Source organism: Kitasatospora sp. P5_F3 (genome assembly GCF_054049135.1).
On the sequence record NZ_JBFUMY010000007.1, the window covers coordinates 222,517 to 278,761 of the forward strand.

Annotated in this window: 51 protein-coding genes and 4 tRNA genes (2 of these 55 running past the window's edge); 19 read left to right on the plus strand and 36 right to left on the minus strand. The window is 70.7% G+C overall.

Features of this window, described 5'->3' with window-relative positions:
• From tuf to ACXJMZ_RS06025, 5 genes are all read right to left on the minus strand, one after another.
• Positions 1-66, minus strand: partial view of an elongation factor Tu gene (tuf, locus tag ACXJMZ_RS06005; protein ID WP_457028905.1) — the start only. It extends 1,155 nt beyond the left edge of the window; 66 of the gene's 1,221 nt are visible here — the first part of the coding sequence; it begins with the start codon at positions 64-66; its stop codon lies off the left edge, out of view.
• 179 nt (positions 67-245) lie between these two features.
• Complete coding sequence (gene fusA / locus ACXJMZ_RS06010; RefSeq protein WP_457028906.1) at positions 246-2,351, minus strand: elongation factor G; 2,106 nt, start codon at positions 2,349-2,351, stop codon at positions 246-248.
• A 39-nt stretch (positions 2,352-2,390) separates the two neighbouring features.
• Positions 2,391-2,861 (minus strand): 30S ribosomal protein S7, encoded by a 471-nt coding sequence (rpsG, locus tag ACXJMZ_RS06015; RefSeq protein ID WP_030457432.1) that lies wholly within the window; start codon positions 2,859-2,861, stop codon positions 2,391-2,393.
• A gap of 2 nt (positions 2,862-2,863) precedes the next feature.
• Positions 2,864-3,235, minus strand: a complete 372-nt coding sequence (rpsL, locus tag ACXJMZ_RS06020; RefSeq protein WP_014144289.1) for a 30S ribosomal protein S12 — start codon at positions 3,233-3,235, stop codon at positions 2,864-2,866.
• Between the two features lie 299 nt (positions 3,236-3,534).
• Positions 3,535-4,065 carry a DUF1707 and DUF4190 domain-containing protein gene (locus ACXJMZ_RS06025; protein WP_457028907.1) on the minus strand — a complete coding sequence of 177 codons (531 nt, stop codon included), beginning with the start codon at positions 4,063-4,065 and terminating at the stop codon, positions 3,535-3,537.
• Positions 4,066-4,230: 165 nt separating this feature from the next.
• On the opposite strand from ACXJMZ_RS06025, the gene ACXJMZ_RS06030 reads away from it, so the two are divergent.
• The 5 genes from ACXJMZ_RS06030 to ACXJMZ_RS06050 all read left to right on the plus strand — a co-directional run bounded on the left by ACXJMZ_RS06030 (position 4,231) and on the right by ACXJMZ_RS06050 (position 9,312).
• Complete coding sequence (locus ACXJMZ_RS06030) at positions 4,231-4,992, plus strand: ABC transporter ATP-binding protein (protein ID WP_057231379.1); 762 nt, start codon at positions 4,231-4,233, stop codon at positions 4,990-4,992.
• Positions 4,989-6,575, plus strand: coding sequence for a transporter (locus ACXJMZ_RS06035; protein ID WP_457028908.1), 1,587 nt, complete (start codon positions 4,989-4,991; stop codon positions 6,573-6,575). The genes ACXJMZ_RS06030 and ACXJMZ_RS06035 overlap by 4 nt, the downstream gene beginning before the upstream one ends.
• A 79-nt stretch (positions 6,576-6,654) precedes the next feature.
• The gene (locus ACXJMZ_RS06040) at positions 6,655-7,920 is read left to right on the plus strand and encodes a DUF2786 domain-containing protein (RefSeq protein WP_457028909.1); all 1,266 of its coding nucleotides are present in this window, start codon (positions 6,655-6,657) and stop codon (positions 7,918-7,920) included.
• A 172-nt stretch (positions 7,921-8,092) separates the two neighbouring features.
• A complete protein-coding gene (locus ACXJMZ_RS06045) occupies positions 8,093-8,884 on the plus strand; it encodes an ADP-ribosylglycohydrolase family protein (RefSeq protein WP_457028910.1) in 792 nt (263 codons plus the stop codon).
• A gap of 5 nt (positions 8,885-8,889) precedes the next feature.
• Positions 8,890-9,312, plus strand: a complete 423-nt coding sequence (locus tag ACXJMZ_RS06050; RefSeq protein ID WP_457028911.1) for a DUF1801 domain-containing protein — start codon at positions 8,890-8,892, stop codon at positions 9,310-9,312.
• Here ACXJMZ_RS06050 and ACXJMZ_RS06055 read toward each other — a convergent pair.
• On the minus strand, positions 9,309-10,154 hold the full coding sequence (locus tag ACXJMZ_RS06055) for a GntR family transcriptional regulator (protein ID WP_457028912.1): 846 nt from the start codon (positions 10,152-10,154) through the stop codon (positions 9,309-9,311). The genes ACXJMZ_RS06050 and ACXJMZ_RS06055 overlap by 4 nt on opposite strands.
• A gap of 193 nt (positions 10,155-10,347) precedes the next feature.
• Between ACXJMZ_RS06055 and ACXJMZ_RS06060 the strand changes: the two genes are divergently transcribed.
• The 5 genes from ACXJMZ_RS06060 (at position 10,348) to ACXJMZ_RS06080 (ending at position 16,364) form a co-directional block, all read left to right on the plus strand.
• Positions 10,348-11,604, plus strand: coding sequence for an extracellular solute-binding protein (locus ACXJMZ_RS06060; protein WP_457028913.1), 1,257 nt, complete (start codon positions 10,348-10,350; stop codon positions 11,602-11,604).
• The gene (locus ACXJMZ_RS06065; protein ID WP_457028914.1) at positions 11,601-12,512 is read left to right on the plus strand and encodes a carbohydrate ABC transporter permease; all 912 of its coding nucleotides are present in this window, start codon (positions 11,601-11,603) and stop codon (positions 12,510-12,512) included. The genes ACXJMZ_RS06060 and ACXJMZ_RS06065 overlap by 4 nt, the downstream gene beginning before the upstream one ends.
• Positions 12,509-13,336, plus strand: coding sequence for a carbohydrate ABC transporter permease (locus ACXJMZ_RS06070; protein WP_457028915.1), 828 nt, complete (start codon positions 12,509-12,511; stop codon positions 13,334-13,336). The genes ACXJMZ_RS06065 and ACXJMZ_RS06070 overlap by 4 nt, the downstream gene beginning before the upstream one ends.
• 25 nt (positions 13,337-13,361) lie before the next feature.
• A complete protein-coding gene (locus ACXJMZ_RS06075; protein WP_457028916.1) occupies positions 13,362-14,867 on the plus strand; it encodes a beta-N-acetylhexosaminidase in 1,506 nt (501 codons plus the stop codon).
• A gap of 66 nt (positions 14,868-14,933) precedes the next feature.
• Positions 14,934-16,364 (plus strand): cellulose binding domain-containing protein, encoded by a 1,431-nt coding sequence (locus ACXJMZ_RS06080; protein WP_457028917.1) that lies wholly within the window; start codon positions 14,934-14,936, stop codon positions 16,362-16,364.
• A 43-nt stretch (positions 16,365-16,407) separates the two neighbouring features.
• On the opposite strand, the gene ACXJMZ_RS06085 is transcribed toward ACXJMZ_RS06080, so the two are convergent.
• Genes ACXJMZ_RS06085 through ACXJMZ_RS06095 form a run of 3 tightly spaced genes read right to left on the minus strand, consistent with a single transcriptional unit; the run spans position 16,408 to position 19,403 of the window.
• Positions 16,408-17,409: an ADP-ribosylglycohydrolase family protein gene (locus ACXJMZ_RS06085; RefSeq protein WP_457028918.1), complete on the minus strand. Its 1,002-nt coding sequence runs from the start codon at positions 17,407-17,409 to the stop codon at positions 16,408-16,410.
• Between the two features lie 10 nt (positions 17,410-17,419).
• Entirely contained in the window at positions 17,420-18,625 is a 1,206-nt protein-coding gene (locus ACXJMZ_RS06090) for a cytochrome P450 (protein ID WP_457028919.1), read from the minus strand.
• Positions 18,626-18,668: 43 nt separating this feature from the next.
• Entirely contained in the window at positions 18,669-19,403 is a 735-nt protein-coding gene (locus ACXJMZ_RS06095; RefSeq protein WP_457028920.1) for an SIR2 family NAD-dependent protein deacylase, read from the minus strand.
• Between the two features lie 61 nt (positions 19,404-19,464).
• Between ACXJMZ_RS06095 and ACXJMZ_RS06100 the strand changes: the two genes are divergently transcribed.
• Complete coding sequence (locus tag ACXJMZ_RS06100; RefSeq protein WP_457028921.1) at positions 19,465-21,234, plus strand: helicase-associated domain-containing protein; 1,770 nt, start codon at positions 19,465-19,467, stop codon at positions 21,232-21,234.
• Here ACXJMZ_RS06100 and ACXJMZ_RS06105 read toward each other — a convergent pair.
• From ACXJMZ_RS06105 to ACXJMZ_RS06175, 15 genes are all read right to left on the minus strand, one after another.
• The gene (locus ACXJMZ_RS06105; protein ID WP_457028922.1) at positions 21,221-21,805 is read right to left on the minus strand and encodes a hypothetical protein; all 585 of its coding nucleotides are present in this window, start codon (positions 21,803-21,805) and stop codon (positions 21,221-21,223) included. The genes ACXJMZ_RS06100 and ACXJMZ_RS06105 overlap by 14 nt on opposite strands.
• Positions 21,806-21,945: 140 nt before the next feature.
• A complete protein-coding gene (locus ACXJMZ_RS06110) occupies positions 21,946-22,620 on the minus strand; it encodes a response regulator (RefSeq protein ID WP_457028923.1) in 675 nt (224 codons plus the stop codon).
• Between the two features lie 10 nt (positions 22,621-22,630).
• Entirely contained in the window at positions 22,631-23,797 is a 1,167-nt protein-coding gene (locus ACXJMZ_RS06115; protein WP_457028924.1) for a sensor histidine kinase, read from the minus strand.
• A gap of 55 nt (positions 23,798-23,852) precedes the next feature.
• On the minus strand, positions 23,853-24,521 hold the full coding sequence (locus tag ACXJMZ_RS06120) for a DUF4097 family beta strand repeat-containing protein (protein ID WP_457028925.1): 669 nt from the start codon (positions 24,519-24,521) through the stop codon (positions 23,853-23,855).
• 174 nt (positions 24,522-24,695) lie between these two features.
• Positions 24,696-28,586 (minus strand): DNA-directed RNA polymerase subunit beta', encoded by a 3,891-nt coding sequence (locus tag ACXJMZ_RS06125; RefSeq protein ID WP_457028926.1) that lies wholly within the window; start codon positions 28,584-28,586, stop codon positions 24,696-24,698.
• Positions 28,587-28,684: 98 nt separating this feature from the next.
• Positions 28,685-32,158, minus strand: a complete 3,474-nt coding sequence (rpoB, locus tag ACXJMZ_RS06130) for a DNA-directed RNA polymerase subunit beta (RefSeq protein WP_057231416.1) — start codon at positions 32,156-32,158, stop codon at positions 28,685-28,687.
• A gap of 720 nt (positions 32,159-32,878) precedes the next feature.
• On the minus strand, positions 32,879-33,262 hold the full coding sequence (gene rplL, locus ACXJMZ_RS06135) for a 50S ribosomal protein L7/L12 (RefSeq protein ID WP_457028927.1): 384 nt from the start codon (positions 33,260-33,262) through the stop codon (positions 32,879-32,881).
• 90 nt (positions 33,263-33,352) lie between these two features.
• Positions 33,353-33,916 carry a 50S ribosomal protein L10 gene (rplJ, locus tag ACXJMZ_RS06140; protein WP_403036545.1) on the minus strand — a complete coding sequence of 188 codons (564 nt, stop codon included), beginning with the start codon at positions 33,914-33,916 and terminating at the stop codon, positions 33,353-33,355.
• Between the two features lie 321 nt (positions 33,917-34,237).
• Positions 34,238-35,065, minus strand: coding sequence for a hypothetical protein (locus tag ACXJMZ_RS06145; protein ID WP_457028928.1), 828 nt, complete (start codon positions 35,063-35,065; stop codon positions 34,238-34,240).
• A 49-nt stretch (positions 35,066-35,114) separates the two neighbouring features.
• On the minus strand, positions 35,115-36,050 hold the full coding sequence (locus ACXJMZ_RS06150) for a hypothetical protein (RefSeq protein ID WP_457028929.1): 936 nt from the start codon (positions 36,048-36,050) through the stop codon (positions 35,115-35,117).
• Positions 36,051-36,178: 128 nt separating this feature from the next.
• Positions 36,179-36,901 carry a 50S ribosomal protein L1 gene (rplA, locus tag ACXJMZ_RS06155; protein WP_057231424.1) on the minus strand — a complete coding sequence of 241 codons (723 nt, stop codon included), beginning with the start codon at positions 36,899-36,901 and terminating at the stop codon, positions 36,179-36,181.
• A 73-nt stretch (positions 36,902-36,974) separates the two neighbouring features.
• Positions 36,975-37,409, minus strand: a complete 435-nt coding sequence (gene rplK, locus ACXJMZ_RS06160) for a 50S ribosomal protein L11 (protein WP_403036533.1) — start codon at positions 37,407-37,409, stop codon at positions 36,975-36,977.
• A 164-nt stretch (positions 37,410-37,573) separates the two neighbouring features.
• Positions 37,574-38,479: a transcription termination/antitermination protein NusG gene (gene nusG, locus ACXJMZ_RS06165; RefSeq protein ID WP_457028930.1), complete on the minus strand. Its 906-nt coding sequence runs from the start codon at positions 38,477-38,479 to the stop codon at positions 37,574-37,576.
• A 199-nt stretch (positions 38,480-38,678) separates the two neighbouring features.
• On the minus strand, positions 38,679-39,038 hold the full coding sequence (gene secE, locus ACXJMZ_RS06170; RefSeq protein WP_457028931.1) for a preprotein translocase subunit SecE: 360 nt from the start codon (positions 39,036-39,038) through the stop codon (positions 38,679-38,681).
• 142 nt (positions 39,039-39,180) lie between these two features.
• A tRNA-Trp gene (locus tag ACXJMZ_RS06175) sits at positions 39,181-39,253 on the minus strand.
• A 237-nt stretch (positions 39,254-39,490) separates the two neighbouring features.
• Between ACXJMZ_RS06175 and ACXJMZ_RS06180 the strand changes: the two genes are divergently transcribed.
• Together ACXJMZ_RS06180 and ACXJMZ_RS06185 are read left to right on the plus strand one after the other, a co-directional pair.
• Positions 39,491-40,720 (plus strand): pyridoxal phosphate-dependent aminotransferase, encoded by a 1,230-nt coding sequence (locus tag ACXJMZ_RS06180; protein WP_457028932.1) that lies wholly within the window; start codon positions 39,491-39,493, stop codon positions 40,718-40,720.
• 97 nt (positions 40,721-40,817) lie between these two features.
• Positions 40,818-41,837, plus strand: a complete 1,020-nt coding sequence (locus ACXJMZ_RS06185; protein ID WP_457028933.1) for an adenosine deaminase — start codon at positions 40,818-40,820, stop codon at positions 41,835-41,837.
• Positions 41,838-41,988: 151 nt separating this feature from the next.
• Here ACXJMZ_RS06185 and ACXJMZ_RS06190 read toward each other — a convergent pair whose 3' ends face one another.
• From ACXJMZ_RS06190 to ACXJMZ_RS06215, 6 genes are all read right to left on the minus strand, one after another.
• Positions 41,989-43,029 carry a UDP-N-acetylmuramate dehydrogenase gene (locus tag ACXJMZ_RS06190; protein WP_457028934.1) on the minus strand — a complete coding sequence of 347 codons (1,041 nt, stop codon included), beginning with the start codon at positions 43,027-43,029 and terminating at the stop codon, positions 41,989-41,991.
• A 59-nt stretch (positions 43,030-43,088) separates the two neighbouring features.
• Positions 43,089-43,511, minus strand: coding sequence for a MaoC family dehydratase (locus tag ACXJMZ_RS06195; RefSeq protein ID WP_457028935.1), 423 nt, complete (start codon positions 43,509-43,511; stop codon positions 43,089-43,091).
• A gap of 5 nt (positions 43,512-43,516) precedes the next feature.
• Complete coding sequence (locus tag ACXJMZ_RS06200) at positions 43,517-43,975, minus strand: FAS1-like dehydratase domain-containing protein (protein WP_457028936.1); 459 nt, start codon at positions 43,973-43,975, stop codon at positions 43,517-43,519.
• A gap of 142 nt (positions 43,976-44,117) precedes the next feature.
• Positions 44,118-44,282, minus strand: a complete 165-nt coding sequence (gene rpmG / locus ACXJMZ_RS06205; RefSeq protein WP_006604855.1) for a 50S ribosomal protein L33 — start codon at positions 44,280-44,282, stop codon at positions 44,118-44,120.
• An 82-nt stretch (positions 44,283-44,364) separates the two neighbouring features.
• Positions 44,365-44,437, minus strand: a tRNA-Met gene (locus ACXJMZ_RS06210).
• Between the two features lie 44 nt (positions 44,438-44,481).
• Positions 44,482-44,554 (minus strand) — tRNA-Thr (locus tag ACXJMZ_RS06215).
• Between the two features lie 265 nt (positions 44,555-44,819).
• Here ACXJMZ_RS06215 and ACXJMZ_RS06220 point away from each other — a divergent pair.
• On the plus strand, positions 44,820-46,094 hold the full coding sequence (locus tag ACXJMZ_RS06220; protein ID WP_457028937.1) for a hydrolase: 1,275 nt from the start codon (positions 44,820-44,822) through the stop codon (positions 46,092-46,094).
• Between the two features lie 46 nt (positions 46,095-46,140).
• On the opposite strand, the gene ACXJMZ_RS06225 is transcribed toward ACXJMZ_RS06220, so the two are convergent.
• Positions 46,141-48,105 (minus strand): APC family permease, encoded by a 1,965-nt coding sequence (locus ACXJMZ_RS06225; protein WP_457028979.1) that lies wholly within the window; start codon positions 48,103-48,105, stop codon positions 46,141-46,143.
• Positions 48,106-48,495: 390 nt separating this feature from the next.
• On the opposite strand from ACXJMZ_RS06225, the gene ACXJMZ_RS06230 reads away from it, so the two are divergent.
• Complete coding sequence (locus ACXJMZ_RS06230) at positions 48,496-49,098, plus strand: superoxide dismutase (RefSeq protein ID WP_057231445.1); 603 nt, start codon at positions 48,496-48,498, stop codon at positions 49,096-49,098.
• 226 nt (positions 49,099-49,324) lie between these two features.
• Here ACXJMZ_RS06230 and ACXJMZ_RS06235 read toward each other — a convergent pair.
• Positions 49,325-49,405, minus strand: a tRNA-Tyr gene (locus ACXJMZ_RS06235).
• 217 nt (positions 49,406-49,622) lie between these two features.
• Here ACXJMZ_RS06235 and ACXJMZ_RS06240 point away from each other — a divergent pair.
• Positions 49,623-50,111 carry a YajQ family cyclic di-GMP-binding protein gene (locus ACXJMZ_RS06240; RefSeq protein WP_457028938.1) on the plus strand — a complete coding sequence of 163 codons (489 nt, stop codon included), beginning with the start codon at positions 49,623-49,625 and terminating at the stop codon, positions 50,109-50,111.
• 767 nt (positions 50,112-50,878) lie between these two features.
• On the opposite strand, the gene ACXJMZ_RS06245 is transcribed toward ACXJMZ_RS06240, so the two are convergent.
• Entirely contained in the window at positions 50,879-51,352 is a 474-nt protein-coding gene (locus ACXJMZ_RS06245; RefSeq protein WP_057231455.1) for a hypothetical protein, read from the minus strand.
• Positions 51,353-51,464: 112 nt separating this feature from the next.
• On the opposite strand from ACXJMZ_RS06245, the gene mug reads away from it, so the two are divergent.
• Positions 51,465-52,043: a G/U mismatch-specific DNA glycosylase gene (gene mug / locus ACXJMZ_RS06250; RefSeq protein ID WP_457028939.1), complete on the plus strand. Its 579-nt coding sequence runs from the start codon at positions 51,465-51,467 to the stop codon at positions 52,041-52,043.
• Here the strand turns inward: mug and ACXJMZ_RS06255 are convergent.
• The gene (locus ACXJMZ_RS06255) at positions 52,040-52,951 is read right to left on the minus strand and encodes a LysR family transcriptional regulator (RefSeq protein ID WP_457028940.1); all 912 of its coding nucleotides are present in this window, start codon (positions 52,949-52,951) and stop codon (positions 52,040-52,042) included. The two genes, mug and ACXJMZ_RS06255, sit on opposite strands and share 4 nt — an antisense overlap.
• Before the next feature lie 136 nt (positions 52,952-53,087).
• On the opposite strand from ACXJMZ_RS06255, the gene ACXJMZ_RS06260 reads away from it, so the two are divergent.
• The gene (locus ACXJMZ_RS06260) at positions 53,088-54,122 is read left to right on the plus strand and encodes an NADP-dependent oxidoreductase (protein ID WP_457028941.1); all 1,035 of its coding nucleotides are present in this window, start codon (positions 53,088-53,090) and stop codon (positions 54,120-54,122) included.
• Positions 54,123-54,127: 5 nt separating this feature from the next.
• Here ACXJMZ_RS06260 and ACXJMZ_RS06265 read toward each other — a convergent pair whose 3' ends face one another.
• Both ACXJMZ_RS06265 and ACXJMZ_RS06270 read right to left on the minus strand, forming a co-directional pair.
• Complete coding sequence (locus ACXJMZ_RS06265; RefSeq protein ID WP_457028942.1) at positions 54,128-54,799, minus strand: response regulator; 672 nt, start codon at positions 54,797-54,799, stop codon at positions 54,128-54,130.
• A complete protein-coding gene (locus tag ACXJMZ_RS06270) occupies positions 54,760-56,058 on the minus strand; it encodes a sensor domain-containing protein (RefSeq protein ID WP_457028943.1) in 1,299 nt (432 codons plus the stop codon). Before ACXJMZ_RS06270 ends, ACXJMZ_RS06265 begins: the two co-directional genes overlap by 40 nt.
• Before the next feature lie 124 nt (positions 56,059-56,182).
• On the opposite strand from ACXJMZ_RS06270, the gene ACXJMZ_RS06275 reads away from it, so the two are divergent.
• Positions 56,183-56,245 carry the 5' portion of an FtsX-like permease family protein gene (locus tag ACXJMZ_RS06275; protein ID WP_457028944.1) on the plus strand. It continues 1,827 nt past the right edge of the window, so only the first 63 of its 1,890 coding nucleotides appear in the window; it begins with the start codon at positions 56,183-56,185; the stop codon falls past the right edge of the window.

The window sequence follows — 56,245 nt, forward strand, 5'->3', positions numbered from 1 at the left end:
GTCAATGTGACCAATGGTGCCGATGTTGACGTGGGGCTTCGTCCGCTCGAACTTCGCCTTCGCCACTGCAGTCCTCCTGAGGACAGTTCTGTACGCCGTGCTGACGTCAGTTGGTCTTTGATCGGGTTTGGCACGGAGCGTGCCGTCCCGCGGGTGGGGGCGGAGGAGCCTGGGGGATCCGGGAGGATCCCCCAGGTTCGCCTCCTAATAGCCTAAGGGTTTACGAACATCCCGATTGCGGGACGTCACTCACCCTTGGCCTTGGCGATGATGTCGTCCGCCACGTTCCGCGGAACCTCGGCGTACGAGTCGAACTGCATCGAGTAGCTCGCGCGACCAGAGGTCTTGCTGCGCAGGTCACCGACGTAGCCGAACATCTCGGAGAGCGGCACCAGCGCCGAAACGACGCGAGCACCGTGACGCTCGTCCATGGACCGGATCTGGCCACGGCGAGAGTTGATGTCACCGATCACGTCGCCCATGTAGTCCTCGGGCGTGGTGACCTCGACGGCCATCATCGGCTCGAGCAGGGCCGGACCGGCCTTGCGAGCACCCTCCTTGAACGCCATCGAACCGGCGATCTTGAAGGCGAGCTCGGACGAGTCGACGTCGTGCGAGGCACCGTCGAGCAGGGTGACGCGGACGCCCTGGAGCGGGTATCCGGCGAGGACACCGAACTCCATGGCCTCCTGGCAGCCGGCGTCGACCGACGGGATGTACTCGCGCGGAACGCGGCCACCAGTGACCTTGTTCACGAACTCGTAGCCCTCGCCGGACTCGATCGGCTCGATCGCGATCTGGATCTTCGCGAACTGACCGGAGCCACCGGTCTGCTTCTTGTGCGTGTAGTCGATGCGCTCGACGGCCTTGCGGATCGTCTCGCGGTACGCGACCTGCGGCTTGCCGACGTTGGCCTCGACCTTGAACTCACGCTTCATACGGTCGACCAGCACCTCGAGGTGCAGCTCGCCCATACCCGCGATGATGGTCTGGCCGGTCTCTTCGTCGGTGTTGACCTGGAAGGACGGGTCCTCCTCGGCCAGCCGCTGGATCGCGGTGCCCAGACGCTCCTGGTCACCCTTCGACTTCGGCTCGATCGCGACGCGAATGACCGGGGCCGGGAAGTCCATGGACTCCAGGATGACCGGGTGCTTCTCGTCGGACAGGGTCTCGCCGGTGGTGGTCTGCTTGAGACCCATGACGGCGACGATGTCGCCGGCGCCCACCGAGTCGATCTCCTCACGCTTGTTCGCGTGCATCCGGTAGATCTTGCCGATCCGCTCCTTGCGACCCTTCACCGCGTTGAGGACGGCGGTGCCGGCCTCAAGGCGCCCGGAGTAGACCCGGACGAAGGTGAGCTTGCCGAGGTGCGGGTCGGACATGATCTTGAACGCCAGCGCGGCCAGCGGCTCGTCGTCCGAAGGCTTGCGGGTGATCTTCACCGAGTCGTCGCCGGGCTTGGTGCCCTCGATGCCCTCGATGTCGAGCGGCGACGGCAGGTACTTGACGACCGCGTCGAGCAGGGGCTGAACGCCCTTGTTCTTGAACGCGGAGCCGCAGAAGATCGGCGTGAAGTCCGAGTTCAGCGTGCCCTTGCGGATCGCGGCGACCAGCAGGTCCTCGGGGATGTCCTCGCCCTCGAGGGCGAGCTCCATCACCTCGTCGCTGACGTTGGACACGGTGTCGAGCAGCGCCTCGCGGTACTCGGCAGCCTTGTCCGCCAGGTCGGCCGGGATGTCGACGGTGTCGTACATCTCGCCCTTGGGGGCGTCCGCGGACCAGACCAGGGCCTTCATCTTCACCAGGTCGACGACGCCGGCGAAGTCGCCCTCGGCGCCGATCGGCAGCTGCATGACCAGCGGGGTCGCGCCGAGGCGGTCCACGATGGTCTGCACGCAGAAGTAGAAGTCCGCGCCCGTGCGGTCCAGCTTGTTGATGAAGCAGATGCGCGGGACACCGTAACGGTCGGCCTGACGCCACACCGTCTCGGACTGGGGCTCGACACCGGCGACGCCGTCGAAGACCGTCACGCCACCGTCGAGCACGCGGAGCGAACGCTCCACCTCGACGGTGAAGTCGACGTGACCCGGAGTGTCGATGATGTTGATCGTGTGATCGCTGTCATCGAGCGTCCAGTGACAGGTCGTCGCGGCCGACGTGATGGTGATGCCGCGCTCCTGCTCCTGCTCCATCCAGTCCATGGTGGCAGCGCCATCGTGGACCTCACCGATCTTGTACGAGACACCGGTGTAGAACAGGATCCGCTCGGTGGTGGTGGTCTTGCCCGCGTCGATGTGGGCCATGATCCCGATGTTCCGGGTCTTGGCCAGGTCAAGGGAGGTTGCAGCCATGGTGGCTCGTTCTCTCTCTGTCTAGTGACGGGGTTAGGACTACCAGCGGTAGTGCGCGAAGGCCTTGTTGGACTCGGCCATCTTGTGAGTGTCCTCGCGACGCTTCACGGAAGCACCGAGGCCGTTGCTGGCGTCGAGGATCTCGTTGAGCAGACGCTCGGTCATGGTCTTCTCGCGACGGGCGCGGGAGTAGCCGACCAGCCAGCGCAGCGCCAGGGTGTTGGCGCGGCCCGGACGGACCTCGACCGGCACCTGGTAGGTGGCGCCACCGACGCGGCGGGACTTCACCTCAAGGGTGGGCTTGACGTTCTCAAGCGCGCGCTTGAGGGCGACCACGGGGTCGGCACCGGTCTTCTCGCGGACACCCTCGAGGGCGCCGTAGACGATCCGCTCGGCGGTGGAGCGCTTGCCGTGGAGCAGGATCTTGTTGACCAGCGAGGTCACAAGCGGCGAGCCGTAAACCGGGTCGATGATGACCGGGCGCTTCGGGGCAGGACCCTTACGAGGCATTCTTACTTCTCCTTCTTGGCGCCGTAGCGGCTACGAGCCTGCTTGCGGTTCTTGACACCCTGGGTGTCGAGCGAGCCGCGGATGATCTTGTAGCGGACACCAGGAAGGTCCTTCACACGGCCACCGCGCACCAGCACGATGGAGTGCTCCTGCAGGTTGTGGCCCTCACCCGGAATGTAGGCGGTGACCTCGATCCCGCTGGTGAGGCGCACACGGGCCACCTTGCGAAGCGCGGAGTTCGGCTTCTTCGGGGTGGTGGTGTACACACGCGTGCAAACACCGCGGCGCTGAGGGGAACCCTTCAGCGCGGGCGTCTTGTTCTTCTCGACCTTGTCCTGCCGGCCCTTTCGGACCAGCTGCTGGATCGTAGGCACCGTTTCTCCGTTTTCTGTGTGCCAAGGCTGCGTAAAACTAACCTGCGGTGACCCCAACACTCCGACCCACGCGGTCGGGTGTGTTGAGCCTCTTTCGAGGGCGGAATCCATGAGCCGATGTGCAGCGGCGGCGCTCACGGAGTGGTGAACACTCCGGTACGGCGGCCGGTCTGCTGGCACGCACAAGGACCCGGGGACACCCCAGGCACAGATCAGAGCGTACCTAGCGCATCGGCGCCGGTCAAAACAAATGCAACGCCGCAGCTCGGCCCCCGATGAGCGGTTTCATCCGGCATACCTCAGGCGATGCTGCCGAGCAACCCGAGCAGGACCAACAGTGCCCAGCCACCGACCGACAGCCAGCCGAGCACCAGCCCGGCGGTGGCCATCCCGTCGCCCTCCTCGCCACTGCCGCGCAGCTGGCTCTTGGCGAGGTGGCCGGTCACCACTGCGGGGATGCCGAACATCCCGAAGCTCGGCAGGCAGAGCAGGCCCAGCACCAGCGAGGCGACGGCCAGCGGGTTGTTCCTCGGCCGGGGCGTGTACACCGGCTGCATCATCATCGGCGGCCCGGCCATCGGACCCATCATCGGCAGCGCCACCGGGCCGACCGGCAAGTCCGAGACCAGGTAGGCGAGCTGACCGTACGTCTTGGCCTGCTGCACCCCGTCGAACCGGGCGCTGTACTCGTTCGCCGACAGGCGTCCCTCGGCGTACGCAGCCTTGATCACGTCCACCGCGCGCTCGCGGTCGGTGTGCCCGGCGCGCATGGCGGCCTGACCGGCGCCGTACGGCTGCGGCTGCTGCGGTCCCCATGACTGCATGCTCATCCCGACCCACCTCCTGACGGACTCTCATGGTGCATGACGAACGACACACCCGCACAGTTGCACCTTCACCCGATCGGAGCAGACACACCAGTCGTTCGCAGGGTGCCGCTGCCGGGCCCACCTCTGGAAAGCTGGCCGCCCATCCGTACCAACAGGAGTACCCACATGACACCTGCCGTCAGCATCCACAACCTGTGGAAGCGCTTCGGCGACCACGCCGCGGTCGCAGGGCTCACCCTGGACCTGCCCGCCGGCTCCTTCATCGGCCTGGTCGGCCCCAACGGGGCGGGCAAGACCACCACCCTCTCGATGGTCACCGGCCTGCTCAGGCCGGACCAGGGCACCGTGCTGGTGCACGGCGCCGACGTCTGGACCGACCCGGTCGGGGTGAAGGCGCGGATCGGCATCCTGCCCGAGGGCCTGCGGATGTTCGAGCGGCTGAGCGGGCGCGAACTGCTCCAGTACAACGGCCGGCTGCGCGGTCTGCCCGGTGCCGAGGTGGACCGCCGGGCCGAGGAGCTGCTGACCGTCCTCGACCTGTCCGCCGCTGCGGACAAGCTGGTCGCCGACTACTCCACCGGGATGCGGAAGAAGATCGGTCTGGCCGCCGCGCTGCTGCACAACCCGGACGTGCTGTTCCTGGACGAGCCGTTCGAGGGCGTCGACCCGGTCTCCGCGCAGACCATCCGGGGCGTGCTCAAGCGGTACGCCGCCAGCGGCTCCACCGTGGTCTTCTCCAGCCATGTGATGGAGCTGGTCGAGCAGCTCTGCGACTGGGTCGCGGTGATAAACGCGGGCCAGGTGATCGCCCAGGGCCCGCTGGACACCGTCCGGGGCGAGCGCTCGCTGCACACCGCCTTCCTGGACCTGATCGGGGTCCGCGAGCAGGACGAGCAGAGCCTGGACTGGCTGGGCGAGGCCCGATGAACGTCGCTGCGGATCGCGTGGTGGTCCGGACCCTGGTCTCGCTCAAACTCCGACTGCTCGCCAACGGACTGCGCCGCAGCCCCGGCCGCCGGGCTCTGTACCTGGTCGGTTCGGTGCTCGGCGTGCTCTTCACCGCCGCGGTCGCGACCGCCTTCGCCTTCCTGAACGGACACGTCGGCGCCGCCGACGCGGCTGTGATGCTCACCACTTCACTGGTGATCGGCTGGGCCGCGCTGCCGCTCTTCCTGTTCAGCAGCGACGAGAGCTCCGACCCGACCCGGCTCACCATGCTGCCGCTGCGGCCGGGCCCGCTGCTGCGCGGCACCCTGCTGGCCGCGCTGATCGGTCCAGGACCGGTGATCGCGCTGGTGCTGCTGACCGGCGCCGTGATCGCCGCCGCCGCGGGGGCGGTGTCGGTCCCGTTCGCCGTGCTCGGGGTGCCGCTGACGCTTGCCTGCCTGGTCACCCTCTCCCGGTCGGTCGCGGCCGGGAACGCCCAGCTGCTCTCCAGCCGCCGGGGCAAGGACTTCGCGATCTTCGGCGGTCTGCTGTTCGCGGTCCTGATCCAGGTCGGCAACCTGGCCTCGCAGAGCATCCTGGGCCGGTCCGGGGAGGACGGCCTCGACCTCTCGCCGCTGAAGCCGTTCGCTTCGGTGCTGCGCTGGATCCCGCCGGTCAGCGCCCTGGACTCGGCCCGTACCGCCGGGGACTCCGTCCCGCTGGCACTGCTCCAGCTGGCCTCCACCGGCGCGCTGCTGGTGCTGCTGCTGCGCTGGTGGCGGCGGAGCCTGCAGGACCTGATGGTGACCGCCGACGCGTCGACCCTGATCACCGCCAAGTCGGTCGGCCGGTCCTCCTCCCGGTCCTTCTTCCCGGACAGCCGGGTCGGCGCGGTGATGCAGCGTCACCTCCGGTACGCCTGGCGCGAGCCCCGGGCCAAGGCGGCGGTCTTCACCGGCTTCGGGATGACCCTGGTGTTCTGCGTGCTCTCGGTGGTCCAGGGCTGGGGCACGGTGTACGTGGTGGCGATGGCCGGTCTGATGCTCGGCCTGCAGATGGTCAACCTGTTCGGCATGGACGGCTCGGCGTTCTGGATGGTCTCCAGCACGCTGGCCACCCCGGCCGACGCCCGGGACGAGCTGCGCGGCCGGGCCTACGCGGTGCTCTCGTACGCCGTCCCGGCCGGCACCCTGCTCGGCCTGGTGCTAGCCGCCGCCACCGGGCAGTGGGCCGAGCTGGCCCCCGCGCTGGGCCTGACCTACGCCGCGCTCGGCGCCGGGATCGGCCTCGGCGCACTGCTCAGCGTGCTGGCGCCGTACGCGATGCCGGCCGACTCCAACCCGATGCGGAACGCCGCGCCGGGCCAGAGCGGGCTAGTGGTGCTCAACGCCTTCGGCTCGATGATCGGAGTGTTGATCGTCACTGCGCCGGTCGCGCTGCTGCTGCTCGTCCTGCCGGGCTGGGCGCTGCTGCCGATCGGCCTCGGCTACGGGGTGCTGCTGGCGCTGGGCGGCACCCGGCTCGCCGCCGGGCGGCTGCTGGACCGGCTGCCGGAGATCCTGGCGACCGCGATCGAGCGCTGAACCCGATGCCCGAGCCCGGAGTGTCCCGGGCTCGGGCATCATTGCCAGTTCAACCCCCAACTTCTTGAGGCGATCCCCTGTGGCCCAGCCGTCCGCCGCCGAAGCCCTGGTCACCCAGGCCGCCACCCAGGTCGTCGCCGCCTCCCCCGACACCCTCGACCTGGCGCTCGACACCGCGGCCTCGATGCTCGCGGCCGCCGACTGGCCCGAGGTCAGCCGGGCGTTGATCGCCCAGGTCGAGCGCACCGTCACCCGGGCCTGGGCGATCGGCTGGCGGCCCGCCGACCTGGTCCGGCTGGTCCGGCGCGAGCTCGGCGCGGTGCACCAGCCGCTGGCGGTCGACCTGATCGCCGCCGAGAACCGCAGCCACCCGGCGGCCACCCTGGACCGGCGCTGGCACGAACAGCTGCGCGAGCTGGCGGTCGAGATCTGGTGGTCCGGCGACGAGGCGTACCTCGCCGACTTCGCGACCCGGCACCGGCTGGACCGGTTCGCTCTCGCCACCGCCGTGCTGGAGCTGAACCGGCTCTGGGCGCAGCTCCCGCCGGTCACCCCGGTCGGCCCCACCCCCGGTCGGGCCACCGTGTACCGGCCGAACGGGCCGATGCCGGGCGAGCCCCGGATGCTGTCCCGGATCCGGGCGCTGCTCGCCAAGGCCGAGTCCACCGAGTTCCCCGAGGAGGCCGAGGCGCTCACCGCCAAGGCCCAGCAGCTGGTCGCCCAGCACTCCATCGACGAGGCCCTGCTGACGGCCGGTCAGCCCTCCCGGGACACCCCGGGCGCGCTGCGGATCGGGGTGGACAACCCGTACGAGAGCCCGAAGGCGATGCTGCTCGACGCGGTGGCCTCCGCGAACCGCTGCCGGACGGTCTGGGCCAAGGAGTTCGGCTTCTGCACCATCATCGGCTTCGACTCCGACCTGGACGCGGTCGAGCTGCTCTACACCTCGCTGCTGGTGCAGGCGAACGCCACCATGCACCGGGCCGGCAGCCGGCACCACAAGGAGGGCGCGGCCAGGACCAAGTCGTTCCGGCAGTCCTTCCTGATCGCGTACGCCACCCGGATCCGCGAGCGGCTGGCCACCGCCACCGAGGAGACCACCCGCGAGGCCGCGGCCGGCCGCCACCTCAACCCGGACGGCAGCAGCGAGCAGCTCACCCCCGACGAGCGCCTGCTGCCCGCGCTGGCTGCCCGCGAGCAGGCGGTCGACCACGCCGTCGGCGAGATGTTCCCCAAGCTCACCACCCAGCGGGTCCGGATCAGCAACGCCCACGGCTGGCACGAGGGCCGCGCCGCCGCCGACCGGGCCGCCCTCCACCACGGCACGGGGGCCATCGAGCGGTAGGCCTGACAGGTGCTCAACCATCTGCCGCCAGGGGCTCGGGGAACGGCGACGCCAACCCTTACAAGGTGATCTGTACGTAGGCGGTCAGGCACTTTCGCATTTGCCTCGCCGGCCACGAACCGTCGCCCCGGCGGCGGAGCCGCACGTCAGCAGAGCCCCGAGCCCCTAGGCGGTGCAACCCACCGCCGGGACGGACCTGCACCGCTCGTACCAGCACTGGTTGCTGACCCAGCGTCGGGAGGGCCCCGGCCCGGCGCCTGCCTCGCCGCTGCTCACCCAGGCCTTCCTGTACGCCCGCCGGGCGCCGGGGAACGCCTGTCTGAGCGGGCTGGCCGACCACCCGGCGTTCGTACCGCCGGTGGCGACCGGGGAGGTCGGGCCGGTGAACGGTCACTCCAAGGGGTGCGGCACGGTGATGCGCTCGGCGCCGTTCGGCCTGCTCGGGCTGGGGCCCGGGGCTTCCTTCGAACTGGCCGCGCAGTGCGCGCAGCTGACCCACGGTCACCCGACCGGGCAACTGGCGGCGGGCGCGTTCGCGGCGCTGGTCGACCTGGTGCTGGCCGGTCTGCCGCTGACCGAGGCGTTGGCGGCGACCGTCGAGCTGCTGGCGGGCCACCCGAACGCCGGGGAGACCGTCGAGGCGCTGGACCGGGCGGTCCGGATCGCCGCCGAGGGCCCGCCGTCGGCGGAGGCGGTGGAGCGGGTCGGGCTGGGCTGGATCGCCGAGGAGTGCCTGGCCATCGCGGTGTACTGCGTGCTGGCCGCCCCCGACGCCCGCTCGGCGCTGCTGCTCTCGGTCAACCACTCGGGTGACAGCGACTCCACCGGGGCGGTCTGCGGCAACCTGGCCGGCGCGCTGTACGGCGCGGCAGCGCTGCCCGCCGACTGGCTGGCGGTGGTCGAGGGGCGGGAGTTGATCGTCCGGATGGCCGACGCGCTGCTGGAGCGGGCCGGACTAGCCTGACGGGTATGGCCGAGCCGAAGACCAAGCCGACCGCCGCCGACCCCGCCGCCTTTCTGGCCGCCGTGCCGGACGAACGGCGGCGGGCCGACGCCGAGGCGCTCTGCGCGCTGATGGCGGAGGTGACCGGGGCGCCGCCGGTGATGTGGGGCGGCTCGATCGTCGGCTTCGGTAGGTACCACTACCGGGGCGCGAGCGGGCGCAGCGGCGACTGGCCGCCGGTCGGCTTCTCGCCGCGCAAGCAGGCGTTGACGCTGTACGTCGCCCAGGGCTTCGAGCCGCACCAGGACTTGCTGGCCCGGCTCGGCCCGCACACCACCGGCAAGGGCTGTCTGTACGTCAAGCGGCTGGACGCCGTTGACGAGACGGCCCTGCGCGAGCTGATCGAGCGGGGCTTCGCCGCGTACGACGGAAAAACGATCACCGCCTAGAGCGTCGGCTGCACGTCCCCCGTGGTCAGGGTGTGGCTGCTGCGCGGGGTGGTCAGGTCGCCGGGCGGGATGCCGGGGTGGTGGCGGTCGGCGCCGGGGGGCGGGGGCGGGGCGGTCTCGCCGAGGGTGATGCGGGACAGGATGCGGTAGCGGTCGCCTCGGTAGAGCGAGTGGACGTACTCGACCGGGCGGCCGTCGTGGTCGGTGGTGAGGCGTTCGAAGTGCAGGGCAGGCGAGAAGGCCGGGACGCCGAGCAGGTGGGCCTCCTTCTCGCTGACCACGGTGGGTTCGATCGACTGGACGGCCTGGCGCACCCGGACGCCGTGGCGCTCGCGGAGCAGTTCGTAGAAGTCGCCGCTCTCCATGTCGGCGGGCTGCAGTCCCGGCACCAACTCGGCCGGTACGTGCAGGTATTCGATCGCCATCGGTTCGCCGTCGACCAGGCGCAGCCGGGCGATGTAGGCGACCTCGGCCGTCGGGGAGAGGCGGAGCTTGCGGCCGACCCGGGCGCCGGCCCGGACCACCGAGAACTCGAGCACCCGCCCGGCCCAGGAGCCGCCGGCCCGGGGCAGGGTGAAGCCGTGCTCCTCGGGAGCGGCGGTCAGCTCCTGGGTGATCTTCGCGGGGGCGACGAACATGCCCCGGCCGTGCTCGCGGACGATCAGCCCGGTGCTCACCAGCTCGTCCACCGCCGACCGCAAGGTGGGCCGGGAGACGCCGAGCTGCTCGCAGAGGGTGCGTTCGGAGGGGATCGGGTCACCGGCCGAGCGGGCCTCCACCAGGTCCCGCAGGTAGTCGCGTACCCGGGTGCGCTTGTACGCCGGGCCCACCGCCTCCGCCATGCTGCCACTCCTTGACCAGTTCACCGGATCTGACCACTTGAGCCTAGCCGGTCCTCGATCTTGCCGCCATGCCGCCCTACCAATATCGCCAGATCCCTTTCTGTACAGGGGTATTGACGCCCCAACTGGTCTATGCCACCTTCTCTTACCACTGGCCCAACTGGTAAACCCCAACACCGAGGTGGCAACCCCCGTGCGTTCCCGTCTGCTCCCCCTCTCCCTGGCCGCCGTCACCCTGCTCTCGGCGGCCGGCTGCTCCTCCACCGGCTCCTCCGACACCGCAGGACCGGCCGAGCTGACCGTCTGGATCATGCGCGACAGCCTGACCGACGGCCTGCTCCAGCGGTTCGAGGCCGACTTCGAGGCCACCCACCCCGGCACCACCCTGAAGATCCAGATCCAGGAGTGGGACGGCATCGGCCAGAAGATCACCAGCGCCCTGGCCAGCAACGACGCCCCCGACGTGATCGAGGTCGGCAACACCCAGGTCGCCCAGTACGCGGCCGGCGGCGGCGTCCGCGACCTCTCCGCGAAGACCGCCGAACTGAACGGCGCCGACTGGCTGCCCGGCCTGGCCGAGCCGGGCAAGGTGGACGGCAAGCAGTACGGCATCCCCTGGTACGCGGCGAACCGGGTGGTGATCTACCGCAAGGACCTGTTCGCCCAGGCCGGGATCACCGCCCTGCCGAAGACCCGGGACGACTGGACCGCCGCCACCGCGAAGCTCAACTCCGGTGAAACCGAAGGGATCTACCTGCCGGGACAGAACTGGTTCGTGCTGGCCGGCTTCCTCTGGGACGAGGGCGGCGACCTCGCCGTCAAGGGCTCGGACGGCAGGTGGCAGGGCGCCCTGGACACCCCGCAGGCAGCCGCCGCGACCGCGTTCTACCAGCAGCTCCAGGCGCTCGGCCACGGCCCGAAGGACTCCGACGAGGCCAGGCCGCTGCAGGCCGAGGTGTTCGCCAAGGGGAGGACCGCCCAGCTGATCTCCTCCCCCGGCGGCGCCGCCGCGATCCTCAAGGCCAACCCTGCGCTCAAGGACAAGCTGGGTTTCTTCCCGATCCCCGGCAAGACCGCCGCCAAGCCCGGCGCCGTCTTCACCGGCGGCTCCGACCTGGTGGTCCCCGAGGCGTCCAGACACGCCGACGCCGCGTACCAGGTGGTCAGGGAGCTGGCGGGCGAGAAGTGGCAGCGCGAGATCGCCAAGGAGATGAGCTACGTCCCCAACCGCACCTCGCTGGCCGGGGTGCTGAGCGGCAACGAGGGCGCGGCGGCGATGGCGGCGGGCGCGGCGAACGGCCACGCCACCCCCAACTCCCCCAACTGGGCGGCCGTGGAGGCCAACAACCCGGTCAAGCAGTTCCTCACCCAGGTGCTCACCGGGGCCGACCCCGCCGCCGGGCGGGCCGCCTCCGCAGCGATCACCAAGGCCCTGAACAGCGCCGGATGACCGCCGCCCGCGCCCGGCTCGGCGCCCTCCTGCCCTACCTGCTGGTCACCCCGACCCTGCTGGGCGCGGCCTACCTGCTGCTCTACCCGGTGCTGCGCAATCTGCTGATGTCCGTCCAGCACTTCCGGCTGGCCCAACTCATCCGGGGCAACCCGGAGTTCGTCGGGCTCCGGAACTACAGCGAGCTGCTCGGCGACCCGGAGTTCTGGACCGTGGTCCGCCGCACGCTCGCCTGGACCGCGCTGAACACCGCCCTGATCACGGTGATCGGCACCCTGGTCGCCCTGCTGCTGGTCCGGCTCGGCCGGTGGCTGCGGCTGGCGGTGCTGAGTGCCCTGGTGCTCACCTGGGCGACGCCGGTGATCGCGGCCACCACGGTCTTCCAGTGGCTGTTCCAGTCCAGGTACGGAGTGGTCAACTGGCTGCTTGACCAGTTGGGGCTGCACGGCTTCCGCGAGTACGCCTGGTTCGCGCACGGCGGCCCGACCTTCGCCGTCCTGGTGGCACTGGTGGTCTGGCAGTCGGTCCCGTTCGCCGCGCTCACCCTGTACGGCGGACTGACCACCGTCCCCGCCGAGTTGTACGAGTCGGCCCGGCTGGACGGCGCCGGGCGGTGGCAGACCTTCCGGCTGGTCACCTTCCCGCTGCTGCGGCCGCTGTTCGCGCTGGTCACCTCGCTGGAGGTGATCTGGACCTTCAAGTGCTTCGCGCAGATCTGGGTGGTCAGCCAGGGCGGCCCGAGCGGCGCCACCACCACACTGCCGGTGTACGCCTTCCAGGTCGCCCAGTCGCTGCACAAGTACGACGTGGGCTCGGCCGCCTCCACCCTCACCGTGCTGATCCTGTTCGGTGCCCTGCTGGTCAACCTCCGCCGGATGTTCCGTCAGGAACGCGAGGAGCAGTCATGAGAACCCTGCGCCGACTACCGCTCAACCTGGCGGCGCTGGCCGTCCTGGCGGTCGCGGTCTTCCCGGTCTACTGGATGGTGCTGACCGCCTTCAAGCCGGCCGTCGAGATCCAGGCCGAGACCCCGACCTTCCTCCCGCTGCACCCGACCCTGGAGCACTTCCGCACCGCCGTCGGCTCGGCCGGGTTCGCCGGGTTCTGGCGCAACAGCCTGCTGGTCACCGTCGGCGCCGTGCTGCTCGCCCTGCTGGTCGCGCTGCCCGCCGTGTTCGCGGTCGGCCGGCTGCGCTGGCGCGGGCGGCGAGCCTTCGTCCTGCTGGTGTTCACCGCGCAGATGGCACCTTGGGAGGCACTGCTGATCCCGATGTACGTGATCGCCCGGGACACCGGTCTGCTGGACAGCCTGACCATGCTCACCCTGGTCTACTTCATGACCACACTGCCCTTCACCATCGTCACCCTGCGCGGCTTCCTGGCCACCGTGCCCGCCGAGTTGGAGGAGGCCGCGCAGGTGGACGGCTGCACCCGGCCGGCCGCGTTCCGCCGGGTCACCCTGCCGCTGCTGGCCCCGGGGCTGCTCGCCACCTCGCTGTTCGGCTTCATCACGGCGTGGAACGAGTTCGCCTTCGCCAACACGCTGATCATCAAGAACCAGGACGCCCGGACCCTGCCGGTCTGGCTGTCCTCCTTCGGCAACGTCTTCGGCACCGACTGGGGCGCCACCATGGCCGCCGCCTCGCTCTTCATGCTGCCCGTGCTGCTGGTCTTCCTGGTCCTGCAGAACAAGGTCACCACCGGGATGACCGCCGGTGCCGTCAAGGGCTGATCGCCCCATCAGCAGAGGACCACCCGTGATCCTGCCAACTCCCGTCGAACTCACCCGCAGCGCAGGGGAGTTCGTCCTCGACCGGGACACCGCCGTGCACGCCCCGGGCGGCGCCGGACCGGCCGCCGCGCTGCTCCGCACCCTGCTCGGCCCGGCCACCGGGCTGCCGCTGCCGCTCAGCCCCGACGGCGCTCTGCGGCTCGGCCTCACCGGCGACGGCCCGGGCGAGGGCTACCGCCTGAGCATCACCCCCGAGGGCGTCCGGCTGACCGCCGCAGGACCCGCCGGGCTGCGGCACGGGGTCCAGACGCTGCGTCAGCTGCTGCCGCCCGAGGCGCTGTCCCCGCACCCCGTCCCCGGGACGGTCTGGCGGCTGCCCTGCGTCGAGATCACCGACGCCCCCCGGCACGCCTGGCGCGGCGCGCTGCTGGACGTGGCCCGGCACTTCCAGCCGTTGCCCTTCCTGCTCCGGACGGTCGACCTGCTGGCGCTGCACAAACTGAACGTGCTGCACCTGCACCTGACCGACGACCAGGGCTGGCGGTTCCCGGTCGATGCCTACCCCCGGCTGATCGAGGTCGGCTCCCACCGGGCCCGGTCCATGGTCGGGCAGGCCGGGTCCACCGAGTACGACGACCGGCCGCACCAAGGCTCGTACACCAAGGGCGAGTTGGCGGAGCTGGTCCGGTACGCCGCCGTGCGCGGGGTGACCGTGCTGCCGGAGATCGGGATGCCCAGCCACACCCGGGCCGCGCTGGCGGCCTACCCGTCGCTGGGCAATCGGCCGGACCGGCAGCTGGATGTGTGGACCGACTGGGGCGTCTGCGAGAACGTGCTCGGCGTGCACGACCAGGTGCTGGAGTTCTGCCGCACCGTGCTCGGCGAGCTGACCGACCTCTTCCCGTCTCGCTATGTGCACCTCGGCGGCGACGAGTGCCCGAGCACCGAGTGGGAGCGCAGCCCGGCCGCCGTGGCCCGGGCCGCCGAACTCGGGCTGGCCGCACCGAAGGAGCTGCACAGCTGGTTCCTCGGCCAGGTCGGCGGGTTCCTGCTGGAGCAGGGGCGCAGCCCGGTCTGCTGGGCCGAGGACAGCACCTCCGCGCTGCCGGCCGAGTTCACCGTGATGCCCTGGCGGGACGCCGACCACGGCCTGGCGGCGGCCCGCCGAGGGCACGACGTGGTGATGGCCCCGCACCGCTCCACCTACCTGGACTACCCCCAGCGCGACCACCCGGACGAGCCGCTCGGCCAGGCGGGCGCGGTGGTCGACCTGGCCACCGTGCACGCCAACGAGCCGACCCCGGCGCACTGGACGGCTGCCGAGCGGGGCCGGGTGCTCGGCACCCAGGCGCAGTTCTGGAGCGAGTTCATCACCACCCGGGACGCTTTCGACCACCTGGCCTTCCCCCGGCTGGCCGCGCTGGCCGACCGGGCCTGGAACCCGGCCTCGGACTGGACCACCGACTTCCTCCCGGCCCTGCCCCGGCACGAGCGGCGCCTCTCGGCGTTCGGCGTCCGGGCCCGGAGGTGAGACACCGGGCGCACCCCCACAGTGCGCCCGTACACGCAGCAACTCCCCCACGAGGAAAGGACTCCGATGTCCGTACGACTGCGTAAGAACTCCCGGCTGCGGGCGGCCCTGGCCGTCTGCGCGGCCGCCGGGCTGGCCGGCTCCGTCCTGCTCACCCCGACCGCCTCGGCGGCCGGGGAGGCGGTCACCGCCCAGTACCGGACCAGTGCGAGCGGGGCCACCGCCGACCAGGTCGAGCCGTGGTTCCAGCTCACCAACACCGGCACCGGCACCGTGCCACTCAGTCAGCTGACGCTCCGCTACTACTTCAAGTCCGACGGCCCGTCGGTGAGTTACCGCTTCGCCTGCTCCTGGGCGGTGAAGGGCTGCGCCAACATCACCGGCACCTTCGGCACCCTGGCCAACCCGACCGCCACGGCCGACCGCTACCTGGAGGTCGGCTTCACCGCCGGGGCCGGGTCGCTCGCGCCGGGACAGTCCACCGGTGACATGCAGCTGCGGTTCTACCGTTCGGACTGGCAGACCATCACCCAGTCCGACGACTACTCGTTCGGCGGCGGCCAGACCTCGTACGTCACCTGGGACAAGGTGACCGTGCAGCGGTCCGGCGCGGTGGTCTTCGGCACCGCGCCGACGGGCAACACCCCCAGTCCCTCGCCGTCACCCAGCACCAGCACCAGCACGCCGCCGAACCCGAACGCTCCGGTGCTGTTCGACGACTTCAACTACTCGTCCAGCTCGGACAGTTCGCTCCAGCAGCACGGCTGGACGGTGAAGTCCGGGCAGGGCGGCCCGGGGGTGCCCGGTGCGACCTGGTCGCCCGGGGACATCACCTTCGCCGCCTCCGGCGGCAACAGCATCATGAACATGCGGCTGACCACCGACGGCACCGCGGCGGGCACCAGGGAGACCGAGATCCAGACCGCCGCGCGGAAGTTCAAGAACGGCACCTACGCGGCCCGGGTGAAGTTCGACGACACCCCGACCGGCGGCCCGGACGGCGACCACGTCAACCAGACCTTCTTCACCTTCACCCCGCTCAACGCGCCGATGGACCCGGACTACAGCGAGCAGGACTTCGAGTACCTGCCGAACGGCGGCTGGGGCGAGACCGGCAACATCATGTACAGCACGTCCTGGGAGACGTACAACCCCGACCCGTGGAACGCGGTGAACGCCCACGGCGAGCAGCGCAGCTCCTATGACGGCTGGCACGACCTGGTGCTGACCGTCGACAACTCCGCCATCACCTACTGGATCGACGGTGTGCAGTTCGCCAGTCACGGCGAGCCGTACCTGCCCGAGACCCCGCAGTGGATCGACTTCAACCACTGGCTGATCGACCTCAACGGCCAGACCAGCAGCACCCCGCGCTCGTACGACGAGCAGGTCGACTACGTCTACTTCCTGAAGGACCAGGTGCTCAGCCCGGCCCAGGTGAACGCCAACGTGGCGGCCCTGCGCTCGGCCGGGACCACCTTCAAGGACACCGTCTGACCCACGGTCACCCGGGGCCGGCGGGCCCCGGGTGACCGCTCGTTCAGTCCCAGAGCGCGCCCAGCTCCAGCAGCTCGTCGCGGTACTCGATCCGCTGCACCCAGTCGGCCGGCCAGGCCGCCGCACCGTGCCGGGCACCCGCGAAGGCACCGGCCAGGCAGGCGATCGAGTCCGAGTCACCCGAGGAGAACGCACCGCGCCGGACCGCCGCCACCGGGTCGTCCGGGAACAGCAGGAAGCAGAGCAGCGCGGTGCCGAACGCCTCCTCCGCCACCCAGCCCTCACCGGTCACCGTGCACGGGTCGCCCTCCGGCTCCGGCCGGGCCAACGCAGCGTCCAGCCGGTCGAGTTCGAGCAGGCAGTCGTCCCAGCCCCGGTCGCTGAACGTCCTCGGCGACGGGTCCTGCGCGTGCGCGGCCAGGTCACCGAGCCAGTACTCGTCGTATCCCCTGGCCTTGGTCGCCAGCGCGTACTCCCGCAGCCGGGCGGGCAGTTCGGTCGGCTCGACGCCGTCCACCAGCAGCCGCACCGTGTACGCGGTGAGGTCACTGGCCGCGAGCGCGGTCGGGTGACCGTGGGTCAGCGCCGACTGGAGCTGCGCCGCGCCGGACCTGGCCCGGTCGGTGAGCCCCGGCAGCAGGCCGACCGGGGCCACCCGCATGTTGGCGCCGCAGCCCTTGGAACCGATGTCGCTGGCCTCCTGCCAGCGGCGCTCAGGCTTGCTCAGCCGCAGGCACGCCTTCAGACAGGTCATGCCCGGCGCCCGGTTGTTGTTCGGGTCGAAGTACCAGTGCACGAACTCCTCCCGGACCGGCCGGGCCAGCCGCAACGGCCCCAGCGGGCCGCGCTCCTGGGCGGTCCGCAGGCCCCGGGCCAGCGCCAGCGTCATCTGGGTGTCGTCGGTCACCGACGCGGGCTTGGGCAGCGGGAGTTCACGCCACTGCGCACCCCACTGGAGCAGCTCGTCGTACTCCTGGAACTCGGTCGGCTTGCCCATCGCATCGCCGATCGCCAGGCCCAGCAGGGTGCCCGTCGCGCGCTTCATGACCGTCTCCTCAGACCTCGACCACCAGCTCCGTCAGCCCCCGGATCACGTACCCGGGCTGCCAGTTCGGCTCGCGGACCAGCCGCAACCCGGGCGCCCGCCGCAGCAGGGCCCCGTACGACTCGATGAGCTCCAGTCTGGCCAGCGGGGCGCCCAGACAGAAGTGAATTCCGGCGCCGAAGGTGATGTGCGGGTTGTCGACCCGGCCGACGTCCAGCCGGTCGGGGTCGGTGAACCGCTCCGGGTCGCGGTTGGCCGAGCCGAACAGCAGCGCCACCTCTGCCCCGCGCGGCACGGTCACCCCGCCGACCTCGATGTCGTCCAGCACCCAGCGCTCGAACATCTGCAGCGGGGTGTCGTAACGCATCAACTCCTCGACGGCGGTGGGCAGCAGCTCGTCCACCGAGCCGCGCAGCCGGGCGAGTTCGCCTTCGTTCCGGAACAGCGACCACCAGCCGTTGCCGGTGGTGTTCACGGTCGCCTCGTGGCCCGCGTTGAGCAGCAGTACGCAGGTGGAGACCATCTCCTGCTCGGTCAGCGCGTCGTCGCCGTCCGCCGCCCGGACCAGCCCGCTGATCAGGTCGGTGCCGGGCTCGGCCCGCCGCTGCCGGATCAGCTCCCGCAGGTAGTCGGAGAACTCGACACTGGCCGCCACCGCCCGCCGGGCCACCTCGGGCGCCGGGTTGAGCTCGAACATCGCGGTGATGTCGGCCGACCAGGGGCGCAGCAGACCCCGGTCCGCCTCCGGCACCCCGAGCAGTTCGGCGATCACCGCGACCGGCAGCGGCTCGGCCACGGCCTTGATCAGGTCACCGCCGCCGTCCCGGACCAGCCCGTCCACCAGCTCCCCGGCCAGCCGGGCCACCGTGGGCCGCAGCTCCTCGACCGTCCGGGGCGTGAACGCCTTCGACACCAGCCGCCTGATCCGCCCGTGGTCCGCCCCCTCCAGGTCGAGCAGCCCCTGCTCGTTGAGGGTGTTGAACGGCTCGTACGCCGGATCGGGCTCCGGCCGGCCGAACTCCTGGTGGCTGAACCGGTGGGTGTACGTGCGCCCCAGCCGACGGTCCCTCAGCAGCGCGCTGACGTCGCTGTAGCGGGCCACCAGCCACTGCCCGGTCGGCTCGTGAAAACTGACCGGCGCCTCCTTCCGCAGCCGCTCGTAGGCTCCGTACGGATGCGCCACGAACTCCGGCGACCACGGGTCGTACTCGGTCATCGTCCACTCCCAGCTCGTCGGGAGCGCCATCGTACGCAGCCGGTCAACCGGCCAGCAGCCGGGCCACCAGGGCGGGGAGCGCGGTGCCGATCGGCTCGCGGATCAGCTCCTGGGCGAGCGGGTCGTACGGGGTCGGCTCGGCGTTCATGACGGTCAGTCTGGCGCCGTGCTGGACGGCGGTGTCGACCAGCCCGGCGGCCGGGTGCACCTGGAGGCTGGTGCCGACCGCGATGAAGTGGTCGCAGTTCCTGGCGATCGCGTCGGCCTGCTCGATCACCAGCCAGTCCAGCTGCTCGCCGAACATCACGGTGGCGGGCCGGAGCACACCACCGCAGCGCACGCACTCCGGGTCGCTCTCCCCGGCCGCGACCCGCTCCAGCGTCCCGGCCATCGACCTCCGGTCCTCGCAGGTCTCGCAGACCACCTCCTGCGCGGTGCCGTGCAGTTCGAGCACCTTGCGGGGCGACTGACCCGCTGCCTGGTGCAGCCCGTCGACGTTCTGGGTGAGCACCCGGAGCGGAAAACCGGCCTGCTCCAGCTCGACCAGCGCGCGGTGCGCCGCGTTCGGCTCGGCCGCCAGGGCCCCGGCGTCCCGGCGCATCAGCCAGGCCCGCCGCCGCACCTCCGGGTCGGCCAGGTACGGGCCGATGGTCACCATGTCCTGCGCGCTCGGATCGCGCTGCCACAGACCCTTCGGCCCCCGGTAGTCGGGAATTCCCGAGTCGGTGGAGATCCCGGCTCCGGTCAGGACGGCGATCAGCGGTCGCTTGGCGTTCATACCGGCCGACGCTACGGGCTCGCGCCCCGGACCGGCCACCGGTTTCCCGTACCGTGGGGCGGTGAGCAGCACCGAGGACCTGACCAGTTGGCTGACCAGCCGGACCGCCGAGCAGCTGACCGTCCTGCTGGAGCGGCGGCAGCTGCCGTACGCGGGCGTCCCGGGGCTGGCCGAGCCGGGTCGGCTGGCGACCTTCCTGCTCGGCAACCCGTCCGTCCGGCTCGCGCTGACCACGCTGAACCTGGCCGAGCTCCAGGTGCTGTCCGCGGTGGCCGTGCTGGCGGAGCGTCGGTACGGGCCCGCCCCGGCGCCCGCCGCCAAGGCCCCCGCCGGGTTCGCCGGACGGCGGCTCAGCGGTGCCGCCGTGCCCACGCTCGACCCCGCATCCCGCCCGGTCCCCCGCTCCGCGCTGCTGGACCTGCTCGGCGACCGGGCCGCTCCCCTGCTGGCCGGGCTGGCCGAACGCGCCCTGCTGCTGCCCCCGCACGGCGATCAGCTCACCCTCCCGGCGGCGCTGCACCAGCAACCCCCGTACCGCTCCCTCGACTTCACGCCGGAAGCACCGCCACTGCCGGCCACTGCGCTGCCCGCCCACACCGCCGGGTCCGCCCGGGCCGCCGTCACGGAGGCCGCCGCCCGGGTCGGGCTGCTGCTCCGGGCCGCTGCCGCCCAGCCCCCGGCCATCCGCCGGGCCGGCGGCCTCGCCGTCCGGGAGGTCCGGCAGCTCGCCAAGGCGGCCGGGCTCACCGAGCCGCACGCGGCGCTCTGGCTCGACCTGGCCGCCAACGCCGGGCTGCTCGCCCCCTCCCCCGCGCCGCTCCGGCTGCTGCCCACCGCCCGGTACGACGACTGGGTGGCCGCCACCCCCGCCGAACGCCTGGCGCCGCTGCTTGCCGCCTGGGCGGTCACCCCTGCGGTGTTCGGCACCGCCCCGGCGGTGCTCACCACTCCGAACGATCCGACCGCCGTACCGCTGCGCCAGGCCCTACTGCACGCACTGGCCCACCTCCCGCCCGGCCACGGCCTGGTGGCACCGGCGGACCTGCTCACCGCAACGGCCTGGCACCGCCCGCTCGGCCCCGCTCCGGACCCGGCCGCCGTGACCGCCACCCTCGCCGAAGCCGAGCTGCTCGGAGTGCTCGCGCACGGCGTGCCCACCCCCGTGGGGCACGCCGTCCGCGAGCTGCTCGACACCGGGGCCGCGCACTGCTTCCCGGCCGTCCCACCGCACCGTCAACTCCTGGACGGACTGGTCGAGTTGATGCCACCGATGGTCGACACCGCCCGCTTCCAGGCCGACCTGACCGCCGTGGTCACCGGCCCGCCCACCGCCGAACTGGCCGGGCTGCTGGACCTGACCGCCGACCGGGAGTCGGACGGCCATGCCACCGTCTGGCGCTTCACCCCCGCCGCCGTCCGCCGCGCCCTCGACACCGGACTGGACGCCGCCGACCTGGTCGACCGGCTGCGCGCGAGAGGCGACCTGCCCCAGCCGCTGGAGTACCTGGTCAAGGACACCGCCCGTACCCACGGCCGGGTCACCGTGGCCCGGGTCGGCTGCGTGCTGCGGTCGGACGACGAGGCCCTGCTGCTCGAACTCGCCCACGCCCGCGCACTGTTCGGCCTCGGCCTGCGTCGGATCGCCCCCACCGTGCTGACCGGCACGGCCGACGCCGACACCACCCTGGCCGCGCTCCGGCAGGCGGGCTACGCCCCCGTACCCGAGACGCCCGGCGGGACCGTCACCGTCGAACGGGCCCCTGCCCCGGTGGACCGGCCCCCGGCCGACGGCGCCGCCGCCCTCGCGGCGGCCCTGCTCAGCGCGGGCTGACGATCCGACGGCGCACCACCGCCCGGGCCGGAGAAGCCGCCGGGACGGTCAGCGGGCGCAGCGCCAGCGCGAAGAGCACCGCGCCCGGCGTCATCAGGTCCAGGTCCATCGCCATCAGCACGGTGGCGACCAGCACCAGCAGCGGACTCCACAGCGGGATCTGCCGGACCGCCGCGACCAGCAGCACCAGCAGGCCCAGGTAGAACAGCGTCGGCAGCGCCGTGTAGAAGACCGGCAGCACCCCGGGCACGTCCTGGATCTCGCCGAACAGCCGATGCTGGTCCGCCTTGTCCACCGCCACCGCACCGACCCAGAGGTCGATCAGCGTCTGCCCCACCGAGGCCGCCAGACCGGTGCCCGCCACCACCAGCGCGACCGTGCCCAGCAGCCGGGAGGCCGCCCGGCGGCGCAGCTCCAGCAGCACCGGCACGAACAGCAGCAGCCCGGCCAGCAGGGCGGCGTGCCCGAGCAGCCAGCCCGCCTCGGGCTCCTTGCTGCCCGGCAGCAGCCGGATCGCGCCGTACAGGCCGATCAGCAGCGGGGCGGCCAGGGCGGGCTGGTACTTCTTCATCTCAAGTCCCTTTCGGAGCAGCTCGGTTCGACACCCGAATCCTGCTCCGGCCGCCCCTCGCCCCGGATCGCCCGCACCGGCGAAAAGGTCCCCTCCCCCATGCGGGGGAGGGGACCTTTCAGGGCTGAACCCCTAGGGGCTCAGTCCTCGCCCGCGACCACCGCGCCGGACTCGTACGCGAACACCACCGCATGCACCCGGTCGCGGAGCCGGAGCTTGGCCAGCACGTTGGAGACATGCGTCTTCACGGTGTGCTCGCTGACCACCAGCTCGGCCGCGATCTCGGCGTTGGAGTGGCCCCGGGCGAGCAGCCGCAGGGTCTCCGCCTCCCGCCCGGTGAGCTGCTCCAGCAGCCGGGACGGCGCCCGCACCGCCTGCGGGCCACTGCCCTTGCGGGCGGCGAACTCGGCGATCAGCCGCCGGGTCACCGAGGGTGCCAGCAGCGCCTCCCCGGAGGCCACCATCCGTACCCCGTGGGCGAGATCGTCCCGGCGGACGTCCTTGAGCAGGAAGCCGCTGGCGCCCGCGTACAGGGCGTCGTAGACGTAGTCGTCCACATCGAAGGTGGTCAGCATGATCACCTTGGTGTCCGGATGGTCCGCGCAGACCCGGCGGGCCGCCTCCAGGCCGTCCATCACGGGCATCCGGACGTCCAGCAGCAGGACGTCCGGGGCGTGTTCCCGGACAGCCTCGACCGCCTCGGCGCCGTTCGCCGCCTCGGCCACCACCTCGATGTCCGGCTGCGCGTCCAGGATCATCCCGAACCCGGCCCGGACCAGCTCCTGGTCGTCCGCGACCACCACCCGAATCGTCATGCTTTCCCTCTCAACTCCCCAATGGCAGACTGGCCGTGACCACGAAACCCCGGCCGTCCGGGCCGGGACCGGCCGCCGCCCGGCCGCCACAGGCGGCGGCCCGCTCCCGGATGCCGACCAGACCGCGGCCACCCGACCAGACCCCCGCCACCGTGACCGGCACACCCAGGCCGTCGTCCTCGACCACGACCTCCAACGCCTCCCGCACCTTCGCCACCCGCACCGCGACCCGGTTCGCCCCGGAGTGCTTCACCGTGTTGGTGAGCGCCTCCTGCACGATCCGGTACGCAGCCGCCTGGACATCGGCCGGGCCGATCTCCTGCACCATCAGATCCACCCGCAGCCCGGACTCGCGCACCCGCTCGACCACCGCCGGAAGTTCGGCCAGGGTCGGCTGCGGGGCCAGCTCGGGACCAGCCCCCTGCTCCTTCAACACACCGAGTACCCGCCTGAGTTGGACCATTGCGTCGCGACCGGAGTCGGCGATGGTGTCGAAGGTGCGGATCGCCCGGTCCGGATCACTGCGCACCACCACCGGGCCGGCCTCCGCCTGAATCACCATCAGCGAGACGGCGTGCGCCAGGATGTCGTGCATCTCCCGGGCGATCCTGGCCCGTTCCTCCGCCACCGCCCGCGCCGCGTCGGACGCCGCCCGACGGCCGACCTCGGTCGCCCGGTCGGCCTCGACCCGGGCCAGCCTGCGCAACTCCCGTACCAGCGAACCGAAGACGAACGGGACGACCGAGCTGAGCAGGCTGAACAGCATCCCGTTCACCGAGTGGGTGCCCAGCACATTGCCGACGATCAGCGAGGTCAACGTCACCCAGCGCTGCCACTCCCGGCCGAGGTCCGCCACGGTGTAGATCGCCACCACCATGCCCAGCGGCAGTTGCGGCATCGCCGAGTGCGCCCACAGCCCGGTCGCCGCCGAGGCCAGCCCGCTCAGGTAGAACACCCGGAACGGCGCCTTGCGTCGCCAGGGCAGCGGTAGCGCGGTGGCGACCGCCAGCGCGTACACCCACCAGGACCAGTCCGGTTCGTCGTGCCACACCGTCCAGAGCGAGACCGCCAGCGCTGCCAGCGCCAGCAGCACGTCCACGACGTACGGGTTCACCCCCGCGAACCGCGCCTGCACCCGCTCCCCCAGGCCCGCCGCCCGGGCCTGCCACCGCGACATCCGCTCCACGTCCACCCCATCCCCGTGAAGTCGATCATGCCGCACGGTGCCCCGATCAGCCACCACTGACCGTGACGTCACCGGTCGCCGCCCGGGCCACGATCTTCCGCTCCGACACGGTCCGCACCGGCACCTGGACGTCCACGCTGCCGGTACCGGTGGCCGCCTCCACCGCGTACTCCTCGCCCTTCGGCACCGTCACCCGCACACTGCCCGTGCCCGCCTTCACCCGGACGTCGGCCGGCGCCACCGCGAAGCCCGCCTTCACGTCGCCCGTGCCCGCGGTCAGCTGCACCTTCTGTCCGCCCAGCCGCTCCGCCGTGATCCCGCCGGTCCCGGCCGAGGCCTCCACCTCACCCGTCAGCCCGGTCAGCCGCACGTTCCCGGTCCCCGACCTGACCTTCACCACCGTCCCGGCCGGCACCCGCACCTGGTAGCTCACCCCGCAGCCGTCCTCCGGGCACCGGTACGACAGCGTCAGCGTCCCGTCCACCACCTGGTGCTCAGCCTCCGGCGCCGACCCTCGGTACGACTGACGCTCCGTCACCCGCACCTCCGCCCCGTCCCCGACCACCTCGACATCCCCGGTCCCCCCGTCCACCACCAGCACCCGCACCGCCTCGGTCACCCCGTACCCGACCTCCCGCTCCTCCTGCGCCGCACACCCGGTGACCCCCGCCACCACAGCCACCGCAACCCCAAGCCCGGCCAGCACCCGCTTCACGACAAGCTCCCCTCGCTGCACACCTTCTGACACCGAGAATCCTTCCGCCCGCCCCCTCGCCGCGGATCCCTCCCCGGAGCGGTCCTCCACCCTCCCCCGCCCGGGGGAGGAAACGCCGCAGGGCGGCCACCCCGTGTGGGGTGACCGCCCTGCATGCGATCAGGTGACCGTGACTCAGCCGGTGTAGGGGCCGTAGTCGTAGTCGTCCAGCGGGACTGCCTGGCCGGAGCCGGCGCTGAACGGCGACAGGTCGTAGTCGTCGTAGCCGACGGCCGAGTACATCGCGGCCTTGGCCTCTTCGGTGGGCTCGACCCGGATGTTGCGGTAGCGGGGGAGACCCGTACCGGCCGGGATGAGCTTGCCGAGGATGACGTTCTCCTTGAGGCCCAGCAGCGGGTCCGACTTGGCGTGGATCGCCGCGTCGGTGAGCACCCGGGTCGTCTCCTGGAAGGAGGCGGCCGACAGCCAGGACTCGGTCGCCAGCGAGGCCTTGGTGATACCCATCAGCTGCGGACGGCCGGAGGCGGGGTGACCGCCCTCGGAGACCACGCGACGGTTCTCGGTCTCGAAGCGGCCGCGCTCGACGAGCTCGCCCGGGAGCAGCTCGGCGTCGCCCGACTCGATGATCGTCACGCGGCGGAGCATCTGCCGGATGATGATCTCGATGTGCTTGTCGTGGATCGACACACCCTGCGAGTTGTAGACCTTCTGGACCTCGGCCACCAGGTGGATCTGGACGGCGCGCTGACCCATGATCCGCAGGACGTCGTGCGGGTTCATCGTGCCGGCGGTCAGCTTCTGGCCGACCGCGACCGCCTCGCCCTCGGAGACCAGCAGCTTGATGCGCTTGGAGATCGGGTAAGCGATCTCGTCCGTGCCGTCGTCGGGGGTGACGACGAGCTTGCGGGTCTTCTCGGTGTCCTCGATCCGGACCCGGCCCTGAGCCTCGGCAACCGGGGCCACACCCTTGGGGGTACGGGCCTCGAAGAGCTCGACGACACGGGGCAGACCCTGCGTGATGTCGTCACCGGCCACACCACCGGTGTGGAAGGTACGCATCGTCAGCTGGGTACCGGGCTCACCGATGGACTGGGCGGCGATGATGCCGACCGCCTCACCGATGTCGACCAGCTTGCCGGTGGCCAGCGAACGGCCGTAGCAGAAGGCACAGGTGCCGACTGCCGACTCACAGGTGAGGATCGAGCGGGTCTTGACCTCGCTGATGCCGTGGCGGATCAGCTCGTCGATCAGGACGTCACCGAGGTCGGTGTTGGCGGTGGCAAGAAGCTTGCCGTCCACCGTGATGTCCTCGGCCAGCATCCGGGCGTAGACGCTGGTCTCGACGTCGTCCGTCTTGCGCAGGACGCCGTTCTCGACCACGCCGATGGCCAGCTTGAGGCCACGCTCGGTGCCGCAGTCCTCCTCGCGGATGATGACGTCCTGGGAGACGTCGACCAGACGACGAGTCAGGTAGCCGGAGTCGGCGGTACGCAGCGCGGTGTCGGCCAGACCCTTACGGGCACCGTGGGTGGAGATGAAGTACTCCAGCACGGTGAGACCCTCACGGAACGACGCCTTGATGGGCCGCGGGATGGTCTCGTTCTTCGCGTTCGACACCAGACCACGCATACCGGCGATCTGACGCATCTGCATCATGTTTCCTCGAGCGCCCGAGTCCACCATCATGAAGATGGGGTTCGTCTTCTCGAAGTTGGCGTTCATCGCCTCGGCGACCTCGTTGGTCGCACGGGTCCAGATGCCGATGAGCTCGCTCTTGCGCTCCTCGTTGGTGATCAGGCCGCGCTCGTACTGACGCTGCACCTTCTCGGCCTGGGCCTCGTAGCCCTCGAGGATCTGCGGCTTGTTCGGCGGGACCACGACGTCGGAGATCGACACCGTGACACCCGAGCGGGTGGCCCAGTGGAAACCGGCCGCCTTCAGGTTGTCCAAGGTCGCCGCCACGACGACCTTGGGGTACCGCTCGGCCAGGTCGTTGACGATCGCGGAGAGCTGCTTCTTGCCCACCTCGTAGTCGACGAACGGGTAGTCCTCGGGCAGCAGCTCGTTGAAGAGCGCGCGGCCCAGGGTGGTCTTCAGGCGGAAGGACTCGCCCTCGAACCAGGTCGACTGACCGTCCTCGTCGACCGGCGGGGTCCAGCCACGGGGCGGGACGGTGCCGATCGGCAGGCGGATGTCGACCACGGCCTGGACGTCGATCTGCTTGGCGTCGAACGCCATCACGGCCTCGGCGGCGGAGGTGAAGGAGCGACCACCGCCCTTCACCTTCTCCCGGTCCGAGGTCAGGAAGAACAGACCGAGCACCATGTCCTGGGTCGGCATGGTGACGGGGCGACCGTCGGCCGGCTTCAGGATGTTGTTCGAGGACAGCATCAGGATGCGGGCCTCGGCCTGCGCCTCCGCGGAGAGCGGCAGGTGGACGGCCATCTGGTCACCGTCGAAGTCCGCGTTGAACGCGGTGCAGACGAGCGGGTGGATCTGGATGGCCTTGCCCTCGACCAGCTGGGGCTCGAAGGCCTGGATGCCGAGGCGGTGCAGGGTGGGTGCACGGTTCAGCAGCACCGGGTGCTCGGCGATGACCTCTTCGAGGACGTCCCACACCACGGGGCGGGCGCGCTCGACCATGCGCTTCGCCGACTTGATGTTCTGCGCGTGGTTGAGGTCCACCAGGCGCTTCATCACGAACGGCTTGAAGAGCTCCAGCGCCATGGCCTTCGGCAGACCGCACTGGTGCAGCTTGAGCTGCGGGCCGACGACGATGACCGAACGGGCCGAGTAGTCGACTCGCTTGCCGAGCAGGTTCTGACGGAAACGACCCTGCTTGCCCTTCAGCATGTCGCTGAGGGACTTCAGCGGACGGTTGCCGGGGCCCGTGACCGGGCGACCACGACGGCCGTTGTCGAAGAGGGCGTCGACCGCCTCCTGGAGCATCCGCTTCTCGTTGTTCACGATGATCTCGGGCGCGCCGAGGTCGAGAAGCCGCTTCAGGCGGTTGTTGCGGTTGATCACGCGGCGGTACAGGTCGTTCAGGTCGGAGGTCGCGAAGCGGCCACCGTCCAGCTGCACCATCGGGCGAAGGTCCGGCGGGATGACCGGGACGCAGTCCAGCACCATGCCGTTGGGCTTGTTGGTGGTCTGCAGGAAGGCGGAGACGACCTTGAGGCGCTTGAGCGCCCGGGTCTTCTTCTGGCCCTTGCCGCTGCGGATGATCTCGCGCAGCCGCTCGGACTCCTCGGCCAGGTCGAACGTCTCCAGGCGGTCCTTGAGCGCCGCGGCGCCCATCGAGCCGGAGAAGTACGTGCCGAAGCGGTCGCGCAGCTCGCGGTAGAGCAGCTCGTCGCCCTCGAGGTCCTGGACCTTGAGGTTCTTGAAGCGCGCCCAGACCTCGTCCAGCCGGTCCAGCTCGCGCTGCGCACGGTCGCGCAGCTGCTTCATCTCGCGCTCGGCACCCTCGCGCACCTTGCGGCGCACGTCGGCCTTGGCGCCCTCGGCCTCGAGCTCGGCCAGGTCGGTCTCGGCCTTCTTGGCCCGGGCCTCGAGGTCGGAGTCGCGGCGGTTCTCGATCTGCTGACGCTCGACCGAGACATGCGCCTCGAGCGACGGGAGGTCGCGCTGGCGACGCTCGTCGTCCACCCAGGTGATCATGTAGGCGGCGAAGTAGATGACCTTCTCGAGGTCCTTCGGCGCCAGGTCGAGCAGGTAGCCGAGGCGGCTGGGGACACCCTTGAAGTACCAGATGTGGGTGACCGGCGCGGCCAGCTCGATGTGGCCCATCCGCTCACGACGCACCTTGGCGCGAGTGACCTCGACGCCACAGCGCTCACAGATGATGCCCTTGAAGCGGACGCGCTTGTACTTGCCGCAGTAGCACTCCCAGTCCCGGGTGGGGCCGAAGATCTTCTCGCAGAAGAGCCCGTCCTTTTCCGGCTTCAGGGTGCGGTAGTTGATGGTCTCCGGCTTCTTGACCTCGCCGTGGGACCACTGGCGGATGTCGTCGGCGGTCGCGAGGCCGATGCGGAGCTCGTCGAAGAAGTTGACGTCAAGCACTGGTCGTCAAGCCCTCTTTCGTAAGTCGAAAGGTGTTCATCTGGTCTGAGGGGGCCTGGGGGCGGGCCGGCCACACACGGTGGCCGGCCCAACCTCCGTCAGACCTCTTCGACGCTGCTCGGCTCGCGCCGGGACAGGTCAATGCCGAGCTCCTCGGCGGCACGGAAGACGTCCTCGTCGGAGTCCCGCATCTCGATGGACTGGCCGTCCGAGGACAGCACCTCCACGTTGAGGCAGAGCGACTGCATTTCCTTGATGAGGACCTTGAAGGACTCAGGAATGCCCGGCTCGGGGATGTTCTCGCCCTTGACGATGGCCTCGTAGACCTTCACCCGGCCGAGAACGTCGTCGGACTTGATGGTGAGGAGTTCCTGCAGTGCGTAGGCGGCGCCGTACGCCTCAAGGGCCCACACCTCCATCTCACCGAATCGCTGACCACCGAACTGCGCCTTACCACCGAGCGGCTGCTGGGTGATCATCGAGTACGGACCGGTCGAACGGGCGTGCAGCTTGTCGTCGACCAGGTGGTGCAGCTTCAGGATGTACATGTAGCCGACCGAGACCGGCATCGGGAACGGCTCACCGGAGCGGCCGTCGAACAGCCGCGCCTTACCGGTGGAGTTCACCAGGCGCTCACCGTCACGGGTGAGGGTGGTGTGGTCCAGCAGGTGGGTGATCTCGTCCTCGCGGGCGCCGTCGAAGACCGGGGTGGCGAGGTTGGTGCCGCCCTCGACCTTGTCCGCGCCGATCGCCTGCAGGCGGGTGGCCCACTCCTCGGCGAGACCGGAGACGTCCCAGCCCTGCTTGGCGAGCCACCCGAGGTGGATCTCCAGTACCTGTCCCGGGTTCATTCGGGACGGGACACCCAGCGGGTTGAGGATGATGTCGACCGGGGTGCCGTCCTCGAGGAACGGCATGTCCTCGACCGGCAGGATCTTGGAGATGACACCCTTGTTGCCGTGACGGCCGGCCAGCTTGTCACCGTTGGTGATCTTGCGCTTCTGGGCGACGTAGACGCGAACCAGCTGGTTCACACCCGGGGGAAGCTCGTCCCCCTCCTCGCGGTCGAAGACGCGGACACCGATGATCTTGCCGGACTCACCGTGCGGCACCTTCAGCGAGGTGTCGCGGACCTCACGGGCCTTCTCGCCGAAGATCGCGCGGAGCAGGCGCTCCTCCGGGGTCAGCTCGGTCTCACCCTTGGGCGTGACCTTGCCGACCAGGATGTCGCCGGTGGTGACATCGGCGCCGATCCGGATGATGCCGCGCTCGTCGAGGTCCGCGAGGACCTCCTCGGAGACGTTCGGGATGTCCCGGGTGATCTCCTCCGGGCCCAGCTTGGTGTCACGGGCGTCGACCTCGTGCTCCTCGATGTGGATCGAGGAGAGGACGTCGTCCTGCACGAGGCGCTGCGACAGGATGATCGCGTCCTCGTAGTTGTGACCCTCCCAGGACATGAACGCCACGAGCAGGTTCTTGCCCAGCGCCATCTCACCCTGGTCGGTGCACGGGCCGTCGGCCAGCACCTGGCTGACCTCGACCCGGGCGCCCTCGTCCACGAGCACCTTCTGGTTGAAGGCGGTGCCCTGGTTCGAGCGGGTGAACTTGGCGGCGCGGTACGTGGTGTACGTGCCGTCGTCGTTGGCCACGGTGACGTAGTCGGCCGAGACCTCCTGGACGACACCCGCCTTCTCGGCCACGATCACGTCGGCGGCGTCGACCGCACAGCGGTACTCCATGCCGGTACCGACCACGGGCGCCTCGCTGCGGAGCAGCGGGACGGCCTGGCGCATCATGTTCGAGCCCATGAGCGCGCGGTTGGCGTCGTCGTGCTCGAGGAACGGGATCATGGCGGTCGCAACCGACACCATCTGGCGCGGCGAGACGTCCATGTAGTCGATCTCGGTGCCCGGGATGTAGTCGATCTCGCCACCACGGCGGCGGACCAGGACACGCGGCTCGGCGAAGGTCAGCTCGTCGGTCAGCGGGGCGTTGGCCTGCGCGATGACGTAGCGGTCCTCCTCGTCTGCCGTGAGGTAGTCGACCGCCTCGGTCACGACACCGTCGATGACCTTCCGGTACGGGGTCTCGATGAAGCCGAAGGCGTTCACCCGGCCGTAGGACGCGAGCGAGCCGATCAGACCGATGTTCGGGCCTTCGGGGGTCTCGATCGGACACATGCGGCCGTAGTGCGAGGGGTGCACGTCACGGACCTCGAAGCCGGCCCGCTCACGGGACAGACCACCGGGGCCGAGCGCGGACAGACGACGCTTGTGGGTCAGACCCGAGAGCGGGTTCGTCTGGTCCATGAACTGCGACAGCTGGCTGGTGCCGAAGAACTCCTTGATGGAGGCGACGACCGGCCGGATGTTGATCAGGGTCTGCGGCGTGATCGCCTCGACGTCCTGGGTGGTCATGCGCTCGCGCACGACACGCTCCATACGGGCGAGACCCGTACGGACCTGGTTCTGGATCAGCTCGCCGACGTTGCGCAGACGACGGTTGCCGAAGTGGTCGATGTCATCGACCTCCACGACGATGTCGCGGCCCGCGTCGTCCCGCCAGTCGGTCTCACCCGCGTGCAGCTTCACCAGGTACTTGATCGCACCGATGATGTCGGGCTCGGTGAGCACGCCGGAGTCCAGCGACTCGGCGTTGCCCAGCTTGCGGTTGACCTTGTAACGGCCGACCTTGGCGAGGTCGTAGCGCTTCGGGTTGAAGTAGAGGTTCTCCAGAAGCGTCTGCGCGGCCTCGCGGGTCGGCGGCTCGCCGGGGCGCAGCTTGCGGTAGATGTCGAGCAGCGCGTCGTCCTGGCCCTGGGTGTGGTCCTTCTCCAGGGTGGCGCGCATCGACTCGTACTCGCCGAACTCCTCGAGAATCATCTCGTTGGTCCAGCCGAGCGCCTTCAGCAGTACGGTGACCGACTGCTTGCGCTTGCGGTCGATGCGGACACCGACCATGTCGCGCTTGTCGATCTCCATCTCCAGCCAGGCACCACGCGAGGGGATGACCTTGCAGGAGAAGATGTCCTTGTCGGAGACCTTGTCCAGGGTGGAGTCGAAGTACACACCCGGGGAACGGACCAGCTGCGAGACCACGACACGCTCGGTGCCGTTGATCACGAAGGTGCCCTTGTGGGTCATGAGCGGGAAGTCGCCCATGAAGACCGTCTGGGACTTGATCTCACCGGTCTCGTTGTTGGTGAACTCGGCCGTGACGAAGAGCGGGGCCGCGAACGTGAAGTCGCGGTCCTTGCACTCGTCGATCGAGTTCTTCGGCGGCTCGAAACGGTGGTCGCGGAAGGTCAGCGACATCGACCCACTGAAGTCCTCGATCGGGGAGATCTCTTCGAAGATCTCCTCCAGACCGGACTTGGTGGGGACGTCCTGACCACTCTCCAGGGCCGCCTCGACGCGAGACTTCCAGGCCGCATTGCCGAGGAGCCAGTCAAAGCTCTCGGTCTGCAGGGCCAGGAGGTTCGGGACCTCGAGGGGCTCCTTGATCTTCGCGAAGGAGACGCGGAGCGGGGCGGTGGAATTGGCGTTGTTCGAGGCGTTGCGCGGCGCGGCCAAGAGGGGGGTCCTTCCGAGGGCTCGGAGCTCACTGCGCGCGTACCGGCCGGCCTCGACGGGCTTGGTCCCACCCCCGGCGCCGTGGGTCTCAGCCGGGAAGATCTCCCAGGTCAGAGCCGCTTTGCGGAGGCAGTGCCAGACCCCTTCAGGGCAGTGCTTGCTCCGGGCGACGAGTCACGGAGCAGCTAACAGGCAGCGCAAAGGGACAGTGTAGCCAAAAGGCACACTGCTGACAAGCTCTGATTCGGAGACCGAATCGGAGACTCCCCTCATACCGCTCCGCCGTGCCCCGGACGCTCCGAGCCACCGCACCTCACCAAGAGTCAATTCCCGTCGGAGCCACCGAATATGCATCCGGAACCACATCGACCGGTTGGACTCGCCTCCTGTGGGGCGCGCCTTGAGAATCGCGCGCCCGGTGGAGTTCGTCAAGGCCCTCACCGGAGTGCGGACCTCGAAGCGTTCATCGTCCGAGCAGGCCACCGCGTTACAGAACCCGTGGTGGGAGCCTCCCCCAATGACAGCGCTCACCCTACCGGGCCCTGCCGACAGTGGCCGAGTACACAGTCCGCCAGGCCGGTGAAGCCCGTCCGCCGACCGGGTGGACCCTGGTGGGCGAACGGGTGGAGCAGGCCAGGGACCGGGTACGCAAAAAGGCCGGGCCGACCACCCGCAAGGGTGATCGGCCCGGCCTCGCGCCCCCTCAGAGGGGGCACTGAGTCACTTGACGGTGACCTTGGCGCCAGCGGCCTCGAGCTGGGCCTTGGCCTTCTCGGCAGCGTCCTTGGCAACCTTCTCCAGGACGGTGGCGGGGGTACCGTCAACGAGGTCCTTCGCCTCCTTCAGGCCGAGGGAGGTGAGGGCGCGCACCTCCTTGATGACCTGGATCTTCTTGTCGCCAGCGCCCTCGAGGATGACGTCGAACTCGTCCTGCTCCTCGACGGCCTCGGCCACGACACCGGCGCCACCGGCGGCGGCAACGGCGACCGGGGCGGCAGCGGTGACGTCGAACTTCTCCTCGAAGGCCTTCACGAAGGCAGCGAGCTCGATGAGGGTGAGCTCCTCGAACTGCGCGAGCAGCTCGTCCTGGGTCAGCTTCGCCATGATTGGCGTCCTTCCACTAAATCGGCAGGTAGGTGCCGGATGTACGGATTGGGCGGGCACTGGCCCGCAGCGAGGCGTGAGCCTGCCGAATTATTCGGCGGCCTCGTCCTCGGCGGCGGGAGCCGGCGCACCGGCACCGCCCTGCTCGACCTTGTCGCGAAGCGCGTCCACGGTGCGGACGAGCTTCGACGGGAGAGCCTGGAAGAGCGCGGCAGCCTGGGACTGCTTGGCCTTCATGGCACCCGCGAACTTGGCGAGCAGCACCTCGCGGGACTCGAGGTCCGCGAGCTTCTTGATGTCATCGGCAGACAGCGCCTTACCGTCAAGGACACCGCCCTTGATGATGAGTGCGGGGTTGTCCTTGGCGAAGTCACGCAGAGCCTTCGCCGACTCCACCGGGTCACCGGTGACGAAGGCAACAGCCGTCGGACCCGAGAACAGGTCGTCCAGCTCGGAGATCCCGGCCTCATTGGCCGCGATCTTGGTCAGCGTGTTCTTCACCACGGCGTACTGGGCGTTGTCCCCCAGCGAGCGACGCAGGGTCTTGACCTGCTTCACCGTGAGACCGCGGTACTCGGTGAGCAGCGTCGCGTTCGAGGCACGGAACTTGTCCGTGAGCTCGGCGACGGCAGCAGCCTTGTCGGGCCTTGCCATAGGCTTACGCCTCCTTCCGTGATGTCGAAGTCAGGCCGACCTTCGAACAGTCGACCATCCAACGCCTCAAACCACCGGCCAGGAAGCTCTGCAGAAACAGTGAGAGCCCCGGTGCGCAGGCGCACGGGGCTCTGAATGACCTCAACGATCCAGGCGGCAAGCCGCACGGACCGGAAGTCCAAGCTCCAAACACTCCTGCGCGGGCTGTCCGCGACGAATCGCGGAACCTTCGGTCGTCAGCACCCTTGCGGGCGCAGCCGACAACCAGCGGTCTTTGGCAGCCCCCACCGTACTCGACCCCCCGCGAATCGGCCAAATCCGTCAGGAGGCGAGCGGCGGCAGGCTCTGGCTACCCGTGTCCACGGTGTCGTTCTCGGCCGGGGCCTGCACCGAGATCGGGCCGCCGAATCCCCGGTAGGTCATGGTGTCGGCCGGGCCGACCCCGCCGCTGCGGCGAAGCTGGACCAGCTGGTCCTTGTCGTTCAGCCAGAGGTCCAGGGTGAGCTGCCGCACCCCGCCGGCTCCGAGCGCGGCCTGCAGGGCCTGCTGCCGGGTGGCGGGCAGCAGGGTCTGCGCCGCGACGTACCGGTCCACACCGATGTCCACCCGGTAGTGCTGGACGGTGGCTTCGCCCAGCTCCTCCTCACCGACCAGCCGCGGGCTCTCGGCGGCGACGGCGGCGGTCAGCCCCACCATCGGGTTGATCCGGTCGACCAGCTCGGCGTACGGAATCTCCCGCCGGCCGCCCGGGACGGTGAACTTCTCCCAGTGCCGCCCGCCGGTCCGGTCGGCGGTGGCCTGGTCGCCGCCCCGGTAGGCGGTGGTGTCCAGCACGATCAGCTGCTCGGCGGTGTCCGGGTACTTGACCTTGAGCACCGTCTTCGGCGCCCAGAACAGCACTCCACTGGCCGGGTCGCCGCCCAGCCGGTACGAGAACTCGGCCCGCCGGGCGGTGCTCATCGCCAGCTGGGCGGAGAGCAGCACCCCGTGCGGCGACCGGTCGGTGGGGCTGGGCAGGCCGGTCGGCGCGGCACTGGCCGAGGGGGTGGCGGTGGGCCGGGGCTCCGGTCCGCCGCCGCCACAGCCGGCTACGCCGGTGAGCAGCAGCACGGCGATCGCCGCGGCCGCCGACCGCTGACCTGCCGTCACCCTGTCCCCCTGCCACCGATGTTCCCTCCGACACCCTGTCATGCGGAGCTCAGCCGCCGAAGCCCTTGAGCAGATCTGCGACCTCGAACACATCCGCGGCGGGCGGGGCGGCCACCTCGGGGGCCTTGCCGAGCTCGGTGTAACGCACCGTCATCTCGCCGGTCCTGGCCGGGGTGAGGTCGGCGCTACGGAGCTGGACCAGCTCGTTCCGGCCGTTGATCCACAGGTCCAGCGCGCCGCCGCCCTTACCCAGCTCGGCCAGCGCCTGCCCCTTCTGGTCCTCCGTCAGCCCGGCCATCGCGCCGACCAGCGCCTGGGCCACCCCGGTGGCGTGGAAGTGCACCGCCTCGGCGCCGTTCACCTGCTCGACCCCGACCTTGGCCAGCCCGGGGCTGGCCGCGCCGACCGCCAGCGGCACCGCCGGGTCGAGCGCCTTCATCAGGACGGCCAGCGTCCGGGCGTCCTCGCCGCCGGCCGACAGGCCCGCGCCGTTGGCCGGCGCCGCGGCGTTCACCTTCATCCAGTGCCGCCCACCGGCCAGCGCGACGGTCTCCGGGGATGCGCCGACGAAGCTGGTCCCGGCGGCCGAGCGCAGCCTGGCGTCCTGCCCGTCCACCTTGAAGGTCAGGTCGGCCGCGGCCGACCCGCCCCAGCGCAGGGCGCCGCTGCCGGTGTCCGCTCCCCCGGTGCTGACCACCAGGGCGGCGTTGCCCGCCTTGGCCATCACGCCGGCGGCCGCCAGCAGGACGTCCTTGGGCGCGCCGGTGGGCGCCGGGGCCTGGCCTGCGCCGGCTGTGGCGCCTGCGGTGGCGGCGGCCGGGGAGGAGTCGCCCGGCTGGGGGGCCGCCGTACCGCTCGCACCGGCCGAGGGGGTGGCGGACACCGAGGGCTTGGCCGCCTCGCCCGCCCCCGATCCGCTCGAACCGCAGGCGGTCAGGCCGCCCACCAGCAGCGCCGTGACGGCAATCGTCCGCAGGTCCCGCATGACTGTCTCCCCCTCGTTCGGATCTCGGAAAGCGGACTCTAATTGATGTACATACGCCGACGGGCCCGCACCCCCCTCGAAGGGGGATGCGGGCCCGTTGAACGCGGTTACCGCCGGAGCTCGAGGGCTCAGACGGAGGCCGGGTCCTCCTCGACGAGGAGGTTCCGGGTGCGGTTCGGGTCCACCTGGATGCCGGGGCTGATCGTGGTGGAGATCGCGGTCTTCTTGATGTAGCGACCCTTCGCGGCGGACGGCTTGGCCCGGAGGACCTCGTCCAGCGCGGCGCCGTAGTTCTCGACCAGCTGCTCGTCGGTGAAGGAGGCCTTACCGATGATGAAGTGCAGGTTCGAGTGCTTGTCGACGCGGAACTCGATCTTGCCGCCCTTGATGTCGTTGACAGCCTTCGCGACATCGGGGGTGACGGTGCCGGTCTTCGGGTTCGGCATCAGACCACGCGGGCCGAGCACGCGGCCGAGGCGGCCGACCTTGCCCATGAGGTCCGGGGTGGCGACGACGGCGTCGAAGTCCAGGCGGCCCTTGGCGACCTCGTCGATGAGCTCGTCCGAGCCCACGATGTCGGCGCCCGCAGCACGCGCGGCCTCGGCACGCTCGCCGGTCGCGAAGACCAGGACCCGAGCGGTCTTACCGGTGCCGTGCGGAAGGATCACGGTGCTGCGGACCATCTGGTCGGCCTTGCGCGGGTCGACACCCAGACGCATGGCAACCTCGACGGTCGCGTCGAACTTGGCGGTGGAGGTCTCCTTGGCGAGGCGGATGGCCTCGAGGGGAGCGTAGATCCGGCTGCGGTCGACCTTGGCGTCCGCGGCCTTGAGAGCCTTGCTGCGCTTCACTGCTTCTCCTGAAGGTGAATGGAGTTCGTGGGACGGGCCGCGCGGGCCCTACCACGGTGGACTAGGGGGCTTTTCAGCCCTCGACGGTGATGCCCATCGACCGGGCGGTGCCGGCGATGATCTTCGCCGCCGCGTCCAGGTCGTTGGCGTTCAGGTCGGGGAGCTTGGTGGTGGCGATGTCGCGGACCTGGGCGCTGGTGAGCTTCGCGACCTTGGTCTTGTGCGGCTCGGCCGAGCCCTTGTCCACGCCGGCGGCCTTCAGGATGAGGCGCGCGGCCGGCGGCGTCTTCGTGATGAAGGTGAAGGAGCGGTCCTCGTAGACCGTGATCTCCACCGGCACGATCATGCCGCGCTGCGACTCGGTCGCGGCGTTGTAGGCCTTGCAGAACTCCATGATGTTGACGCCGTGCTGACCCAGCGCGGGGCCGACCGGCGGAGCCGGGTTGGCCGCGCCGGCCTTGATCTGGAGCTTGATAAGCCCCGTGACCTTCTTCTTCTTGGGAGGCATGCTCTCCGGGTCCTTCCGAGAGTGGATTACTGGTGCGTCCGCAGCCGGAGCGACACCCGGCCAGGCAGAACACACATCGGACCAGGCTAACCGCTGATGCGGCCTGGACCAAAACGAGTTCGGGGGCGGGGCCGAAGCCCCGCCCCCGAACTCAAAGCTTTGAACTAGTTCTTCTGGATCTGGTCGAACGACAGCTCGACCGGGGTCTCCCGACCGAAGATCTCGACCAGGCCCTTGACCTTCTTCGAGTCCGGGTTGATCTCGTTGATGGTCGCCTGCAGGGTGGCGAACGGACCGTCGGTGACGGTGACCGAGTCGCCGACCTCGAAGTCGAGCACCTGGACCTCGACCGGGCGGTGCGGGGACGCCTTGCCGGCGGCCTTGGCCGCGTCGCGCTCGACGTCGGGGGCGAGCATCTTGACGACCTCGTCCAGGGTCAGCGGGTACGGGTCGTAGGCGTTGCCGACGAAGCCGGTGACACCCGGGGTGTTGCGCACGACGCCCCAGGACTCGGGGGTGAGGTCCATCCGGACCAGCACGTAGCCGGGGAGCTTGTTCTGCCGGACGGTCTTGCGGTCGCCGTTCTTGATCTGGACGACCTCCTCCTGCGGAACGGCGGACTCGAAGATGAAGTCCTCGACGTTCAGCGAGACGGCGCGCTGCTCCAGGTTCTGCTTCACCCGGTTCTCGTACCCGGCGTAGGTGTGGATCACGTACCACTCGCCCGGCGCGGTGCGCAGCTGCTCCCGGAAGGCGACGACCGGGTCGATCTCGACCTCGTCCTCGGCCTCGGCGTCATCGGCCTCGGTCTCGTCCTCGGCGTCCTCAGCAGCCTCGTCCTCGGCGGCCTCGGTCTCGTCCTCCTCGAGGGACTCGTCCTCGGCCACCTCGTGCACCGCGTCCTGCTCGGCCGGCACGCCCGCCTCGGCCTCGTCCGCTGCCTCGACCTCGTCCTGGTCGGCGTCGACCGCGTCCAGGATCTGCTCGGCGTCCTCGACGTCAGCAGCCTCGGCCGCGACATCCGCCTCGCGGACGGTCTCGTCGGCGTCGTACAGGGGGGACTCAGACACGGTGGCTGCTTCTTTCCTGGGATGTGAGTTGGAACGGCTCCGGACTGTCCGGCGCCCTCACGGGCACGTTGCGGGGACAACTCGGATACCTCCACAGTACCGAGTCAACGGTAGCGGGATCGCCCTGAGTGCGCCGACAGCTCGACCCGGACCGTTTGCACGGCCCGGGTCGGGATGGAGCTGGGGAGGTGACGGCCGGTCAGCCGAACACCCACAGGCTGAGCTTGGAGAAGCCGTAGTCCATGCTGGCCACCAGGCCCATGACCACGACCACGAAGACCACCACGACGGTGGTGTACTGGGTCAGCTCGCTGCGGGTCGGCCAGACGACCTTGCGAAGCTCGGCAATGATCTGGCGGTAGAACAGCGCCGTCCGGGCGAAGATGCTCTTCTTGGCACGCTTGCCGGACTTCTTCCCGCCGTCACCGCCCTCGGACTTCTGGGCACGCTTACGGTCGCGACGCGAGGGCACCTTGTCGTTGACGTCGGCGGAAGTCGCCTCCGCGCCGTCGGGGTTGCCGCTCTCAGGCGTTGCGGTGGAGCCCGTGGTCTCCGTCACTCGTCCTCACCTGAATCCGGGTCCTGCCGAGCGTCGCTTCGCGTTGGTGCGGGCGATCCGGCGAATGCAGTGCGATGGAGCCATCTCCGCATCAAGCCCGCTCACTCCTGTGGAGCGAACGGGCTGGATACGGTTCAAGCAGCAGGGCAAGAGGGACTTGAACCCCCAACCGCCGGTTTTGGAGACCGGTGCTCTACCAATTGAGCTATTGCCCTACGGAGCTTTGCGGCTCCGGAGATGACCACCAACCTACCGCATCCGGGTCGCTGCGTGAGTTACGCACCGGTGGAGCCGCACTTCGGGAGCCATCGAGCAGTGAGTGTACGTGTTCCGGGGCGTTTGGTCGAACCCCCTTCACCGACCGCCCACCGGCGGGTACGGATAGTGGACGGATCCGTACGCATGCTGAAACCGCTGTGCCCCTGCGGAGAGGACTCTGCAACGATTGCGGCATGAGCGCTCCCACCCCCCGCCCCGCAGACCGCCGCGTCTCCGCCCGTGTCGGTGCCATCGCCGAGTCCGCCACCCTCGCGGTGGACGCCAAGGCGAAGGCCCTCAAGGCGGCCGGCCGCCCCGTGATCGGCTTCGGCGCCGGAGAGCCGGACTTCCCGACCCCCGGCTACATCGTCGACGCCGCCGTCGCCGCCTGCCAGGACCCGAAGAACCACCGCTACACCCCGGCCGGCGGCCTGCCGGAGCTGAAGGCGGCGATCGCCGCGAAGACCCTGCGCGACTCCGGCTACCAGGTGGACGCCTCCCAGGTGCTGGTCACCAACGGTGGCAAGCAGGCCATCTACGAGGCCTTCGCCGCGATCCTGGACCCGGCCGACGAGGTCATCATCCCGGCGCCGTACTGGACCACCTACCCGGAGGCCGTGAAGCTGGCTGGCGGTGTCCCGGTCGACGTCGTCGCGGACGAGACCACCGGCTACAAGGTCTCGGTCGAGCAGCTCGAGGCCGCCCGCACCGAGAACACCAAGGTGGTGCTCTTCGTCTCGCCGTCCAACCCGACCGGCTCGGTCTACACCGAGTCCGAGGCCGAGGCGATCGGCCGCTGGGCGCTGGAGCACGGCCTCTGGGTGCTCACCGACGAGATCTACGAGCACCTGGTCTACGGCGACGCCACCTTCACCTCGCTGCCCGCCCTGCTCCCCGAGCTGGCCGACAAGTGCATCGTGGTCAACGGTGTGGCCAAGACCTACGCGATGACCGGCTGGCGGGTGGGCTGGATGATCGGCCCGAAGGACGTCGTGAGCGCCGCCGCCAACCTGCAGTCGCACGCCACCTCCAACGTCTCCAACGTGGCGCAGCGCGCCGCGCTGGCCGCCGTCTCCGGTGACCTGGCCGCAGTGGACGAGATGAAGACCGCGTTCGACCGCCGCCGGAAGACCATCGTGCGGATGCTGAACGAGATCGACGGCGTGTTCTGCCCCGAGCCCGAGGGCGCGTTCTACGTCTACCCCTCGGTCAAGGACCTGCTGGGCAAGGAGATCCGCGGCAAGCGCCCGGCCACCTCCGCCGAGCTGGCCACCCTGATCCTGGACGAGGCCGAGGTCGCGGTCGTGCCCGGCGAGGCCTTCGGCACCCCCGGCTACCTGCGGCTGTCGTACGCGCTCGGCGACGCCGACCTGGCCGAGGGCATCAGCCGGATGCAGAAGCTGCTCGGCGAGGCCCGCGCCTGACGTTCCGTCGCTTCTCGGGTCACCGCCCCTTTCACCCCTTCGAGGGATGTGAAAGGGACGGTTCCCGTTCGGGGCCCTGATACGGCAGGATCGGTGAATGGAACGCCAGCGTGATGTCCGGAGCCTGCCGAAGGCCCATCTGCACCTGCACTTCACCGGTTCGATGCGGCCCGCCACCCTGCTGGAGCTGGCCGACAAGCACCGGGTCCGGCTGCCCGAGGCGCTCAGCTCCGGCGAGCCGCCCCAGCTGCGGGCCACCGACGAGCGGGGCTGGTTCCGGTTCCAGCGGCTGTACGACACCGCGCGGTCGGTGCTGCGGGACGAGTCCGACATCCGGCGCCTGGTGCTGGAGACCGCCCAGGACGAGGCTACCGACGGCTCCCGCTGGCTGGAGATCCAGGTCGACCCCACCTCGTACGCGCCCCGGCTCGGCGGGCTGATCCCCGCCCTTGAGCTGATCCTGGACGCCGTCCGGGAGGCCTCCGCCGCGACCGGCGTGGGGATCCGGGTGCTGGTCGCGGCGAACCGGATGAAGTCCCCGATGGACGCCCGCACGCTGGCCAGGCTCGCGGTGCGCTACGCCGACCAGGGTGTGGTCGGCTTCGGCCTCTCCAACGACGAACGGCGGGGCCTGGCCCGGGACTTCGACCGGGCCTTCGCGATCGTCCGCCGGGGCGGGCTGCTGGCCGCCCCGCACGGCGGCGAGCTCTCCGGGCCGGAGTCGGTCCGGGACTGCCTGGACGACCTCGGCGCGGGCCGGATCGGCCACGGCGTCCGGGCCGCCGAGGACCCGCGCCTGATGCAGCGGCTGGCGGACCGTCAGATCACCTGCGAGGTCTGCCCGTCCTCCAACGTCTCGCTCGGGGTCTACGAGCGCGCCGAGGAGGTTCCGTTGCGGAAGCTGTTCGAGGCGGGCGTCCCGATGGCGCTGGGCGCGGACGACCCGCTGCTGTTCGGCTCCCGGCTGGCCGCCCAGTACGAGCTGGTCCGCGACGTACACGGTTTCAGCGACGCCGAGCTGGCCGAGCTGGCCCGGCAGTCCGTCCGCGCCACCCGCGCCCCGGAGGACGTCCGGAAGCAACTCCTGGCGGACATCGACGACTGGCTGAACAACTGAGGCCGGCCATTTACGGTCCAGGGGCTCGGGGAACTGCGAGGAGATCTGGCGCCGGGGTCACTGCGAAAGTCCTGACCGCCCACGCACGGATCACCTTTGCTGAGGTCGGCGCCGCCGTTCCCCGGGCCCCTGGTGGCTGATGCCCGGAGGGCTAGAGGCTGACGCCGATCATGACTGGCTCGTTGACCAGCTCGACGCCGAACGCAGCGCGCACGCCGTCCCGGATCTCCCGGGCCAGCCCGAGCAGGTCGGCCGTGCTGGCTGCGCCCCGGTTGGTGAGGGCGAGGGTGTGCTTGGTGGAGAGCGTTGCGGCGCCTGCCCCGTACCCCTTGCCGAAGCCGGCCTGGTCGATCAGCCAGGCGGCGGAGGTCTTGGTGCATCCGTCCGGCGCGGGGTAGGCGGGCGCCGTGCGCTCCCCCAGCCGGGCCAGGAAGTCGGCGTACTGAGCAGCCGTCAGCACCGGGTTGGTGAAGAACGAGCCCGCCGACCAGGTGTCGTGGTCCGCCGGGTCGAGCACCATGCCCTTGCCCGCCCGCAGGCCGAGCACCGTCTTGTAGGCGGTCCGCAGCGCGACCCGCTCCCCGGCCTCGACGCCCAGCGTCCTGGCGACCTCCGCGTACCGGACGGCGGTGGACTGCCCTTCGGCGTCCTCCAGCCGGAACCGGACCCGCAGCACCACGTACCGCTCGGGGTCGGCCTTGAAGCGGCTGTGCCGGTAGGAGAACTCGCACTCGGCGTTGGTCAGCACCACCACCTCGCCGGCCCGCCGGTCGTAGGCGACCACCTCGGTGATGCCGGTGGCCACCTCCTGACCGTACGCGCCGACGTTCTGCACGGGCGTGGCGCCGGCCGAGCCGGGGATGCCGGCCAGGAACTCGATCCCGGCCAGCCCGGCGTCCACCACCTTCGCCACCGCGTCGGCCCAGACCTCGCCGGCCGCCAGCTCCAGCTCGACCCCGTCCAGGGCGAACCCGGTCGTGGCAAGCCGCAGCACCGTCCCGTCGAAACCCTGGTCGCCGATCACCAGGTTGGAGCCACCGCCGATCACCAGCAGCGGCTCACCCGCCCGGTCCGCCGCCCGGACGGTCTCGACGACCTCCTGGTCGGTGGTGGCGGTGACGAGCCGACGGGCCGGTCCGCCGAGCCGGAGGGTGGTCAGCGGGGCGAGGGGGGCGTCCAGTTCAACAAGCACGCCCCCAGCGTACGGGGGTCGCCCGGCCCGGCGGGCAGGACGACCCCCGCCTTCGGGTGTCAGCCGAGCTGGACCACCGCGCGGGACATGTTGAGCACCTTGTTCTCGCCGTTCTTCACCAGCAGGTCGACCCGGACCCGGCGGTCGTCCAGCAGGGCGGCCACCTTGCCGGTGACCTCGATCACGGTGCCGGCACCGTCGTTGGGGACGGGGACGGGCTTGGTGAAGCGGACCCCGTAGTCGACCACCGCGCCCGGGTCGCCGACCCAGTCGGTGACCACCCGGATCGCCTCGGCCATGGTGAACATGCCGTGCGCGATGACGTCGGGCAGGCCGACCTCGACCGCGAACTTCTCGTTCCAGTGGATCGGGTTGAAGTCACCGGAGGCGCCCGCGTACTGGACGAGCGTGGCGCGGGTCACCGGGAAGGACTGGGCGGGCAGCTCGGTGCCGACCTCGACCTGGTCGAAGTTGATGGTCATCCTGGTCACTCCCCCGCCTGGTCGGCGGCCCGGGCCACCAGCGTCATGATCGCGGTCACCACGTGCTCGCCGCTCTCGTCGTGCACCTTGCCGCTGACGGTCAGTACGTCGTTGCCGGCCAGCGACTTGATCGCGTCGATCGTGACGGTGACCGTCAGCCGGTCCCCGGCGTGCACCGGGCGGCTGTAGCTGAACTTCTGGTCGCCGTGCACCACTCGGCTGAAGTCCAGGTTCAGCTCGGGGTCGTTCACCACCTGGGCCGCGGCCCGGTAGGTGATCACGAACGGGAAGGTCGGCGGCGCGATCACTTCCGGATACCCGAGTGCCTTCGCGGCCTCGACGTCGGTGTACGCCGGGTTGGCGTCGCCGATCGCGGTCGCGAACTCGCGGATCTTCTCCCGGCCTACCTCGTACGGCTCGGTGGGCGGGTAGGTCCGCCCGATGAACGAGGGGTCGAGGGCCATGGGCTACTCCTCTGACGGTGGGTCACACACAGCTAGTGCAGACTTGCCTGGATACGAGAAAAAGCTCCAGGCCGTGCCCCTTGCGGGACACGGCCTGGAGCCAAGAGCCTGATCACACCAGGCCCGACGACGCCTTGCGGGGTCAGCGGGTCTCGCGGTGCGCGGTGTGCGAGTTGCAACGGGGGCAGTGCTTCTTCATCTCAAGACGGTCCGGGTCGTTACGCCGGTTCTTCTTGGTGATGTAGTTCCGCTCCTTGCACTCCACGCAGGCCAGCGTGATCTTCGGGCGGACGTCGGTGGCAGCCACGGGAGTGCCTTCCTAAAAAATGGGTGATGACACAACAAGAGTAGCCGATCGGGAGTTCGATCTCCCGACCGACTACGCGGGGTAGCGGTGACCGGACTTGAACCGGTGACACAGCGATTATGAGCCGCTTGCTCTACCAACTGAGCTACACCGCTTTGATGATCCGTCGTCAGACCGAGGTCTGACTCCTTCTCACCAGAGCCCCCATGCGGAATCGAACCGCAGACCTTCTCCTTACCATGGAGACGCTCTACCGACTGAGCTATAGGGGCGAACGAGGAAGAGATTACACGTTTCCCGGCCAGAGGTGAAATCCGTATCCGGCCCGGAAGATCGCAGGTGGGCGGCCCGTACGAACGCTCCTGTGCAGTACTCGCGTTCGACGGCACCTCGGAACCGACGGTGTCGGCCACCCTCGACCCGGTACGACTGCTGCGAGCCTCCGAGCACCCCGCCCCGACTCCCCATAGGCTCGACCCTCAGTGATCTTGCGGCTCCCGGGGCGCCCCGGGCCGCCGGGCAGCGAGGAGCCGGCCGATGACCGCGGACAGCGCACCCGCCGAGGGACCGCACCCGGGCGAGGGATCGTCGAAGGGCCCCAACCCGCTCGGCCACGGCCCGGTCCTGCTGCTCGCCAACGCCCGGCTCACCGACGGCCGGGTGGTGGACGTCCGGATCCGCGGCGACCGCATCCAGGCGGTCGGCACCACCGGCAGCCTCGGTCCGCTGCCCGCCACGCCGGGCGGCCCCACCAGCACCACCGGCGCCCGGATCGACCTCGGCGGCTATCTGCTGCTGCCCGCCCCCGCCGAACCGCACGCGCACTACGACGTCGCCTTCTCCGCCGCCCTGCCGACACCCCCACCGGAGACCCCCGCCGACCTGATCCGCCGGGTCACCGAGGGCGCGCTCACCGCACTCGGGTACGGGGCGACCGCCCAGCGCACCCACGTCGGGATCGGCGGCGTGCACGGGCTGCGCCGGCTGGAGGCCGTCCTGACGGCCCGCCAGGCACTGCGCGGCCTGGCCGAGCTCCAGGCGGTGGCGATGCCCCGGCTGCTCACCGGCCGGGCCGGCGCGGACGGCCGGGCCCAGCTCCGGGACGCGCTCAAGCTCGGCGCAGCGGCGGCCGGCGGCTGCCCGGACCTCGACCCGGACCCGGTGGGCTACGTCCAGGTCCTGCTGGAGGCGGCCCGCGAGGCGGACTGCCCGGTGGACCTGCACACCCTGGGCGGCGACCCGGCCCAACTCGCCCGGCTGGCCGCCGTGTTGGCACCGCTGCGGCCCCGGGTCACGGTCGGCCCGGTGAGTGCGCTGGCGGACGGCGGGGCGGCGGTGCTGGCCGGCGCCGGACTGCGGGTGGTCTGCCTGCCGCAGAACGGCGGCTGCGTCGGCCTCGAAGGCCCGACTGCTCCCCTGCGGCCTTTCCAGGTACGGGAGTTGACCGAGGCCGGAATCCCGCTGGCCGCGGGTGCGGGCGGCCTGCGGGACCTCGCCAACCCGGTCGGCCGGGCCGACCCGCTGGAGGCCGCGTACCTGCTCGCGGCGGGCGGCGGGCTGAGCCCGGAGGCGGCGTACGAGGCGGTCTCCCACCAGGCCCGGACGGCCCTCGGGCTGCAGCCCGTCCGGGTCGACGCCGGCTTCCCCGCCGAGCTGCTGGCGGTCCGGGGCGACTCGCTGGCCGGGGCGCTGGCGGGCGGGCACAGCCGGCTGGTGATCCACAGCGGCCGGGTGGTGAGCCGGACCAGCGCCGTCCGGGAGTTCGCCGACACGGTGGCGCTGGCGCTGCCCCGGCAGAACACGCCGGGGTGACCGCTGCGCACGCCGGGGGTAGCTGTTGAGCGCACCCGGGCAGCGGCTATCTGCTCTTCGGGTTGGCGGGCTCGCCCCGGCGGACCGCCCCCGGCGCGCGGCCGGTCGGGTGGTTGGCCGCGGCCGAGGAGTTGAGCTGCCAGGGGACGCTGATCACCATCACTCCGGGGGTGAAGAGCAGTCGGCTCTTGAGCCAGAGGGCGGACTGGTTGTGCAGCAGGTTCTCCCACCAGTGGCCGACCACGTACTCCGGGATGAACACCGCGACCACGTCGCGCGGACTGCTCCGGCGGACGCTCCGGACGTACCCGACCACCGGCCGGGTGATCTCCCGGAACGGCGAGTCGAGCACCTTGAGCGGCACCTGGATGTCGAACTCGTCCCACTTCTGCCGGAGTTCGTCAGTGCTGTCGCGCTCGACCGCGACGGTCAGCGCCTCCAGGGTGTCCGGCCGGAACGCCTCGGCATAGCCGAGCGCGCGCAGGGTCGGCTTGTGCAGCTTGGAGACCAGCACGATGCCGTGCACCTTCGACGGGCGGACGGACTCCTCGTGCGGGTCGTCGACCGCCAGCTCCTCCGCCGTCCGGTCGTAGTGGCGCCGGATGCCGTGCATCATCAGCCAGAGCACGACCGCCGCCAGTACGGCCAGCCAGGCGCCCTGGGTGAACTTGGTGGCCAGCACGATCACCAGCACCAGACCGGTCACCACCGCGCCCAGCGCGTTGATCACCCGGGCCCGGTGCGCGTCGCGGCGCGCCTGCCGGGTGGGGTGCTCGCGCAGGGTGCGGTTCCAGTGCTTGACCATGCCGATCTGGGACAGCGTGAAGGAGGTGAAGACACCGAGGATGTAGAGGTGGATCAGGCTGGTGACATTGGCGTCGTAGAGCCAGAGCAGCCCGCCGGCCACCACGGCCAGCGCGATGATGCCGTTGGAGAAGGCGAGTCGGTCGCCCCGGGTGTGCAGCTGCCGTGGCAGGTAGCGGTGTTCGGCCAGGATCGAGGCCAGCAGCGGGAAGCCGTTGAACGCCGTGTTCGCCGCCAGCACCAGGACCAGCGCGGTGGCGGCCTGGATCAGGTAGAACGGGATGCTGTCGCTGCCGCCGAAGATCGCCGCCGCGAGCTGGGCGATCACGGTCTGCTGCGGCGTGTCGCAGTCCCCGGTGAATCCGATCAGCTGGCAGGTGTCGTCCGTGATGTGCACCTTGGCGATCATCGCCAGCGTGGTGATCCCGGAGAACATCACGATCGCGGTGATGCCCATCACGGCCATCGTGGTGGCGGCGTTCCGCGACTTCGGCTTCCGGAACGCGGGCACCCCGTTCGAGATCGCCTCCACCCCGGTCAGCGCCGTACACCCGGAGGCGAACGCCCGCAGCGCCAGCATCAGCAGTGCGAACCCCACGAAGGTCTCGTCCCCCGGCTCCGGCGTGATCCCGTACTTGGCGCTCTCGGCCACCGGCGCATCCCCGAGCAGGTACCGGACCAGCCCCGTGCCCACCATGATCAGGATGCCGCCGATGAAGAGATAGGTCGGCGCGGCGAAGGCGTTGCCCGACTCCCGTACGCCACGCAGGTTCATCGCCGCCAGCAGCGCCACGAAGCCGACCGCCATCACCACCCGGTAGTCCACCAGGCTCGGCAGCGCGGAGATGATGTTCGCCACCCCCGAGGCGACCGACACCGCCACCGTCATCACGTAGTCGACCAGCAGCGAAGCCGCCACCACCAGCCCCGAGTTGGGTCCGAGGTTCCTGGACACCACCTCGTAGGAGCCACCACCGCTCGGGTAGGCGTGCACCACCTGACGGTACGACAGCACCACGACCACCATCAGCGCCACGACCGCGAGCGCGACCCAGGGCGTCAGGTAGAGGAAGGCGGTCCCGCCGACGGTGAGCACCAGCAGGATCTCCTGGGTGGCGTAGGCCACCGAGGAGAGCGGGTCGGACGCGAAGATCGGCAGCGCCAGGCGCTTGGGGAGCAGGGTCTCGCCCAGCTCCTCGCTGCGCATGGCCCGGCCGATCACGAGGCGCTTCAGCGCCTGGGGCACGTTGAACACACTGGCGAGCGTAAGTGCCGGGGCGTCAGGTTGCCGGGGCCGGCGGATGTCCGGCGTGTCCCGATTCGTACCTGACGGGCGCTCACCCGTTCTGCCTGCTCTGCCTGGTAATGGGGGTGGCGGACCGGACGTCCCGGCGGGCGCCGGTTGGGAAGACGATCAGCACGGCGGAGGGACCCCCGGCGCGACGGCCGGGACGTACGTCAGCAGGCGGCTGGACACGGGCCGGCCACCCCCGCCCGACACTCTGCTGCTATCTCGATGCAATTGCAACTTATACGCAATAGTGTTGGCCCGGCATGCCGCAGACCCCTACACACAGCAACTAGGAGCCCTCTACTCATGGGTCAGTACACGCTCCCCGATCTGCCCTACGACTACTCCGCTCTGGAGAAGGCGATGTCCGCCGAGATCCTCGAGCTGCACCACTCCAAGCACCACGCCGCCTACGTGGCCGGCGCCAACACCACCCTCGAGCAGCTCGCCGAGGCCCGCGAGAAGGAGAACTTCGGTGGCCTGGTCGGCCTCCAGAAGACCCTGGGCTTCCACCTCTCCGGCCACGTCCTGCACTCCCTCTTCTGGGAGAACCTCTCCCCCGACGGCGGCGACCGCCCCGACGGAGCCCTCGGCGACGCCATCACCGAACACTTCGGCAGCTTCGAGGCCTTCAAGAAGCAGCTCACCGCCGCCACCGTCGGCGTCCAGGGCTCAGGCTGGGGCATCCTCTCCTGGGAACCCCTCGGCCAACGCCTCATCGTCGAGCAGGTCTACGACCACCACGGCAACGTCGGCCAGGGCACCACTCCCCTGCTCGCCTTCGACGCCTGGGAGCACGCCTACTACCTCCAGTACCGCAACGTCCGCCCGGACTACGTCACCCGCCTCTGGGACATCGTCAACTGGACCGACGTCACCACCCGCTTCACCACCGCCACGGGCGCCTGACCACCTGTCACATCACGGAGCCCCACACCCCCCCGGGGGTGCGGGGCTCCCGCGTTCCCGCGCGACGACCGGCCACAGGACCAAGTGCCTCCATGCGATCAACAAGACCACCGCGACCCGCCGGCTCGAGGCCCGCTCCCCCGCCTGGCAGCCGGTCACCGCATGGGCACAGCAGAAGGGCCCCTGGCCAGTGTTTCCACTGGTCAGGGGCCCTTCTTTTATCCTGTGGCTGGTGCAGGGTTCGAACCTGCGTAGCTTGCGCGGCAGATTTACAGTCTGCTCCCTTTGGCCGCTCGGGCAACCAGCCAGGATGGTGTCTTGCGGGGCGCTGCCCCGTTCGACCTCGTAAACGATACCTGATGGATGGGGGTGCTTCGCCACTTGGTCGGTCACGTGATGATCAAGGGGATGGGGCGTGGCTGGCGGGGGTGGGCGGGGGCGGGGGTGGATAGGCTTGGGCGGCGCCTGCTCCGTTGGGGCGGGGGCGGACAGTGAAGCCAGAGCATCAAGGAGACCAAGACACCATGGCCGACTCCAGTTTCGACATCGTCTCGAAGGTCGAGTGGCAGGAGGTCGACAACGCGATCAACCAGACCTCCCGCGAGATCGCCACCCGGTTCGACTTCAAGAACGTCGGCGGCGAGGTCAAGCGGTCGGGCGAGAAGATCGAGATGAAGGCCAACGGCGAGGAGCGCGTCAAGGCGATCCTGGACCTGCTGAAGGACAAGTTCATCAAGCGTGGCCTGTCGCTGAAGGCGCTCGACGCAGGCGAGCCGCTGCTCTCCGGCAAGGAGTACAAGATCTCCGCGGACGTGAAGGAGGGCATCTCCCAGGACGACGCGAAGAAGGTCGCGAAGATCATCCGTGACGAGGGCCCGAAGGGCGTCAAGGCGCAGGTGCAGGGTGACGAGCTGCGGGTCAGCTCGAAGAGCCGTGATGACCTGCAGACCATTCAGGCGCTGCTCAAGGGCAAGGACCTGGAGTTCGCGATCCAGTTCGTGAACTACCGCTGACGCTGCGACAGCGACGCCGTCGGGGCCCGGACCGTGCACGGTCGGGACCGCGTCCTTGATCGCCGTCGGGTCCGGCTTGGTGGCGGTGGCCTTGGTGACCAGGTCGGCCGCGGTCTTCTGGACCTGGTCGAGGGCGTCCGCCGGGTTGGCCGGCAGCGGCGGGATGACCCGGGCGTCGCCGACCGGCAGGCCCGGGACGGGCGCCGGGACCGGGACCGGGGGAGCCGGCAGCAGCGCCAGCAGCGACTTCACCGCGGCCTGCAGGTCGGCCAGTTGCTTCTGCAGGGCGGCCGGGTCGGGGGCGGCGGAGGTCGCGGAGGTCACCAGCTTGGTGATCTGGCCGAGGACGTCGCCGAGCGAGCCGAGCACCGCGAGGTTCTTGGCCGGATCGGGGACGGCCGGGACTGCCGGGAGGTCGACGCCGCCCGGGGGCTTCACGGGCAGGTCGACCGGGGGCTTCACCGGCAGATCGGGAGCCGGCGGAACGATCGGCGGCAGCGGGAGGGGTAGGGCGAGGGGACGGATGGTGGTCGCCGCGGCGGTGTCGGCAGCATTGGCGACGGTGACGGACGTGGTGGTGACCGTGGCAAGGCCAAGGGTTGCGGTCAGCACGACGGCCGTCCAGGTGGCACGCATGGGATGCGCTTCCTCTCAGTGAAGTTCAGGCGGAATCGCCTGAACTTCACGTTGGGCCACCGCACCTGCCCCGGCCACTGCTTGTACGCCGAATGGTCCGGGGCCCGGACGCCGGAACGGTCTTGGCCCGGTCAGCCGGAGCACCAGTCGACCAGGCGTCGGTGCCGGTCGAGCCCGACCGCCTCGAACTCGTCCTGCCCGTGGGTGTGTTGGGCGCCGACCCGGCGCAGCGCCTGGGAGATCGGGCTGCCCTCGGCGGGGAAGGGCTGGCCGGTGACCGAGGCGAGCGGGCCGAGCACCACCTGGGCGTCGAACCAGACCGCCGCGTGCTGGGTGCCCTCACCGCCGAAGAAGTCCGCCTCGACGTAGCCGATCGGGCCCGCCTTGGACCAGGCCGCCATCCGGCGGCCGAAGCCGCCGGGGAAGGAGGCGAAGCCGGGCTGGATGGCCCCGCCGTGCTCGGTGACGGTGTCGAAGAGAAGGTCCGTCATCGGGATCAGCGCCAGTTTCTGTTCGAGTCCGGCGACCCGAGCGACGGGCACCTCGGCCGCCACCACGTCGAGCAGTTCCCGTGATGCGATCAGCGCCTTCAGTTCGTAGGACATCCAGCCATTCTGCGCCTTCCGACAACGGTGCGGGAGCGGATTATCGAACTCGCTGTGCGTTCGAACGGGCTCGGCGGCCGGGGTGCCGGCGGGAGCGGTGCAGACTGGCTGGATGAACGAGAAGAGCGAGCCGACGGTTCGTCAGCTCCGGCCCGGAGCCGACGAACTGGCGGCGGCCCGGGGCCGGACCGTGCCGGACGTGGCGGCGCCCGGCCTACGGGTGCTGTTCTGCGGTATCAACCCGGGGCTCTGGTCGGGGGCCACCGGGCAGCACTTCGCCCGGCCGGGGAATCGGTTCTGGCCCGCGCTGCACCGCTCGGGTTTCACGCCCCGTCAGCTCCGGCCGGAGGAGCAGCTGAAGCTGCTCGGCTACGGCCTCGGCATCACCAACGTGGTGGCCAGGACCACGGCCAAGGCGGACGAACTCACCACCGAGGAGTACCGGGTGGGCGGGCAGGCCCTGCTGGAGCGGGTGGAGCGGCTGCGGCCCGAGGTGCTGGCGGTGCTGGGGATCGGGGCGTACCGGACCGCGTTCGGGCGGCGGGGCGCGGTGGTCGGGCGGCAGCCGGAGGGGATCGGCGGCACCGAGGTGTGGGTGCTGCCCAACCCGAGTGGACTGAACGCCCATTACACCCTGGACGGGATCGCCGAGGAGTTCCGGCGCCTGCGCGAGGCGCTGCCCGACCGCTAGGCGGACGGCGCCAGAGTCGGCGCGGGGACGGCACGGAGTTCGCGGATCAGTTCGCGGACGGCTGCGGTACGGGCCAGGGCCGGGGTGGTGACGTAGCCGACCGTACGGGTGGGTGGCTGCGGGCCGAGGCCGGTGACGGCCACGCCGGGCGGGGCGCCGAGCAGGGTGAGTGCGGGCATGATCGACATCCCGAGGCCCTGGGCGACCAGCGAGAGCGTGACGGTGTCGTCCTCGACGTTCACCGTGGCGGCCGGGATCCAGTCCTGGCCGCGCCACCAGTCGCGGGTGTACGAGCCGCAGTTCTCGTCCCAGTCGACCAGCGGCAGGGTGCGCGGCAGGGGGTGGCCCACCGGGTGTGCCAGCGCGTACGGCTCGGTGAACAGGCGGCCCGCGAGCAGCCCGGGCAGGGAGGGTGACGGGGACTGGCCGGTGGCCGCGTCCAGGGTGGCGATGCCTAGTTCGGCGTGGCCGTCGGCGACTTCGCCGGCGGTGCCGCGGCCGATCTCGCGGACGATCCGCAGCTGCGGTTCGAGGCCGGGGTGACGTGCCGTCAGCCGGGCGAGCACGCCGGGGAGCAGGTGGGCGGCGGCGCTGCGGAAGGCGACGATGCGGAGCGGGCCGGTGAGTTCGGCGGTCTGCCGGGCGGCGGCCCGGGTCTCGGTGGCCAGGGTGGTGAGCAGGTGCAGGATCTGGCGGGCGTGGGCGACGGCCTGCGCGCCGGCCGGGGTGGGGCGCGCCCCGTGGCGCCCTCGCTCGAACAGCACCGCGCCCAGCTTCCGTTCGCACCCGCGCACAGCGTGCGAGACGGCGGACTGGGACATGCCGAGCGCCGTGGCGGCGGCCGTGAAACTGCGGTCGCGGTCGACGGCGACGAGGATGCGCAGCTCGTGCGGGGCGAGGTCGGTCATCCGGGCAACCTATCTCGGACCGGCGGCTTCCATGAAAGCTGCTCATGGAACGGCCCGAACCATCGACGCGACCCCCTGCCCGGCCGCCCCTGGTCTCCCTAGCGTGATCATCACACCGAACAGGGAGCCCCTCGCCATGACCCGCACCGCCGATACCCGCACCGCCCGCTTCGTCCACCAGGTCGCCCGTCCGCAGGGCCGCCCCTCCCCCGCCGAGTTCGCCTTCGTCGAGGCGCCGCTCCCGCCCGTCGAGCCGGGCGGCGCGCTGGTGGAGAACCTGTACTTCTCGGTCGATCCGTACATGCGGGAAGTGATGGACTTCGGCGACCTGCACGCCCCCATGGAGGGCCGCGCGCTCGGCCGGGTGGTGGAGTCCCGGTCGGATCATCTGAAGGTCGGTGACCTGGTCGCGCACCGACTCGGCTGGCGGACCCACGCGCTGCTGAGCCCGGATCAGGTCGGACTCCGCGAGGCCAGGGTCCGGGTGATCAGTCCGCCGGACGGGGTGCCGCTGCGCACCTACCTGAGCCTGCTCGGCGGCACCGGCCTGACGGCGTACGTCGGCCTGACCCGGATCGCCCGGTTGCAACCCGGCGAGAGCCTGTACGTGAGCGCGGCCGCGGGCGGGGTGGGCACGGCGGTCGGGCAGCTCGCCCGGCTGCTGGGGGTCGGCCGGCTGGTCGGCAGCACGGGCTCGGCTGCCAAGGTGCGGCACCTGACCGAGCGGCTCGGCTTCGACGCCGCCTTCGACCACCACGACGGCCCGGTCGGCGCGCAGCTGCGCAGGGCCGCCCCCGAAGGGCTGGACGTGTACTTCGACAACGTCGGCGGGGATCACCTCGCGGGCGCCATCGACGTGCTGCGGGACGGCGGCCGGATCGCCTGGTGCGGCGCGGTGGCGCAGTACGACGATCCCGCTAACCCGCCTGCCGCGCCGTACAACCTCTACGACGTGGTGGGCAAGAGCCTGCGCCTGGAGGGCTTCCTGGTGCGCAACTACCGGGAGGTGCAGGGCGAGTTGGAGGACTACCTCGCCCCGCACCTGCGCTCGGGGGCCCTGGTGCCGGACGAGACCGTGACGGTCGGCTTCGACCGGTCGGTGGACGCCTTCCTCGGGATGCTGGCCGGGGAGAACACCGGGAAGGCGATCGTCCAGGTCGAGGCGGAGTGAGCTGTTCAGCCCCGGAGGAAGGCCAGCACCGCCAGCACCCGGCGGTGGCTCTGCTCGGCCGGCGGCAGGTCGAGCTTGGCCAGGATGTTGCCGATGTGCTTGGAGACGGCGGCCTCGGTGACCACCAGCTCCCGGCAGATCGCCGCGTTGGAACGGCCTTCGGCCATCAGCGCCAGCACCTCGCGCTCACGGGGCGTCAGCCGGGCCAGCGGGTCGCGGCGCCGGCCGATCAGCTGCCGCACCACCTCCGGGTCGACCACCGTGCCGCCGTCCGCCACGGTGCCGACGGCGGCCAGGAAGTCCTCGATCTGGCCGACCCGGTCCTTCAGCAGGTAGCCGACACCGGAGCCGTCGCCGGAGTCCAACAGGTCGGCGGCGTAGGACCGTTGGACGTACTGACTGAGCACCAGGACGGGCAGTCCGGGGCGGGCCTCGCGGAGTTCGACGGCGGCCCGCAGCCCCTCGTCGGCCTGGCCGGGCGGCATCCGGACGTCGGTGATCACCAGGTCGGGGACGTGCTCGGCCACGGCCGCCCGGAGCGCCTCGGCGTCGCCGACCGCCGCCACCACCTGATGCCCGAACCGCTCCAGCAGGCCGACCAGGCCCTCCCGCAGCAGGACGCCGTCCTCGGCCAGCACTACCCGGAGCGGTGCGGTGGCGGGCTGGTCAGGGTGCACGGTATCTCCAGGCGCAGCAGGGTCGGTCCTCCGGGCGGGCTGCTCACCGCCAGGGTGCCGTCCACCACCGCGAGCCGGTCGGCCAGGCCGGTCAGGCCGGTGCCCCGGGCCGGGTCGGCGCCGCCGTGGCCGTCGTCCGACACTTCGACGGCGAGCCGACCGTCAGCGTAACGGCCGGTCAGCCGGGCCCGGTTGGCGCCACTGTGCTTGGCGATGTTGGCCAGCGCCTCGGCGACCGCGAAGTACCCGGCCGACTCGACGGCGGGTGGCAGCCGGGCGGGCAGTTCGAAGGCGAGGTCGACCGGGACGGGGGACCGGTCGGCCAGGTCGGCCACCGCCTCCGGCAGGCCCCGGTCGGCCAGCACCTGCGGATGGATGCCGTTGATCAACTCACGCAGCTCGGAGAGCACTTGACCGACCTCGCGATGGGCGTCGGCCAGCCGTCCGGCCAGCGGGCTGCCGGTCGGGGCGTCCAGCCGAGCCAGGCCGAGGTTCATCGCCAGGGCCACCAGCCGCTGCTGGGCACCGTCGTGCAGGTCGCGCTCGATCCGGCGGCGTTCGGCCTCGAAGGCGTCCACCAACCGGGCCCGGGAGCGGACCAGTTCGCCGATCCGGTGGTCCTGCTCGGTCCGGCCGGTGAGCCGGCGGACCAGGGCGGCGCGGCCGACCGCGACGGCCGTCAAGGGGTAGCTCAGGGCCGCCAGCAGGAGCGCACCGACCAGGGTCAGGGCACACGCGGTCGGCTGGTCGTGGATCTGCCAGACCTTCAGGACGTTCACCTGCTCACCGTCCAGGGTCAGCAGGACCGGGGTCGCCAGCAGCCAGACCGGGACGAGGACCGCGCCGCCGATCGCGGTGAGGTCGATCACCCAGAGCACCAGGGCGGCCAGCGCGGCGCAGCCGAGTTCGCGCCAGGTGGCCTGCTCCCGGTAGCGGAGGCGCAGCCAGGCCACCAGACCCGGCCGGTCCGGCTCGCGGTGCGGTGACTCCACCGGTGCCTGGTCCGGCAGCAGGCGCAGCAGCCGGCGCTCCAGCGCCGCGTACGGCAGCCCGGCCAGAGCGAGCGCGGCCAGCATCGGCAGGCCGATCACGACCGTCACCAGCACGCCCGCGACGATCGCGCTGACCAGCAGCAGGACGCAGAGCAGCAGCCCGGACAGCCCGGTGGCCAGCAGGTAGCCGGCCGACCGCCAGGGCCGGGCCGACCGCAGGAAGCCGGGGCGAGCCAGGGCCTGCCAGGCGTCGGCGGACGCAGACATCCCGCACCACCTCCGAAGGGTCGGGGACTCGTATCGGGTCACCCTCTCAGGTAGGGCTGCCCCTACCTCCGGGAGTGGGGCTCGGGCTGGTGATCGGGCGGGCGCGGGGCGGTTGGCTCGAGGCATGAGGATGTCGAGGATCGCGTGGAAGTCGCTGCGGGTGCGCTGGGTCTCGTTGATCGGGGCC

What these genes read in the sequence shown, in the direction of transcription:
- rplJ (WP_403036545.1), bottom strand. Translation starts at nt 33,916, where the DNA reads ATGGCAAGGCCCGACAAGGCTGCTGCCGTCGCCGAGCTCACGGACAAG.
- ACXJMZ_RS06050 (WP_457028911.1), top strand. Translation starts at nt 8,890, where the DNA reads ATGGCCGAGCCGAAGACCAAGCCGACCGCCGCCGACCCCGCCGCCTTT.
- ACXJMZ_RS06065 (WP_457028914.1), top strand. Translation starts at nt 11,601, where the DNA reads ATGACCGCCGCCCGCGCCCGGCTCGGCGCCCTCCTGCCCTACCTGCTG.
- rplL (WP_457028927.1), bottom strand. Translation starts at nt 33,262, where the DNA reads ATGGCGAAGCTGACCCAGGACGAGCTGCTCGCGCAGTTCGAGGAGCTC.
- ACXJMZ_RS06180 (WP_457028932.1), top strand. Translation starts at nt 39,491, where the DNA reads ATGAGCGCTCCCACCCCCCGCCCCGCAGACCGCCGCGTCTCCGCCCGT.
- ACXJMZ_RS06080 (WP_457028917.1), top strand. Translation starts at nt 14,934, where the DNA reads ATGTCCGTACGACTGCGTAAGAACTCCCGGCTGCGGGCGGCCCTGGCC.
- ACXJMZ_RS06110 (WP_457028923.1), bottom strand. Translation starts at nt 22,620, where the DNA reads ATGACGATTCGGGTGGTGGTCGCGGACGACCAGGAGCTGGTCCGGGCC.
- ACXJMZ_RS06260 (WP_457028941.1), top strand. Translation starts at nt 53,088, where the DNA reads ATGACCCGCACCGCCGATACCCGCACCGCCCGCTTCGTCCACCAGGTC.
- mug (WP_457028939.1), top strand. Translation starts at nt 51,465, where the DNA reads ATGAACGAGAAGAGCGAGCCGACGGTTCGTCAGCTCCGGCCCGGAGCC.
- ACXJMZ_RS06240 (WP_457028938.1), top strand. Translation starts at nt 49,623, where the DNA reads ATGGCCGACTCCAGTTTCGACATCGTCTCGAAGGTCGAGTGGCAGGAG.
- ACXJMZ_RS06225 (WP_457028979.1), bottom strand. Translation starts at nt 48,105, where the DNA reads ATGCGCAGCGAGGAGCTGGGCGAGACCCTGCTCCCCAAGCGCCTGGCG.
- ACXJMZ_RS06030 (WP_057231379.1), top strand. Translation starts at nt 4,231, where the DNA reads ATGACACCTGCCGTCAGCATCCACAACCTGTGGAAGCGCTTCGGCGAC.
- ACXJMZ_RS06245 (WP_057231455.1), bottom strand. Translation starts at nt 51,352, where the DNA reads ATGTCCTACGAACTGAAGGCGCTGATCGCATCACGGGAACTGCTCGAC.
- rplK (WP_403036533.1), bottom strand. Translation starts at nt 37,409, where the DNA reads ATGCCTCCCAAGAAGAAGAAGGTCACGGGGCTTATCAAGCTCCAGATC.
- fusA (WP_457028906.1), bottom strand. Translation starts at nt 2,351, where the DNA reads ATGGCTGCAACCTCCCTTGACCTGGCCAAGACCCGGAACATCGGGATC.
- ACXJMZ_RS06230 (WP_057231445.1), top strand. Translation starts at nt 48,496, where the DNA reads ATGGGTCAGTACACGCTCCCCGATCTGCCCTACGACTACTCCGCTCTG.
- ACXJMZ_RS06255 (WP_457028940.1), bottom strand. Translation starts at nt 52,951, where the DNA reads ATGACCGACCTCGCCCCGCACGAGCTGCGCATCCTCGTCGCCGTCGAC.
- ACXJMZ_RS06085 (WP_457028918.1), bottom strand. Translation starts at nt 17,409, where the DNA reads ATGAAGCGCGCGACGGGCACCCTGCTGGGCCTGGCGATCGGCGATGCG.
- ACXJMZ_RS06195 (WP_457028935.1), bottom strand. Translation starts at nt 43,511, where the DNA reads ATGACCATCAACTTCGACCAGGTCGAGGTCGGCACCGAGCTGCCCGCC.
- ACXJMZ_RS06025 (WP_457028907.1), bottom strand. Translation starts at nt 4,065, where the DNA reads ATGAGCATGCAGTCATGGGGACCGCAGCAGCCGCAGCCGTACGGCGCC.
- ACXJMZ_RS06220 (WP_457028937.1), top strand. Translation starts at nt 44,820, where the DNA reads ATGACCGCGGACAGCGCACCCGCCGAGGGACCGCACCCGGGCGAGGGA.
- rpsG (WP_030457432.1), bottom strand. Translation starts at nt 2,861, where the DNA reads ATGCCTCGTAAGGGTCCTGCCCCGAAGCGCCCGGTCATCATCGACCCG.
- ACXJMZ_RS06200 (WP_457028936.1), bottom strand. Translation starts at nt 43,975, where the DNA reads ATGGCCCTCGACCCCTCGTTCATCGGGCGGACCTACCCGCCCACCGAG.
- ACXJMZ_RS06090 (WP_457028919.1), bottom strand. Translation starts at nt 18,625, where the DNA reads ATGACCGAGTACGACCCGTGGTCGCCGGAGTTCGTGGCGCATCCGTAC.
- ACXJMZ_RS06095 (WP_457028920.1), bottom strand. Translation starts at nt 19,403, where the DNA reads ATGAACGCCAAGCGACCGCTGATCGCCGTCCTGACCGGAGCCGGGATC.
- ACXJMZ_RS06105 (WP_457028922.1), bottom strand. Translation starts at nt 21,805, where the DNA reads ATGAAGAAGTACCAGCCCGCCCTGGCCGCCCCGCTGCTGATCGGCCTG.
- ACXJMZ_RS06270 (WP_457028943.1), bottom strand. Translation starts at nt 56,058, where the DNA reads ATGTCTGCGTCCGCCGACGCCTGGCAGGCCCTGGCTCGCCCCGGCTTC.
- ACXJMZ_RS06070 (WP_457028915.1), top strand. Translation starts at nt 12,509, where the DNA reads ATGAGAACCCTGCGCCGACTACCGCTCAACCTGGCGGCGCTGGCCGTC.
- ACXJMZ_RS06185 (WP_457028933.1), top strand. Translation starts at nt 40,818, where the DNA reads ATGGAACGCCAGCGTGATGTCCGGAGCCTGCCGAAGGCCCATCTGCAC.
- ACXJMZ_RS06115 (WP_457028924.1), bottom strand. Translation starts at nt 23,797, where the DNA reads ATGTCGCGGTGGCAGGCCCGGGCGGCGGGCCTGGGGGAGCGGGTGCAG.
- ACXJMZ_RS06055 (WP_457028912.1), bottom strand. Translation starts at nt 10,154, where the DNA reads ATGGCGGAGGCGGTGGGCCCGGCGTACAAGCGCACCCGGGTACGCGAC.
- ACXJMZ_RS06035 (WP_457028908.1), top strand. Translation starts at nt 4,989, where the DNA reads ATGAACGTCGCTGCGGATCGCGTGGTGGTCCGGACCCTGGTCTCGCTC.
- ACXJMZ_RS06150 (WP_457028929.1), bottom strand. Translation starts at nt 36,050, where the DNA reads ATGCGGGACCTGCGGACGATTGCCGTCACGGCGCTGCTGGTGGGCGGC.